This window comes from Pseudomonas sp. S12(2018), assembly GCF_024355235.1.
In the GTDB taxonomy this organism is placed as follows: domain Bacteria; phylum Pseudomonadota; class Gammaproteobacteria; order Pseudomonadales; family Pseudomonadaceae; genus Aquipseudomonas; species Aquipseudomonas palmensis.
In genome coordinates this window covers 373,750-430,942 of the sequence record NZ_QLAD01000003.1, presented here as the reverse complement: position 1 = coordinate 430,942, position 57,193 = coordinate 373,750, and the positions used below count along the sequence as shown (strand labels likewise).

General features: G+C 64.5%; 49 protein-coding genes (1 of these 49 cut by a window edge). 37 read left to right on the top strand and 12 right to left on the bottom strand.

Annotated features, from left to right (window positions below; translation table 11 throughout):
* The 21 genes from mnmA to DN388_RS09015 all read left to right on the top strand — a co-directional run.
* On the top strand, window positions 1-559 hold the end of the coding sequence (gene mnmA, locus DN388_RS09115; protein WP_043860858.1) for a tRNA 2-thiouridine(34) synthase MnmA. 563 nt of this gene lie to the left of the window's left edge; only the last 559 of its 1,122 coding nucleotides appear in the window; its start codon lies beyond the left edge, outside the window; the stop codon is at window positions 557-559.
* Window positions 559-1,179, top strand: coding sequence for a high frequency lysogenization protein HflD (gene hflD / locus DN388_RS09110; RefSeq protein ID WP_043860859.1), 621 nt, complete (start codon window positions 559-561; stop codon window positions 1,177-1,179). Before mnmA ends, hflD begins: the two co-directional genes overlap by 1 nt.
* A 135-nt stretch (window positions 1,180-1,314) precedes the next feature.
* The gene (gene purB, locus DN388_RS09105) at window positions 1,315-2,685 is read left to right on the top strand and encodes an adenylosuccinate lyase (protein ID WP_043860860.1); all 1,371 of its coding nucleotides are present in this window, start codon (window positions 1,315-1,317) and stop codon (window positions 2,683-2,685) included.
* An 80-nt stretch (window positions 2,686-2,765) separates the two neighbouring features.
* The gene (locus DN388_RS09100; RefSeq protein ID WP_254998974.1) at window positions 2,766-3,932 is read left to right on the top strand and encodes a cupin domain-containing protein; all 1,167 of its coding nucleotides are present in this window, start codon (window positions 2,766-2,768) and stop codon (window positions 3,930-3,932) included.
* The gene (locus tag DN388_RS09095; RefSeq protein WP_254998971.1) at window positions 3,925-4,350 is read left to right on the top strand and encodes a GNAT family N-acetyltransferase; all 426 of its coding nucleotides are present in this window, start codon (window positions 3,925-3,927) and stop codon (window positions 4,348-4,350) included. Before DN388_RS09100 ends, DN388_RS09095 begins: the two co-directional genes overlap by 8 nt.
* 125 nt (window positions 4,351-4,475) lie before the next feature.
* Entirely contained in the window at window positions 4,476-5,210 is a 735-nt protein-coding gene (locus tag DN388_RS09090; protein ID WP_229589330.1) for a secretin N-terminal domain-containing protein, read from the top strand.
* 523 nt (window positions 5,211-5,733) lie between these two features.
* The gene (aceA, locus tag DN388_RS09085) at window positions 5,734-7,059 is read left to right on the top strand and encodes an isocitrate lyase (protein WP_043860864.1); all 1,326 of its coding nucleotides are present in this window, start codon (window positions 5,734-5,736) and stop codon (window positions 7,057-7,059) included.
* Window positions 7,060-7,685: 626 nt separating this feature from the next.
* Window positions 7,686-8,099: an NADH-quinone oxidoreductase subunit A gene (locus DN388_RS09080; protein ID WP_010220397.1), complete on the top strand. Its 414-nt coding sequence runs from the start codon at window positions 7,686-7,688 to the stop codon at window positions 8,097-8,099.
* A 10-nt stretch (window positions 8,100-8,109) separates the two neighbouring features.
* Entirely contained in the window at window positions 8,110-8,787 is a 678-nt protein-coding gene (locus tag DN388_RS09075; protein ID WP_043860865.1) for an NADH-quinone oxidoreductase subunit B, read from the top strand.
* Between the two features lie 77 nt (window positions 8,788-8,864).
* Window positions 8,865-10,646 (top strand): NADH-quinone oxidoreductase subunit C/D, encoded by a 1,782-nt coding sequence (nuoC, locus tag DN388_RS09070; RefSeq protein ID WP_043860866.1) that lies wholly within the window; start codon window positions 8,865-8,867, stop codon window positions 10,644-10,646.
* 2 nt (window positions 10,647-10,648) lie between these two features.
* Entirely contained in the window at window positions 10,649-11,146 is a 498-nt protein-coding gene (gene nuoE, locus DN388_RS09065; protein WP_043860867.1) for an NADH-quinone oxidoreductase subunit NuoE, read from the top strand.
* Complete coding sequence (nuoF, locus tag DN388_RS09060; protein ID WP_043860868.1) at window positions 11,143-12,498, top strand: NADH-quinone oxidoreductase subunit NuoF; 1,356 nt, start codon at window positions 11,143-11,145, stop codon at window positions 12,496-12,498. Before nuoE ends, nuoF begins: the two co-directional genes overlap by 4 nt.
* Window positions 12,499-12,626: 128 nt before the next feature.
* A complete protein-coding gene (nuoG, locus tag DN388_RS09055; RefSeq protein ID WP_043860869.1) occupies window positions 12,627-15,341 on the top strand; it encodes an NADH-quinone oxidoreductase subunit NuoG in 2,715 nt (904 codons plus the stop codon).
* On the top strand, window positions 15,338-16,345 hold the full coding sequence (gene nuoH / locus DN388_RS09050) for an NADH-quinone oxidoreductase subunit NuoH (RefSeq protein WP_054915105.1): 1,008 nt from the start codon (window positions 15,338-15,340) through the stop codon (window positions 16,343-16,345). Before nuoG ends, nuoH begins: the two co-directional genes overlap by 4 nt.
* An 11-nt stretch (window positions 16,346-16,356) precedes the next feature.
* A complete protein-coding gene (gene nuoI, locus DN388_RS09045) occupies window positions 16,357-16,905 on the top strand; it encodes an NADH-quinone oxidoreductase subunit NuoI (RefSeq protein ID WP_009400993.1) in 549 nt (182 codons plus the stop codon).
* Window positions 16,906-16,914: 9 nt separating this feature from the next.
* A complete protein-coding gene (gene nuoJ, locus DN388_RS09040; protein ID WP_043860871.1) occupies window positions 16,915-17,415 on the top strand; it encodes an NADH-quinone oxidoreductase subunit J in 501 nt (166 codons plus the stop codon).
* 3 nt (window positions 17,416-17,418) lie between these two features.
* Complete coding sequence (nuoK, locus tag DN388_RS09035) at window positions 17,419-17,727, top strand: NADH-quinone oxidoreductase subunit NuoK (protein ID WP_010220409.1); 309 nt, start codon at window positions 17,419-17,421, stop codon at window positions 17,725-17,727.
* Window positions 17,724-19,577, top strand: coding sequence for an NADH-quinone oxidoreductase subunit L (gene nuoL, locus DN388_RS09030; RefSeq protein WP_043860872.1), 1,854 nt, complete (start codon window positions 17,724-17,726; stop codon window positions 19,575-19,577). The genes nuoK and nuoL overlap by 4 nt, the downstream gene beginning before the upstream one ends.
* A gap of 39 nt (window positions 19,578-19,616) precedes the next feature.
* Entirely contained in the window at window positions 19,617-21,149 is a 1,533-nt protein-coding gene (gene nuoM, locus DN388_RS09025) for an NADH-quinone oxidoreductase subunit M (protein WP_043860873.1), read from the top strand.
* Window positions 21,150-21,156: 7 nt separating this feature from the next.
* Complete coding sequence (nuoN, locus tag DN388_RS09020) at window positions 21,157-22,626, top strand: NADH-quinone oxidoreductase subunit NuoN (protein WP_043860874.1); 1,470 nt, start codon at window positions 21,157-21,159, stop codon at window positions 22,624-22,626.
* Window positions 22,627-23,136: 510 nt separating this feature from the next.
* Complete coding sequence (locus DN388_RS09015; protein WP_254998936.1) at window positions 23,137-25,230, top strand: TonB-dependent receptor; 2,094 nt, start codon at window positions 23,137-23,139, stop codon at window positions 25,228-25,230.
* A gap of 17 nt (window positions 25,231-25,247) precedes the next feature.
* On the opposite strand, the gene DN388_RS09010 is transcribed toward DN388_RS09015, so the two are convergent.
* Window positions 25,248-26,309: an AI-2E family transporter gene (locus DN388_RS09010; RefSeq protein WP_043860876.1), complete on the bottom strand. Its 1,062-nt coding sequence runs from the start codon at window positions 26,307-26,309 to the stop codon at window positions 25,248-25,250.
* Between the two features lie 120 nt (window positions 26,310-26,429).
* On the opposite strand from DN388_RS09010, the gene yegQ reads away from it, so the two are divergent.
* Entirely contained in the window at window positions 26,430-27,749 is a 1,320-nt protein-coding gene (gene yegQ, locus DN388_RS09005; RefSeq protein WP_043860877.1) for a tRNA 5-hydroxyuridine modification protein YegQ, read from the top strand.
* Between the two features lie 84 nt (window positions 27,750-27,833).
* Here the strand turns inward: yegQ and DN388_RS09000 are convergent, their stop codons facing one another.
* On the bottom strand, window positions 27,834-30,155 hold the full coding sequence (locus tag DN388_RS09000; RefSeq protein WP_369682776.1) for an acylase: 2,322 nt from the start codon (window positions 30,153-30,155) through the stop codon (window positions 27,834-27,836).
* 208 nt (window positions 30,156-30,363) lie between these two features.
* Between DN388_RS09000 and DN388_RS08995 the strand changes: the two genes are divergently transcribed.
* A complete protein-coding gene (locus DN388_RS08995; RefSeq protein WP_088515161.1) occupies window positions 30,364-30,750 on the top strand; it encodes a fe2+ zn2+ uptake regulation protein in 387 nt (128 codons plus the stop codon).
* A gap of 40 nt (window positions 30,751-30,790) precedes the next feature.
* On the opposite strand, the gene DN388_RS08990 is transcribed toward DN388_RS08995, so the two are convergent.
* A complete protein-coding gene (locus DN388_RS08990) occupies window positions 30,791-30,979 on the bottom strand; it encodes a hypothetical protein (RefSeq protein WP_043860879.1) in 189 nt (62 codons plus the stop codon).
* 455 nt (window positions 30,980-31,434) lie between these two features.
* On the opposite strand from DN388_RS08990, the gene DN388_RS08985 reads away from it, so the two are divergent.
* Complete coding sequence (locus DN388_RS08985) at window positions 31,435-31,815, top strand: Mor transcription activator family protein (RefSeq protein ID WP_043860880.1); 381 nt, start codon at window positions 31,435-31,437, stop codon at window positions 31,813-31,815.
* A 79-nt stretch (window positions 31,816-31,894) separates the two neighbouring features.
* On the opposite strand, the gene DN388_RS08980 is transcribed toward DN388_RS08985, so the two are convergent.
* From DN388_RS08980 to DN388_RS08970, 3 genes are all read right to left on the bottom strand, one after another.
* Window positions 31,895-35,569, bottom strand: a complete 3,675-nt coding sequence (locus DN388_RS08980) for a translocation/assembly module TamB domain-containing protein (protein WP_100633387.1) — start codon at window positions 35,567-35,569, stop codon at window positions 31,895-31,897.
* Window positions 35,566-37,305, bottom strand: a complete 1,740-nt coding sequence (locus DN388_RS08975) for an autotransporter assembly complex family protein (protein WP_043860882.1) — start codon at window positions 37,303-37,305, stop codon at window positions 35,566-35,568. Before DN388_RS08975 ends, DN388_RS08980 begins: the two co-directional genes overlap by 4 nt.
* A 66-nt stretch (window positions 37,306-37,371) precedes the next feature.
* Window positions 37,372-38,022, bottom strand: coding sequence for an N-acetyltransferase (locus DN388_RS08970; RefSeq protein WP_043860883.1), 651 nt, complete (start codon window positions 38,020-38,022; stop codon window positions 37,372-37,374).
* Window positions 38,023-38,170: 148 nt separating this feature from the next.
* On the opposite strand from DN388_RS08970, the gene xthA reads away from it, so the two are divergent.
* From xthA to DN388_RS08955, 3 genes are all read left to right on the top strand, one after another.
* Window positions 38,171-38,983 (top strand): exodeoxyribonuclease III, encoded by an 813-nt coding sequence (gene xthA, locus DN388_RS08965; RefSeq protein WP_043860884.1) that lies wholly within the window; start codon window positions 38,171-38,173, stop codon window positions 38,981-38,983.
* 85 nt (window positions 38,984-39,068) lie between these two features.
* Complete coding sequence (locus tag DN388_RS08960) at window positions 39,069-40,379, top strand: substrate-binding domain-containing protein (protein WP_254998919.1); 1,311 nt, start codon at window positions 39,069-39,071, stop codon at window positions 40,377-40,379.
* A 160-nt stretch (window positions 40,380-40,539) separates the two neighbouring features.
* Window positions 40,540-41,538 carry a TerC family protein gene (locus tag DN388_RS08955; RefSeq protein WP_078480753.1) on the top strand — a complete coding sequence of 333 codons (999 nt, stop codon included), beginning with the start codon at window positions 40,540-40,542 and terminating at the stop codon, window positions 41,536-41,538.
* Window positions 41,539-41,621: 83 nt separating this feature from the next.
* On the opposite strand, the gene DN388_RS08950 is transcribed toward DN388_RS08955, so the two are convergent.
* Window positions 41,622-42,851 (bottom strand): acyl-CoA dehydrogenase, encoded by a 1,230-nt coding sequence (locus DN388_RS08950; protein ID WP_043860887.1) that lies wholly within the window; start codon window positions 42,849-42,851, stop codon window positions 41,622-41,624.
* Between the two features lie 150 nt (window positions 42,852-43,001).
* On the opposite strand from DN388_RS08950, the gene DN388_RS08945 reads away from it, so the two are divergent.
* From DN388_RS08945 to DN388_RS08935, 3 genes are all read left to right on the top strand, one after another.
* Window positions 43,002-43,928, top strand: coding sequence for a LysR family transcriptional regulator (locus DN388_RS08945; protein WP_043860888.1), 927 nt, complete (start codon window positions 43,002-43,004; stop codon window positions 43,926-43,928).
* 166 nt (window positions 43,929-44,094) lie between these two features.
* Window positions 44,095-44,496, top strand: a complete 402-nt coding sequence (locus tag DN388_RS08940; protein ID WP_043860889.1) for a MerR family DNA-binding transcriptional regulator — start codon at window positions 44,095-44,097, stop codon at window positions 44,494-44,496.
* A 20-nt stretch (window positions 44,497-44,516) separates the two neighbouring features.
* Window positions 44,517-45,416, top strand: coding sequence for a hydroxymethylglutaryl-CoA lyase (locus DN388_RS08935; protein WP_043860890.1), 900 nt, complete (start codon window positions 44,517-44,519; stop codon window positions 45,414-45,416).
* Between the two features lie 550 nt (window positions 45,417-45,966).
* On the opposite strand, the gene DN388_RS08930 is transcribed toward DN388_RS08935, so the two are convergent.
* A complete protein-coding gene (locus DN388_RS08930) occupies window positions 45,967-46,485 on the bottom strand; it encodes an MgtC/SapB family protein (protein WP_043860891.1) in 519 nt (172 codons plus the stop codon).
* Window positions 46,486-46,624: 139 nt separating this feature from the next.
* Here DN388_RS08930 and DN388_RS08925 point away from each other — a divergent pair, with 139 nt between their 5' ends.
* From DN388_RS08925 to DN388_RS08910, 4 genes are all read left to right on the top strand, one after another.
* Window positions 46,625-46,864 (top strand): DUF3203 family protein, encoded by a 240-nt coding sequence (locus DN388_RS08925; RefSeq protein ID WP_210013941.1) that lies wholly within the window; start codon window positions 46,625-46,627, stop codon window positions 46,862-46,864.
* A 121-nt stretch (window positions 46,865-46,985) separates the two neighbouring features.
* Window positions 46,986-48,398, top strand: a complete 1,413-nt coding sequence (gene ccoG / locus DN388_RS08920) for a cytochrome c oxidase accessory protein CcoG (protein ID WP_054915116.1) — start codon at window positions 46,986-46,988, stop codon at window positions 48,396-48,398.
* Window positions 48,399-48,437: 39 nt separating this feature from the next.
* Window positions 48,438-49,847, top strand: a complete 1,410-nt coding sequence (gene mapR / locus DN388_RS08915) for a GntR family transcriptional regulator MpaR (RefSeq protein WP_043860894.1) — start codon at window positions 48,438-48,440, stop codon at window positions 49,845-49,847.
* A gap of 169 nt (window positions 49,848-50,016) precedes the next feature.
* Window positions 50,017-50,847, top strand: a complete 831-nt coding sequence (locus DN388_RS08910; RefSeq protein ID WP_254998883.1) for a hypothetical protein — start codon at window positions 50,017-50,019, stop codon at window positions 50,845-50,847.
* A 13-nt stretch (window positions 50,848-50,860) separates the two neighbouring features.
* Here DN388_RS08910 and DN388_RS08905 read toward each other — a convergent pair whose 3' ends face one another.
* From DN388_RS08905 to DN388_RS08890, 4 genes are all read right to left on the bottom strand, one after another.
* The gene (locus tag DN388_RS08905; RefSeq protein ID WP_058541232.1) at window positions 50,861-51,481 is read right to left on the bottom strand and encodes a cell wall hydrolase; all 621 of its coding nucleotides are present in this window, start codon (window positions 51,479-51,481) and stop codon (window positions 50,861-50,863) included.
* Between the two features lie 64 nt (window positions 51,482-51,545).
* Window positions 51,546-52,850, bottom strand: coding sequence for an FAD-binding oxidoreductase (locus DN388_RS08900; RefSeq protein WP_254998880.1), 1,305 nt, complete (start codon window positions 52,848-52,850; stop codon window positions 51,546-51,548).
* A complete protein-coding gene (locus DN388_RS08895; RefSeq protein ID WP_043860898.1) occupies window positions 52,847-53,935 on the bottom strand; it encodes a polyamine ABC transporter substrate-binding protein in 1,089 nt (362 codons plus the stop codon). Before DN388_RS08895 ends, DN388_RS08900 begins: the two co-directional genes overlap by 4 nt.
* Window positions 53,936-53,983: 48 nt before the next feature.
* Window positions 53,984-55,342 (bottom strand): glutamine synthetase family protein, encoded by a 1,359-nt coding sequence (locus DN388_RS08890; RefSeq protein WP_043860899.1) that lies wholly within the window; start codon window positions 55,340-55,342, stop codon window positions 53,984-53,986.
* A 173-nt stretch (window positions 55,343-55,515) separates the two neighbouring features.
* Here DN388_RS08890 and DN388_RS08885 point away from each other — a divergent pair, with 173 nt between their 5' ends.
* The 3 genes from DN388_RS08885 (at window position 55,516) to DN388_RS08875 (ending at window position 57,158) form a co-directional block, all read left to right on the top strand.
* Entirely contained in the window at window positions 55,516-56,430 is a 915-nt protein-coding gene (locus DN388_RS08885; protein WP_254998865.1) for a helix-turn-helix domain-containing protein, read from the top strand.
* On the top strand, window positions 56,420-56,629 hold the full coding sequence (locus DN388_RS08880) for a DUF6434 domain-containing protein (protein ID WP_043860901.1): 210 nt from the start codon (window positions 56,420-56,422) through the stop codon (window positions 56,627-56,629). The genes DN388_RS08885 and DN388_RS08880 overlap by 11 nt, the downstream gene beginning before the upstream one ends.
* Window positions 56,630-56,726: 97 nt before the next feature.
* Complete coding sequence (locus tag DN388_RS08875) at window positions 56,727-57,158, top strand: hypothetical protein (protein ID WP_173925090.1); 432 nt, start codon at window positions 56,727-56,729, stop codon at window positions 57,156-57,158.
* Window positions 57,159-57,193: the final 35 nt, after the last annotated feature.

Genomic DNA, 57,193 nt, shown 5'->3' with positions numbered 1-57,193 from the left:
AAAAAACGGCCTGGCCACGGCCAAGAAGAAGGACTCCACCGGTATCTGCTTTATCGGCGAGCGCCGTTTCAGCGATTTTCTCAAGCAATACCTGCCCGCGCAGCCCGGTGAAATCCAGACCACCGAGGGTGAAGTCATCGGCCAGCACCACGGCCTGATGTACCACACCATCGGCCAGCGTCAGGGCCTGGGCATCGGCGGCCTCAAGGATGCCAGCGACGAGCCGTGGTACGTGCTGGAGAAAGACCTCAGCCGCAACGTGCTGGTGGTCGGCCAGGGCAACGAGCACCCGTGGCTGTTCTCCCGCGCCCTGCTCGCCTCGGAGATCTTCTGGGTCAACCCCGTCGACCTCTCCAGCCCGCGCCAGCTGACGGCCAAGGTGCGCTACCGCCAGAGCGACCAGGCGTGCACCCTGGAACGCACCGCAAGCGGCTACCGCGCCGTTTTCGACGAGCCGCAGCGCGCCGTGACGCCGGGCCAGTCGGTGGTGTTCTATGACGGTGAGGTATGCCTGGGGGGCGGTGTGATCGAAGTGGCCGAGCCCTGGAGCAGCCGCTGATGAACCAGATGCAAGAGCAACTGGTCGCCCTGGGCGGGGTATTCCAGGCCGCCGTGCTGGTCGACCGAATCGCCCGCACGGGCCAGGCCAGCGAGGCCGACCTGGGCTGCATGCTCGGCAGCCTGCTGGTACGCGACCCCAAGGACACCCTGGAGGTGTTCGGCGGTGACGACCTGAACCTCAAGGATGGCTACCGCGCCCTGGCCAGCGCGCTGGAGCGCGACCCTGCCAGCCTGCAGCGCGAGCCGCTGCGCTACGCCTTGTCGATGCTGGGCCTGGAGCGCCAGCTGGCCAAGCGTGGCGACATGCTCGACACCATCGGCAAGCGCCTGCCGCAGATCCAGTCCCAGGCCGATCATTTCGGCCTGGTGCATGAAAACGTGATCGCTTCGTGCGGCGCCCTCTACCAGGACACCCTGAGCACCCTGCGCCAGCGTATCCAGGTGCATGGCGACATGCGCAACCTGCAGCAGCCCAACAATGCCTCGAAGATCCGCGCCCTGCTGCTGGCCGGCATCCGTGCTGCGCGCCTGTGGCGCCAGCTGGGCGGACACCGCTGGCAGCTGGTGATCAGCCGGCGCAAGCTGCTCAAGGAGCTGTACCCGATGCTGCGCGGCTGACCCTGACCGCGTCGCGGCCTTCGCTGGCTTGCCAGCGAAAAGGCCCGAAAGACCTTTTGTCACCCTCAAAACCCGGGCGCGTTTTTCATGTATGATATGCGCCCTTTTCGTTGCCCGACTGCCCGAGAACACCCCATGCAGCTTTCCTCGCTCACTGCGGTTTCCCCTGTTGACGGCCGCTACGCCGGCAAAACCCAGGCCCTGCGCCCCATCTTCAGCGAATACGGCCTGATCCGTTTCCGCGCCCTGGTTGAGGTCCGCTGGCTCCAGCGCCTGGCCGCCCACCCGCAAATCGCTGAAGTACCAGCGTTTTCCGCCGAAGCCAACGCCGTGCTCAACGCCCTGGCCGACGACTTCGCCCTCGAGCACGCCGAGCGCGTCAAAGAGATCGAGCGCACCACCAACCACGACGTCAAGGCCATCGAGTACCTGCTCAAGGAGCAGGCCGCCCAGCTGCCGGAACTGGCCAAGGTCAGCGAGTTCATCCACTTCGCCTGCACCAGCGAGGACATCAACAACCTGTCCCACGGCCTGATGCTGCGCGAAGGCCGCGACAGCGTGCTGCTGCCGCTGATGCGCCAGATCGCCGAGTCGATCCGCGAACTGGCCCACCGCTTCGCCGACGTACCGATGCTGTCGCGCACCCACGGCCAGCCGGCTTCGCCGACTACCCTGGGCAAAGAGCTGGCCAACGTGGTGTACCGCCTGGAGCGCCAGATCGCCCAGGTTGCCGCCGTGCCGCTGCTGGGCAAGATCAACGGCGCCGTGGGCAACTACAACGCCCACCTGTCGGCCTACCCGCAGATCGACTGGGAAGCCAACGCCCGCGCCTTCATCGAAGACGAGCTGGGCCTGGTGTTCAACCCCTACACCACCCAGATCGAACCGCACGACTACATTGCCGAGCTGTTCGACGCGATCGCCCGCTTCAACACCATCCTGATCGACTTCGATCGCGATATCTGGGGCTACATCTCGCTGGGCTACTTCAAGCAGCGCACCATTGCCGGCGAAATCGGTTCCTCGACCATGCCGCACAAGGTCAACCCGATCGACTTCGAGAACTCCGAAGGCAACCTGGGCATCGCCAACGCGCTGTTCCAGCACCTGGCCAGCAAGCTGCCGATCTCGCGCTGGCAGCGCGACCTGACCGACTCCACCGTGCTGCGCAACCTGGGCGTCGGTTTCGCCCACAGCGTGATCGCCTACGAGGCCAGCCTCAAGGGCATCAGCAAGCTGGAAATCAACGAAGCCCGCATCGCCGAAGACCTGGATGCCTGCTGGGAAGTCCTGGCCGAGCCGATCCAGACCGTGATGCGCCGCTACGACATCGAAAACCCGTACGAGAAGCTCAAAGAGCTGACCCGCGGCAAAGGTATCAGCCCTGAAGCGCTGTTAACCTTCATCGATGGCCTGGACATGCCGGCCGAAGCCCGCGCCGAGCTGAAGAAGCTGACCCCGGCCAACTACATCGGTAATGCCGCGGCACAAGCCAAACGCATCTGATTGCCCCCGCGTTTTGACGCCCGGCTTGGCCGGGCGTTTTTATTGCTGAAAGAAAATTACTTTTTTTCAATAGGTTACACATGAATCCTGATACCCCACTTCAGCTGCTGGGCGGCCTGACTGCCCGCGAATTCCTGCGCGACTACTGGCAGAAGAAGCCCCTGCTGGTTCGCCAGGCCTTCCCTGATTTCGAAAGCCCGATCGATGCCGATGAACTGGCCGGCCTGGCACTGGAAGAGGAAGTCGAATCGCGCCTGGTCATCGAACATGGCGAGCGCCCGTGGGAACTGCGCCGCGGCCCGTTCGACGACGACACCTTCAGCACCCTGCCTGAGCGCGACTGGACCCTGCTGGTACAAGCCGTCGACCAGTTCGTGCCGGAAGTGGGCGAGCTGCTGGAGAGCTTTCGCTTTCTGCCAAGCTGGCGCATCGACGACGTGATGATCAGCTTCGCCGCCCCGGGTGGCAGCGTGGGCCCGCACTTCGACAACTACGACGTGTTCCTGCTGCAAGGCCAGGGCAAGCGCAACTGGAAGATCGGCCAGATGTGCGACAGCGACAGCCCGCTGATCGAGCACGCCGACCTGCGCATCCTGGCCGACTTCGAGCAGACCGACGAGTGGACCCTGGAACCGGGCGACATGCTCTACCTGCCACCGCGCCTGGCCCACTACGGTGTGGCCGAAGACGACTGCCTGACCTATTCGGTCGGCTTCCGCGCGCCGAGCGCCGCCGAAGTGCTGACCCACTTCACCGACTTCCTCAGCCAGTTCCTGCCTGACGAAGAGCGCTACACCGACGCCGACGCCCAGCCAGTGAGCGACCCGCACCAGATCCAGCGCGACGCCCTGGACCGCCTCAAGGGCCTGCTGGCCGAGCACATGAGCGACGAGCGCCTGCTGCTGACCTGGTTCGGCCAGTTCATGACCGAACCACGCTACCCGGAACTGGTGGCTGGCGAGGCACTGAGCGAAGAAGACCTGATCGACAGCCTGGAACAGGGTGCGATCCTGATCCGCAACCCGAGCGCGCGCCTGGCCTGGTCGGAAGTCGACGACAACGTGCTGCTGTTCGCCAGCGGCCAGAGCCGCCTGCTGCCGGGCGAACTGCGCGACCTGCTCAAGCTGGTCTGCGCTGCCGACGCCCTGCACGTGGAAAACCTCGCGCCATGGCTTGGCGACGAAAATGGCCTTACCCTGATCTGCGAACTGGTCAAGCAAGGAAGCCTGGGATTTGCCAATGAATAAGATCGAAGTACGCCTGGCCGATTGGCAGAAAGACAACGCCGACATCCGCCGTATCCGCGAATCGGTGTTCATTGCCGAGCAGAACGTGCCGCCAGAGCTGGAGTGGGATGCCGACGACAACATCGCCGTGCACTTCCTGGCCTTTGAGGGTGACTACGCCATCGGCACCGCCCGCCTGTTGCAGGATGGCCAGATCGGGCGCGTGTCGGTGCTCAAGGACTGGCGCGGGCTCAAGGTGGGTGACGCACTGATGCAGGCCGCCATCGCCGAGGCGCAGAACCGCGATCTGCGCCAGCAGAAGCTCACCGCACAATTGCATGCCACCGCGTTCTACGAGCGCCTGGGCTTCAAGGTCGTCAGCGAGGAGTTCCTCGAGGCCGGCCTGCCGCACGTGGACATGGTGCGCGACTCGCAGTAAGCGCCAGCCCTGTCGCCGGCAAGACCAGCTCCCATACCTGCGGGAGCCGGCCTTGCCGGCGAACAGGCCAGCACAACCGCTACAAATTTGCCATCATGTCCACTCCACCCGCGGAGACCATGGACATGCCGCTACGCCCCCTGCTCGCCACCCTGCTTCTGTCGTTCAGCCTCAGTGCGCTGGCCGCCACCGAAGTCCTGCCGCTGAACCACCGCACCAGCGCCGAACTGCTCCCAGCCGCGCAAGCCTTCATCGGCAAGGACGGCAGTATCAGCACCTTCGAAAACAAGCTGATCGTCAATGCCGAGCCCGGCAAGATCGACGAACTTCGCACCCTGCTGCAACAACTGGACACCGCCCCCAAGCGCCTGCTGATCAGCGTCGACAACACCGACAGCAACGTCCAGGACAACCGCGGCAACGCCCGCGTGATCCGCTACGGCACCGCCAACCGCGAGGGTGGGCTGCAACAGGTGCAGGCCAGCGAGGGCACTCCAGCGCTGATCCAGGTTGGCCAGAGCATTCCCATCACCAGCACCCAGACCGACAGCTACGGACGCGTGCAGAGCAACACCGAGTACCGCAACGTCACCCAGGGTTTCTACGTCACCGCCAGCGTCACCGGCGAAACCGTGCACCTTGCCATCAGCACCAACAATGACCGGATGAGCCAGGAACGTCCCGATGTAGTGAAGGTGCAAAGCACCGACACGAAGGTCACCGGCAAGCTTGGCGAGTGGATCAGCCTGGCAGGTGTCAACGCTCAAAGTCAGGCGGATCGCAGCGCTTCGACCCTCAGTTACTCCACCCAGCGCGGTGAGAACATGACTTTGCGGGTAAAAGTCGAGGCACTGGACTGACCCCGCGCCGTTCAAGGCCTCGACCAAAGGCCTCGAAACTGACTGACGAGTCGTATTAGACCAAAGATGTAGTGGATGAAAAAAAGCACTACAAAACATTTGACGCCCCCGAATCGCAGAGGCATGATGGCCCCGCTCCCGCTAATCAGAGGCCCTGGCAAGGGCCTTCGAGTTGCGCTCTGACCTACCCGACCTGAGCCGATTCGTGTCTGTACAGCCCACAAGGCGGTTTGACGAGATTGCGACTGGAACGAAGTTGTCCCGAGGGACGGAAGCGCATCAAACGGTAGACGGCACACCCTGATCGACGCAGCACGGCAACCACGAGCCAACCTGCCCGACAGCCACGCCAAGGACCTGCTCACTTCCCCCCTTCGAGCCCCATCGTTCAACGTCGCCATTTCGCCCACACCACTGGCTGCCAGTGCTTCTGACCAGCGAGCAATCGGAGCTGCCCCTGTACGCACAGCGCAGCCGACAGAGCGAACATTTTTTACCGACCTATGCGACGAGGTTTACTTTCATGGCACTGACACGCGAACAGCAAATTGCAGCCCTCGAAAAAGATTGGGCCGAGAACCCACGCTGGAAAGGCGTGACCCGTACCTACTCTGCCGCTGATGTCGTTCGTCTGCGTGGCTCGGTTCAACCTGAGCACACCCTGGCCCGCATGGGTGCCGAGAAGCTGTGGAACCTGGTAACCAAAGGCGCCCACCCTTCGTTCCGCCCTGAAAAAGATTTCGTCAACTGCATGGGCGCCCTGACCGGCGGCCAGGCTGTTCAACAGGTCAAGGCCGGTATCCAGGCTATCTACCTGTCCGGCTGGCAAGTGGCTGCCGACAACAACTCGGCCGAGTCCATGTACCCCGACCAGTCGCTGTACCCGGTGGACTCCGTGCCAACCGTGGTCAAGCGCATCAACAACTCGTTCCGTCGCGCCGACCAGATCCAGTGGAAAGCCGGCAAGAACCCGGGCGACGACGGCTACATCGACTACTTCGCACCGATCGTGGCTGACGCTGAAGCCGGTTTCGGCGGCGTACTCAACGCCTACGAGCTGATGAAGAACATGATCGAGGCAGGCGCCGCCGGCGTTCACTTCGAAGACCAGCTGGCCTCGGTTAAAAAATGCGGCCACATGGGCGGCAAGGTACTGGTTCCGACCCAGGAAGCCGTACAGAAGCTCAGCGCTGCCCGCCTGGCAGCCGACGTTGCCGGTGTACCGACCATCATCCTGGCCCGTACCGACGCCAACGCCGCCGACCTGCTGACCAGCGACTGCGACCCGTACGACCAGCCATTCGTGGTGGGTGAGCGCACCCAGGAAGGTTTCTACAAGGTACGTGCCGGTCTGGACCAGGCGATTGCCCGCGGCCTGGCCTACGCACCGTATGCCGACCTGATCTGGTGCGAAACCGCCAAGCCGGACCTGGACGAAGCACGCCGCTTTGCCGAAGCCATCAAGAAGGAATACCCGGACCAGATCCTGTCCTACAACTGCTCGCCTTCCTTCAACTGGAAGAAGAACCTGGACGACGCGACCATCGCCAAGTTCCAGCGCGAGCTGTCGGCCATGGGCTACAAGCACCAGTTCATCACCCTGGCTGGCATCCACAACATGTGGCACGGCATGTTCAACCTGGCGCACGACTACGCCCGCAACGACATGACTGCCTACGTGAAGCTGCAGGAGCAGGAATTCGCTGACGCGTCCAAAGGCTACACCTTCGTGGCGCACCAGCAGGAAGTGGGCACTGGCTACTTCGACGACATGACCACCGTGATCCAGGGTGGCAAGTCTTCGGTTACCGCCCTGACCGGCTCGACCGAAGAAGAGCAGTTCCACTGATCGGCTGATCGATTGGTGACATTCGGGTAACACGCAAGACCCGGGGCCTGTGATGGGGCTCCGGGTCTTGTGCCATTCATACCCCGCGCAGGCGCCAGCCTTGCCGGCGAAAAGGCCAGCCGCCCGGCACAAGGCTTCCTTATTACCCCCGATTGGCTATGCTAGTGCACACCGGCGTCAGCGGACGGCCGTGGCAGCGCAGATACCGACGCGCCACCACCGCGCACAACCCTGAGCCAGAGCCCAGCGCCAGCACGCAGACACTGCCCGAAACAGGGGCGCACAAACTTGCCGGCCACCCCCTTGAACAACAACTTTTAGTTGACGCAGGAGGTAGGAATAACAGGGGTCTTCAAATGATATTAATTATCATTTCGAAACTTGCATTTCGTTACGCCATACAAGAAACATAATTAACAAAAGCACGCGCAATCCACGGAATACGTGGCCTGCAGCGAGTTACGAAAGATTTTTGTTCTTAATGCTACGAATAAATTTGCTGCAGAAATTTTACTTGCTACGGGTTTACCCATAAAATCAGCGCGATAGATTTCGCTGCGACATATCGTCACTGCTCTACTTCTTTTCAAGCTCAGAGACCAAGCGCTCTGTTAAGGATTTTCAGCATGCCCGATTCGACAGGACTCATCGCCCACAACTGGGGCTTTGCCATCTTCCTTTTGGGTGTCGTCGGCCTGTGTGCCTTCATGCTCGGCCTGTCCGCCCTGCTGGGCAGCAAGGCCTGGGGCCGCAGCAAGAACGAACCGTTCGAGTCCGGCATGCTGCCAACAGGCGGTGCCCGCCTGCGTCTCTCCGCCAAATTCTATCTGGTCGCGATGCTGTTCGTGATCTTCGATATCGAAGCCCTCTTTCTCTTTGCATGGTCTGTGTCCGTCCGCGAAAGCGGCTGGACCGGATTCGTCGAAGCACTCGTTTTCATAGCAATTCTGTTGGCAGGTCTTGTCTACCTATGGCGCGTCGGGGCCCTCGATTGGGCTCCCGAAGGTCGTCGCAAGCGGCAAGCGAAGCTGAAACAATGAGGCTTTGGCAATGCAATACAATCTCACCAGGATCGACCCCGATGCGCCCAACGAGCAGTATCCAATCGGTGAACGGGAAACCGTCTCCGATTCGCTGCTAGAGGACCAGGTCCACAAGAACATCTTCATGGGCAAGCTCGAAGATGTACTCAGTGGAGCCGTCAACTGGGGGCGCAAGAATTCCCTGTGGCCGTACAACTTCGGCCTCTCCTGCTGCTACGTGGAAATGACCACGGCCTTCACGGCACCCCACGACATCGCCCGCTTCGGCGCCGAGGTCATCCGGGCATCGCCGCGTCAGGCCGACTTCATGGTCATCGCCGGCACCTGCTTCATCAAGATGGCGCCGATCATCCAGCGCCTGTACGAGCAGATGCTCGAACCCAAGTGGGTCATCTCCATGGGTTCGTGCGCCAACTCCGGTGGCATGTACGACATCTACTCGGTCGTTCAGGGGGTCGACAAGTTCCTCCCCGTGGATGTCTACGTGCCTGGCTGCCCGCCTCGCCCCGAAGCGTTCCTGCAAGGCCTGATGCTGCTGCAGGAATCGATCGGCAAGGAGCGGCGCCCTCTTTCGTGGGTCGTCGGCGATCAAGGCGTGTACCGCGCCGAGATGCCGTCGCAGAAAGAGCAGCGTCGTGAACAGCGTATCCAGGTTACCCACCTGCGCAGCCCCGACGAAGTCTGATCCAGCGACCTGCCGCCTGTTCATTCGAGCTGGCGGCCTGGCTTCATTCTCTACGTTGACCGAAAGCGATCGAGACCATGACAGCGGACACCGCTATTTACATCCCGCCTTACAAGGCTGACGACCAGGATGTGGTCGTCGAATTGAACAATCGTTTTGGCCCCGAGGCGTTCACCGCCCAGGACACCCGCACCGGCATGCCGGTGCTTTGGGTTGCCCGCGCCAAGCTGATCGAAGTGCTGACCTTCCTGCGCAACGTGGCCAAGCCGTACAGCATGCTGTACGACCTGCACGGCGTGGACGAGCGCCTGCGCACCCAGCGTCGCGGCCTGCCGGGCGCCGACTTCACCGTGTTCTACCACCTGCTGTCCGTCGAGCGTAACAGCGACGTGATGATCAAGGTGGCACTGAACGAAGGTGACCTGAACCTGCCCACCGTCACCGGTATCTGGCCCAACGCCAACTGGTACGAGCGCGAAGTCTGGGACATGTTCGGCATCGACTTTGCCGGCCACCCGCACCTGACCCGCATCATGATGCCGCCCACCTGGGAAGGCCATCCGCTGCGCAAGGACTTCCCGGCGCGCGCCACCGAGTTCGACCCCTACAGCCTGAACCTGGCCAAGCAGCAGCTCGAGGAAGAAGCCGCACGCTTCAACCCCGAAGCCTGGGGCATGAAGCGTTCCGGTGCCAACGAGGACTACATGTTCCTCAACCTTGGCCCCAACCACCCTTCGGCTCACGGTGCGTTCCGTATCGTGCTGCAGCTGGACGGTGAAGAGATCGTCGACTGCGTCCCGGACATCGGCTACCACCACCGTGGTGCCGAGAAGATGGCCGAGCGCCAGTCCTGGCACAGCTTCATCCCCTACACCGACCGCATCGACTACCTGGGCGGGGTGATGAACAACCTGCCCTACGTGCTCGCGGTCGAGAAGCTGGCCGGCATCAAGGTGCCGCAGAAGGTCGACACCATCCGCATCATGATGGCCGAGTTCTTCCGCATCACCAGCCACCTGCTGTTCCTGGGTACCTACATCCAGGACGTCGGCGCCATGACCCCGGTGTTCTTCACCTTCACCGACCGTCAGCGCGCCTACACCGTGATCGAAGCCATCACCGGTTTCCGTCTGCACCCGGCCTGGTACCGTATCGGTGGCGTGGCCCACGACCTGCCGCGCGGCTGGGAAAAACTGGTCAAGGACTTCGTCGACTGGCTGCCCAAGCGCCTCGACGAGTACACCAAGGCCGCCCTGCAGAACAGCATCCTCAAGGGCCGTACCATCGGCGTGGCTGCCTACAACACCAAGGAAGCCCTGGAATGGGGCGTCACCGGTGCCGGCCTGCGTTCGACCGGTTGCGACTTCGACCTGCGCAAGGCACGCCCGTACTCGGGCTACGAGAACTTCGAGTTCGAAGTGCCTCTGGCCAGCAATGGCGATGCCTATGACCGCTGCATGGTGCGCGTGGAAGAAATGCGCCAGAGCATCAAGATCATCGACCAGTGCATGCGCAACATGCCGGAAGGCCCGTACAAGGCGGATCACCCGCTGACCACGCCGCCGCCAAAAGAGCGCACCCTGCAGCACATCGAGACCCTGATCACGCACTTCCTGCAGGTTTCGTGGGGCCCGGTCATGCCGGCCAACGAGTCCTTCCAGATGATCGAAGCGACCAAGGGCATCAACAGTTACTACCTGACGAGCGACGGCGGCACCATGAGCTACCGCACCCGGATCCGCACTCCGAGCTACCCGCACCTGCAGCAGATCCCTTCGGTGATCCGCGGCAGCATGGTCGCGGACCTGATTGCGTACCTGGGCAGTATCGACTTCGTTATGGCTGACGTGGACCGCTAAGCATGAATAACACGCTTATCCAAACCGACCGTTTCGCCCTGAGCGAAACCGAGCGCTCGGCCATCGAGCACGAGATGCACCACTACGAGGACCCGCGCGCGGCGTCCATCGAAGCCCTGAAGATCGTTCAGAAGGAACGCGGCTGGGTGCCGGACGGCGCCGTGTACGCCATCGGCGAAGTGCTGGGCATCCCTGCCAGCGACGTCGAAGGCGTGGCCACCTTCTACAGCCAGATCTTCCGCCAGCCGGTCGGCCGCCACATCATCCGTGTGTGCGACAGCATGGTCTGCTACATCGGCGGCCACGAGTCGGTGGTCAGCCAGATCCAGAGCGAGCTGGGCATCGGCCTGGGCCAGACCACCGCAGACGGGCGCTTCACCCTGCTGCCGGTATGCTGCCTGGGCAACTGCGACAAGGCCCCGGCCCTGATGATCGACGACGACACCTTTGGCGACGTGCAACCTGCCGGCGTTTCCAAACTGCTGGAGGGTTACGTATGACCATCACTTCCTTCGGCCCGGCCAACCGCATCGCGCGCGCCGCCGAAACCCATCCGCTGACCTGGCGCCTGCGCGACGACGGCGAGCCACTGTGGCTCGACGAGTACCAGGCCAAGGACGGCTACACCGCTGCCCGCAAGGCACTGGCGCAGATGTCGCAGGACGACATCGTGCAGACCGTCAAGGACTCCGGCCTCAAGGGCCGTGGCGGTGCGGGCTTCCCGACGGGCGTCAAATGGGGCCTGATGCCCAAAGACGAATCCATGAACATCCGCTACCTGCTGTGCAACGCGGACGAAATGGAGCCCAACACCTGGAAGGACCGCATGCTGATGGAGCAACAGCCCCATCTGCTGATCGAAGGCATGCTGATCAGTGCCCGCGCGCTCAAGGCCTACCGCGGCTACATCTTCCTGCGTGGCGAATACACCACCGCCGCGCGCAACCTCACCCGTGCGGTCGAGGAAGCCAAGGCTGCCGGCCTGCTGGGCAAGAACATCCTGGGCAGCGGTTTCGATTTCGAGCTGTTCGTGCACACCGGCGCCGGGCGTTACATCTGCGGTGAAGAAACCGCACTGATCAACTCCCTCGAAGGCCGCCGCGCCAACCCGCGTTCCAAGCCGCCCTTCCCTGCCGCCGTGGGCGTGTGGGGCAAGCCGACCTGCGTGAACAACGTCGAGACCCTGTGCAACGTGCCGGCCATCGTCGGCAACGGCATCGACTGGTACAAGTCGCTGGCCCGCGAAGGCAGCGAAGACCACGGCACCAAGCTGATGGGCTTCTCCGGCAAGGTGAAGAACCCTGGCCTGTGGGAACTGCCCTTCGGTGTCACCGCCCGCGAGCTGTTCGAAGACTACGCCGGCGGCATGCGCGACGGCTTCAAGCTCAAGTGCTGGCAGCCAGGCGGCGCCGGTACCGGCTTTTTGCTGCCCGAGCACCTCGACGCCCAGATGTACGCCGGCGGCATCGCCAAGGTCGGTACCCGGATGGGTACGGGCCTGGCCATGGCCGTTGACGACAGCGTCAACATGGTCTCGCTGCTACGCAACATGGAAGAGTTCTTTGCCCGCGAATCGTGCGGCTTCTGCACCCCGTGCCGCGACGGCCTGCCGTGGAGCGTCAAGCTGCTGCGCGCCATCGAGAAAGGCCAGGGTCAGCCAGGCGACATCGAGACGCTGCTGGGGCTGGTCGGTTTCCTCGGCCCAGGCAAGACCTTCTGCGCTCACGCACCCGGCGCGGTCGAGCCGCTGGGCAGTGCCATCAAATACTTCCGCCCCGAGTTCGAAGCCGGCATCGCAGCCACTGCTGCACCGCGCCCGGACTTGGCCAAACCCGTTGTGGTTGGCGCATAACGAACAAGAAGACGGGCGGTCCGTGCCGCCCGTTGCCCGCGATGCTCGCCCGGATGACGGCGAACCGCAGGCATACAGCTTTCCATTAGCCACGCCCGCAGACGCGGGCCAACGAAGAACTTTGAACCATGGCCACTATCCACGTAGACGGCAAAGAGCTCGAAGTCAACGGTGCAGACAACCTGTTACAGGCGTGTCTGTCGCTAGGCCTCGACATCCCCTATTTCTGCTGGCACCCGGCGCTCGGTAGCGTCGGTGCCTGCCGCCAGTGTGCGGTCAAGCAGTACACCGACGAGAACGACACCCGTGGTCGCATCGTCATGTCCTGCATGACCCCTGCCACCGATGGCAGCTGGATTTCCATCGAAGACGAAGAAGCCCGCGTGTTCCGCGCCAGCGTCGTCGAATGGCTGATGACCAACCACCCGCACGACTGCCCGGTGTGCGAGGAAGGAGGTCACTGCCACCTGCAAGACATGACGGTGATGACCGGCCACAACGAGCGCCGCTACCGTTTCACCAAGCGTACCCACCAGAACCAGGAGCTCGGCCCGTTCATCTCCCACGAGATGAACCGCTGCATCGCCTGCTACCGCTGCGTGCGCTACTACAAGGACTACGCCGGCGGTACCGACCTGGGCGTGTTCGGTGCGCACGACAACGTGTATTTCGGCCGCGTCGAGGACGGTGCCCTGGAGAGCGAGTTCTCCGGCAACCTGACCGAGGTCTGCCCGACCGGTGTGTTCACCGACAAGACCCACTCCGAGCGCTACAACCGCAAGTGGGACATGCAGTTCGCCCCGAGCATCTGCCATGGCTGCTCCAGCGGCTGCAACATCAGCCCGGGCGAGCGCTACGGTGAACTGCGCCGCATCGAGAACCGTTTCAACGGCTCGGTGAACCAGTACTTCCTGTGCGACCGTGGCCGCTTCGGCTACGGCTACGTCAACCGTACCGACCGCCCACGCCAACCACTGCTCCAGGACGGCCAGAAACTGGGCCTGGACGCCGCGCTGGACAAGGCCGCCGACATGCTGCGCGGGCGCAACATCGTGGGTATCGGTTCGCCCCGTGCAAGCCTGGAGAGCAACTACGGCCTGCGCGAGCTGGTGGGTGCCGAACACTTCTATGCAGGCATGGAAGCCGGTGAGCTGGAGCGCGTGCGCCTGGCTTTGCAGGTGCTCAACGACAGCCCGCTGCCGGTGCCGACCCTGCGCGACATGGAAGACCATGACGCGGTGTTCGTGCTTGGCGAAGACCTGACCCAGACCGCTGCCCGCGTGGCCCTGGCCCTGCGTCAGTCGGTCAAGGGCAAGGCCGAGGCGATGGCCGATGCCATGCGCGTTCAGCCGTGGCTCGATGCCGCGGTGAAGAACATCGGCCAGCACGCCATGTACCCGCTGTTCATTGCCAGCCTGAGCGAGACCAAGCTCGACGACGTGGCGCAAGAGTGCGTGCACGCCGCGCCGGACGACCTGGCCCGCATCGGTTTCGCCGTGGCCCACGCCATCGACCCGAGCGCCCCAGCCGTCGAAGGCCTGGACGCCGAAGCCCTGGACCTGGCCAAGCGCATCGCCGACGCCCTGGTCGCGGCCAACCGCCCACTGGTGGTTGCCGGTACTTCGCTGGCCTCCAGGGCTCTGATCGAAGCTGCCGCCAACATCGCCAAGGCACTCAAGCTGCGCGAGAAGAACGGCTCGCTGAGCCTGGTGGTGCCCGAAGCCAACAGCCTGGGCCTGGCCATGCTCGGTGGCGAGTCGATCGATGCGGCGCTGGACGCCGTGATCGCCGGCAAGGCCGACGCCATCGTGGTGCTGGAAAACGACCTGTACAGCCGCGTACCGGCTGCCAAGGTCGACGCTGCCCTGGCCGCGGCCAAGGTGGTGATCGTTGCCGACCACCAGAAAACCCCGACCACCGACCGCGCGCACCTGGTGCTGCCGGCCGCCACCTTCGCCGAGGGCGACGGTACCCTGGTCAGCCAGGAAGGCCGCGCCCAGCGCTTCTTCCAGGTGTTCGACCCGCAGTACCTGGACAGCAGCATCCTGGTGCACGAAGGCTGGCGCTGGATGCACGCACTGCGTGCCACCCTGCTCAACAAGCCGGTCGACTGGACCCAGCTGGACCACGTGACCCACGCCGTGGCTGGCGTGGTGCCGCAACTGGCCGGCATCGTCAACGCCGCGCCATCGGCCGCGTTCCGCATCAAGGGCATGAAACTGGCCCGCGAGCCGCTGCGCTACTCGGGCCGTACCGCCATGCGCGCCAACATCAGCGTGCACGAGCCACGTACCCCGCAAGACCCGGACACCGCGTTCGCCTTCTCCATGGAAGGCTACTCGGGCTCCGCCGAACCGCGCCAGCAGGTGCCGTTCGCCTGGTCGCCGGGCTGGAACTCGCCGCAGGCCTGGAACAAGTTCCAGGACGAGGTCGGTGGTCACCTGCGTGCAGGCGACCCGGGCACCCGCCTGATCGAGACCCAGGGCGACAGGCTGAACTGGTTCGCCAGCGTTCCGGCGGCGTTCTCGCCGGCCCGTGGCACCTGGCAGGCCGTGCCGTTCTACCACCTGTTCGGCAGTGAAGAGAACTCTTCGCGCGCCGCCCCGGTGCAGGAGCGCATCCCGCAGGCCTACGTGGCACTGGCCAAGTCCGAAGCCGACCGCCTGGGCGTCAACGACGGCGCACTGCTGAGCCTGAACGTGGCCGGCCAGACCCTGCGTCTGCCGCTGCGCATCAATGAGGAACTGGGCGCAGGCCTGGTTGCATTGCCCAAAGGCCTGGCCGGCATCCCGCCTGCCATCTTCGGTGCATCCGTCGAAGGCTTGCAGGAGGCAGCACAATGACCTGGTTCACCCCTGAAGTGATCGATGTGATCCTCACTGTCATCAAGGCCATCGTGGTGTTGCTGGCGGTGGTGGTCTGCGGTGCGCTGCTCAGCTTCGTCGAGCGTCGCCTGCTGGGCTGGTGGCAGGACCGTTACGGTCCTAACCGCGTCGGCCCGTTCGGCATGTTCCAGATTGCCGCCGACATGCTGAAGATGTTCTTCAAGGAAGACTGGAACCCGCCCTTCGTCGACAAGGTGATCTTCACCCTGGCGCCGGTGGTGGCCATGAGCGCCTTGCTGATCGCCTTCGCGATCATCCCGATCACCCCGACCTGGGGTGTCGCGGACCTGAACATCGGCCTGCTGTTCTTCTTCGCCATGGCCGGCCTGTCGGTGTACGCCGTCCTGTTCGCCGGCTGGTCGTCGAACAACAAGTACGCCCTGCTCGGCAGCCTGCGGGCCTCGGCCCAGACCGTGTCGTACGAAGTGTTCATGGGCCTGGCGCTGATGGGCATCGTGGCCCAGGTCGGCTCGTTCAACATGCGCGACATCGTCGAATACCAGGCGCAGAACCTGTGGTTCATCATTCCGCAGTTCTTCGGCTTCTGTACCTTCTTCATCGCTGGCGTGGCCGTGACTCACCGTCACCCCTTCGACCAGCCGGAAGCGGAACAGGAACTGGCCGACGGCTACCACATCGAATATGCCGGCATGAAATGGGGCATGTTCTTCGTGGGCGAGTACATCGGCATCATCCTGATCTCGGCGCTGCTGGTAACCCTGTTCTTCGGTGGCTGGCACGGGCCGTTCGGCATCCTGCCGCAACTGTCGTTCGTGTGGTTCGCCCTGAAGACCGCGTTCTTCATCATGCTGTTCATCCTGCTGCGCGCCTCGATCCCGCGCCCGCGCTATGACCAGGTGATGGACTTCAGCTGGAAGTTCTGCCTGCCGCTGACCCTGATCAATTTGCTGGTGACCGCTGCGCTCGTGTTGCTCAACACGCCAGCTGTTGCGGCCCAGTGAGGATTTGACCCATGTTCAAGTATATTGGCGACATCGTTAAGGGCACTGGCACCCAGCTGCGCAGCCTGGTGATGGTGTTCTCCCACGGGTTCCGCAAACGCGACACCCTGCAATACCCCGAAGAGCCGGTCTACCTGCCGCCGCGCTACCGCGGCCGCATCGTGCTGACCCGCGACCCCGACGGCGAGGAGCGCTGCGTGGCCTGCAACCTGTGTGCCGTGGCCTGCCCGGTGGGTTGCATCTCGCTGCAGAAGGCCGAGACCGAAGACGGTCGCTGGTACCCCGAGTTCTTCCGCATCAACTTCTCGCGCTGCATTTTCTGCGGCCTCTGCGAGGAAGCCTGCCCGACCACCGCGATCCAGCTCACCCCGGATTTCGAAATGGCCGAGTTCAAACGTCAGGACCTGGTGTACGAGAAAGAAGATCTGCTGATCTCCGGCCCCGGCAAGAACCCTGATTACAACTTCTACCGTGTTGCAGGTATGGCCGTTGCCGGCAAGCCGAAGGGCGCCGCGCAGAACGAAGCCGAGCCGATCAACGTGAAGAGCTTGCTCCCTTAAGGAAGAAAGATGGAATTCGCTTTCTATTTCGCATCCGGTGTCGCCGTGGTGTCCACCCTGCGGGTGATCACCAACACCAACCCGGTGCATGCCCTGCTCTACCTGATCATTTCGCTGATCTCCGTGGCGATGACCTTCTTCGCCCTCGGCGCGCCGTTTGCCGGCGTGCTCGAAGTGATCGCCTACGCTGGCGCCATCATGGTGCTGTTCGTGTTCGTGGTGATGATGCTCAACCTGGGGCCGGCCTCGGTCGCCCAGGAGCGCGGCTGGCTCAAGCCCGGCATCTGGGGCGGGCCGGTGTTCCTCGCCGTCCTGCTGCTGGCCGAACTGCTGTACGTGCTGTTCGTGCAGCCGAGCGGCGCCGCCATCGGTCATACCACCGTTGACGCCAAGGCCGTGGGCATCAGCCTGTTCGGCCCTTACCTGCTGGTGGTGGAACTGGCCTCGATGCTGCTGCTGGCTGCAGCAGTGACGGCGTTCCACCTCGGCCGCAACGAGGCGAAGGAGTAAATCATGTCAGCAATTCCTCTCGAACACGGCCTGGCCGTCGCCGGCATCCTGTTCTGCCTCGGCCTGGTCGGGCTGATGGTGCGCCGCAACATTCTGTTCGTACTGATGAGCCTGGAAATCATGATGAACGCCTCGGCACTGGCATTCATCGTGGCGGGCAGCCGCTGGGCGCAACCGGACGGGCAGATCATGTTCATCCTGGTGATCAGCCTGGCCGCCGCCGAGGCCAGTATCGGCCTGGCGATCCTGCTGCAGCTGTATCGCCGCTTCCACACTCTCGATATCGATGCTGCCAGTGAGATGCGCGGATGAACCTACTCTTTCTGACCTTCGTCTTCCCCCTGATCGGCTTTGTGCTGCTGTCGTTCTCGCGCGGGCGGTTCTCGGAGAACCTGTCGGCGCTGATCGGTGTCGGTTCGATCGGCCTCTCGGCCATCGTGGCCGCCTACGTGATCTGGCAGTTCAACGTCGCCCCGCCTGAAGGCGGCGCGTACAGCCAGCTGCTGTGGCAGTGGATGCAGGTGGGCGACTTCAAGCCCAACTTCACCCTGTACCTGGACGGCCTGTCGGTGACCATGCTCGGCGTGGTGGTCGGCGTGGGCTTCCTGATCCACCTGTTCGCCTCGTGGTACATGCGTGGTGAAGCCGGCTACTCGCGCTTCTTCGCCTACACCAACCTGTTCATTGCCAGCATGCTGTTCCTGATCCTGGGCGACGACCTGCTGTTCATCTACTTCGGTTGGGAAGGCGTGGGCCTGTGCTCGTACCTGTTGATCGGTTTCTACTACAGCAACCGCAACAACGGCAACGCAGCGCTCAAGGCCTTCATCGTCACCCGTATCGGCGACGTGTTCATGGCCATCGGCCTGTTCATCCTGTTCCAGCAACTGGGCACCCTGAACATCCAGCAACTGCTGGTGCTGGCGCCGCAGAAGTTCCAGGCCGGTGATTTCTGGATCGTGCTGGCAACCCTGATGCTGCTGGGCGGCGCCGTGGGCAAATCGGCCCAACTGCCGCTGCAGACCTGGCTTGCAGACGCGATGGCCGGCCCTACCCCGGTATCGGCACTGATCCACGCCGCCACCATGGTGACCGCCGGTGTCTACCTGATCGCGCGTACCCACGGCCTGTTCGCCCTGGCGCCCGACGTGCTGCACCTGGTAGGTGTGGTCGGCGGCGTGACCCTGGTGCTGGCCGGCTTTGCCGCGCTGGTACAGACCGACATCAAGCGTATCCTGGCCTACTCGACCATGAGCCAGATCGGCTACATGTTCCTGGCCCTGGGCGTGGGCGCCTTCGACGGCGCGATCTTCCACCTGATGACCCACGCCTTCTTCAAGGCCCTGCTGTTCCTTGCCTCCGGTGCGGTGATCGTTGCCTGCCACCACGAGCAGAACATCTTCAAGATGGGCGGCCTGTGGAAGAAACTGCCACTGGCCTACGCCAGCTTCATCGTCGGTGGTGCCGCCCTGGCTGCCCTGCCGCTGCTGACCGCCGGCTTCTACTCCAAGGACGAGATCCTCTGGGAAGCCTTCGCCAGCGGCAACAGCGGCTTGCTGTACGCCGGCCTGGTGGGTGCGTTCATGACCTCGCTGTACACCTTCCGCCTGATCTTCATCGCCTTCCACGGCGAAGCCAAGACCGAAGCCCACGCTGGCCACGGCATCTCGCACTGGCTGCCGCTGGGCGTGCTGATCGTGCTGTCGACCTTCGTCGGCGCCTGGATCCACCCACCGCTGGCCGGCGTGCTGCCGCAGAGCGTCGGGCATGCCGGTGGCGAAGCCAAGCACAGCCTGGAAATCGCCTCGGGTGCCATCGCCATCGCCGGCATCCTGCTGGCCGCCATGCTGTTCCTGGGCAAGCGTCGCCTGGTTACCGCGATCGCCAACAGCGGTATCGGTCGTGTGCTGTCGGCCTGGTGGTTCGCCGCCTGGGGCTTCGACTGGATCTACGACAAGCTGTTCGTCAAACCTTACCTGCTGATCAGCCACATCCTGCGCAAGGATCCGGTTGACCGCAGCATCGGCCTGATTCCGCGTTTGGCCAAGGGCGGTCATGCCGCCATGAGCAAAACCGAAACCGGTCAGCTGCGCTGGTACACCGCCTCGATCGCCATTGGTGCCGTGCTTGTGCTCGGTGCCGTTGTTGTGGCTGCGGTCTGATATGAACCTTGCGACTTTGCGAAAGGAATTGAGCCCGTCATGATTTTGCCTTGGCTGATCCTGATCCCCTTTATCGGCGGCCTGCTGTGCTGGCTGGGTGAGCGCTTCGGCGCCACCCTGCCGCGCTACATCGCGCTGCTGACCATGTCCCTGCTGCTTGGTATCGGCCTCTGGCTGTGGGCCAACGGCGACTACACCCTGGCGCCTGCGCCGGGTGCCGCGCCACAGTGGGCCTACGAGTTCAAAGTGCTGTGGATCGAGCGCTTCGGCATCAGCCTGCACCTGGCCCTGGACGGCCTGTCGCTGCTGATGATCCTGCTCACCGGCCTGCTCGGTGTGCTCTCGGTACTGTGTTCCTGGAAAGAGATCCAGCGCCACGTCGGCTTCTTCCACCTCAACCTGATGTGGATCCTGGGCGGCGTGGTCGGTGTGTTCCTGGCCCTGGACCTGTTCCTGTTCTTCTTCTTCTGGGAAATGATGCTGGTGCCGATGTATTTCCTCATCGCGCTCTGGGGTCACAGCTCCTCGGACGGCAAGAAGACCCGGATCTACGCAGCCACCAAGTTCTTCATCTTCACCCAGGCCAGCGGCCTGATCATGCTGGTGGCGATCCTGGGCCTGGTACTGGTCAACTACGGCAACACCGGTGTGATCACCTTCGACTACACCCAGTTGCTCAAGGCCGACCTGCCGGCGGGTACCGAATACCTGCTGATGCTGGGCTTCTTCATCGCCTTCGCGGTCAAGCTGCCGGTGGTACCGTTCCACTCCTGGCTGCCTGACGCCCACGCCCAGGCGCCGACTGCCGGTTCCGTCGACCTGGCCGGTATCCTGCTGAAGACCGCGGCCTACGGCCTGCTGCGTTTTGCCCTGCCGCTGTTCCCGAATGCCTCGGCCGAGTTCGCGCCGATCGCCATGACCCTGGGTCTGATCGGGATCTTCTACGGTGCATTCCTGGCCTTCGCGCAAACCGACATCAAGCGCCTGATCGCGTTCTCCAGCGTCTCGCACATGGGCTTCGTGCTGATCGGCATCTACTCCGGCAGCCAGCAGGCCCTGCAGGGCGCGGTGATCCAGATGCTGGCCCACGGCCTGTCGGCGGCGGCGCTGTTCATCCTCAGCGGCCAGCTGTACGAGCGTCTGCACACCCGTGACATGCGTCAGATGGGTGGCCTGTGGTCGCGCATCGCCTACCTGCCGGCCATCAGCCTGTTCTTCGCCGCGGCTTCGCTGGGCTTGCCGGGTACCGGCAACTTCGTCGGCGAGTTCCTGATCCTGATCGGCAGCTTCGTCAGTGCCCCATGGGTCACCGCGATTGCCACCTCCGGCCTGGTGTTCGGCTCGGTGTACTCGCTGATCATGATCCACCGCGCCTACTTCGGCCCGGCCAAGTCCGACGAAGTACTGGCCGGCATGGACAACCGCGAACTGATCATGGTGCTGGGCCTGGCGGTACTGCTGATTGTGCTGGGCGTTTACCCGCAGCCGTTCCTGGATACCTCCGCCGCCACCATGAGTGGTGTGCAGCAGTGGCTCGGCTCCGCTTTCACTCAACTCGCTTCGGCCCGGTAAGAGCGCTATGGACCTGACGATTCAACACTTTATTGCGCTTGCGCCACTGCTGATCACCAGTATCACCATCGTCGTGGTGATGCTGGCCATCGCCTGGCGCCGCAATCACTCGCAAACCTTCCTGCTGTCGACCGTGGGGCTGAACCTGGCCCTGCTGTCGATCATCCCGACCCTCAAGGTGGCCCCGCTGGCGGTCACCCCATTGCTGACCGTCGACAGCTTCGCGTGCCTGTACATGGCGTTGATCCTGGTCGCCACCCTGGCCTGCGTGACCCTGGCGCATGCCTACCTGGGTGACGGCGGCAAGGGTTACCCGGGCAACCGCGAAGAGCTCTACCTGCTGATCCTGATGGCGGCCCTGGGCGGCCTGGTGCTGGTCTGCGCGCAACACCTGGCCGGCCTGTTCATCGGCCTGGAGCTGCTCTCGGTACCGGTGTATGGCCTGGTGGCGTATGCGTTCTTCAACAAGCGTTCGCTGGAAGCCGGCATCAAGTACATGGTGTTGTCGGCAGCCGGTTCCGCGTTCCTGCTGTTCGGCATGGCGCTGCTGTATGCCGACGCTGGCAGCCTGAGCTTCGACGGCATCGGCAAGGCCCTGGCCACCACCAGCCTGCCAAGCCTGATTGCCCAGCTGGGCCTGGGCATGATGCTGGTCGGCCTGGCGTTCAAGCTGTCGCTGGTACCGTTCCACCTGTGGACCCCGGACGTATACGAAGGTGCTCCGGCGCCGGTCGCCGCGTTCCTGGCCACCGCGAGCAAGGTGGCTGTATTCGCCGTTGTGGTACGCCTGTTCATGCTCTCCCCTGCTGCCAGCAGCGGCGTGCTGACCACCGTGCTGTCGGTGATTGCAGTGGCCTCGATTCTGGTCGGCAACCTGCTGGCGCTGACCCAGAGCAACCTCAAGCGTCTGTTGGGTTACTCCTCGATCGCCCACTTCGGTTACCTGCTGATTGCGCTGGTGGCGAGCAAGGGCATGGCGGTGGAAGCCATTGGCGTGTACCTGGTGACCTACGTGATCACCAGCCTGGGCGCGTTTGGCGTCATCACCCTGATGTCCTCGCCTTACAAGGGCCGTGATGCCGATGCCCTGTACGAGTACCGCGGCCTGTTCTGGCGTCGTCCGTACCTGACGGCGGTACTGACCGTGATGATGCTGTCGCTGGCGGGTATTCCGCTGACCGCGGGCTTCATCGGCAAGTTCTACATCATTGCTACCGGCGTCGAGTCGCAGCTGTGGTGGCTGGTGGGTGCGTTGGTGATCGGTAGTGCGATCGGGGTGTTCTACTACCTGCGCGTGATGGTCACCCTGTACCTGATCGAGCCGAACCTGCGTCGTCACGATGCGCCGTTGAACTGGGAGCAGCGTACCGGTGGCGTGATGTTGCTGGCGATTGCGATTCTGGCGTTCGTGCTGGGTGTTTATCCGCAGCCGTTGCTGGACCTGGTGCAGCATGCAGGTTTGCAGTTGCTTGGTTGAGTGCTGATGCATTGACAGGACACCCCGCTTCGGCGGGGTGTTTTGTTTTTGGCGATTGAACAACCAATACACCAAACCGCCGTTGCTCTTGATCTTGATCTTGATTGTCCGGCCTGTCAGGAGGCCGAGTGGAGGTGTCGTGCAGGGGGCGGGGCGCAGCCCCTTCGGCGTTAGCCGAAGCGAGCGACTGTTAGAGTTGCGCAGCAACTCGGGTCGCGTGCCCCCTGGACGGCGCCGGAGGGAGGGAACCCGGAGCGAAGCGTAGGGCCGTATGTTTGGCCGGGGACCTTTTGGTTACTTTTGCGTCCTTGCAAAAGTGACCCGCTGTAAGAGCGGAAGGCGTCATTCGCAGCGCTATGCATGCCGGATAAACACACCAATCGGTAAAATCGACGACCGTGAACATATCCAGAGCAGATCAAAAGCATGACTGCACTACAGATCACCCACTGTGCTTCGTCTGATACTTGCAACGTCAGATACCCGCCCAACCGTTCCGGAACCCCTTCGATGCACCCCACCCTGTCCCGCTCGTCCCTCGCCGTATTGATCGCCTGCACCGCCACCGCCCAAGCCAACCCAGGCATCGAACTCGGCCAGGTACTGATCCAGGACCAGGAACACAACGAGCTTCAGGACGCCCGTGAGCGCCTGCAGCAAATCCCCGGGGCCACCAACCTGATCGACATGCAACAGGTCGAACAAGGCCGCGTCGCCAGCAACCAGGACGTGCTCGCCTACCAGCCCGGCGTGTTCGCCCAATCCGCCGGCAACGACGGCATCAAACTGTCGATTCGCGGCTCGGGCCTCAACCGTGCCCCCGGCGCCCACGGCTCCGGCGTATACACCCTGTTCGACGGCCTGCCCCTGACCGGCCCCGGCGGCACGCCCTATGAACTGTTCGAGCCCCTGTGGCTAAGCCGCGCCGAGGTACTGCGCGGCGCCAACGGCTTCGACCGCGGCGCCCTGGCCCTGGGCGGCGCCATCAATTACGTGACCCACACCGGCTACGACGCCGCGCCCCTGCAGGTACGGGTCGAGGCCGGCAGCCGTGGCTACGGCAAACGCCAGGTCAGCTCCGGCCAGGTACTGGGTGACCTGGACTACTACGTCGCCCTCACCGACTCGGAATACGACGGCTACCAGGACCACAGCAGCGGCAGCAGCAAGGGCATCGCCGCCAACGTCGGCTACCGCTTCAACCCCAACCTGGAAACCCGCTTCTACCTGCGTTACCGCGAAACCGAAAACGAACTGGCCGGGCGCCTGACCAAGGACCAGATCAAGCACCACCCGCGCGCTGCCAACCCGCTGTACCTGAGCCGCGACGCCAGCCGCCCGCAACCGGGCAGCACCTGGCTGGGCAACAAGACCACCTTCTACCTCGATGACGACTCGCAGCTGGAAGCCGGCCTGGTCTACCACGACTACCCGATGGACCTGCGTGAAGGCACCAAGCGCCTCAAGGTGGCGTACACCGACGTCAGCGGCACGCTCAACTACCTGCGCCGCGACACCCTGTTCGGCCACGAGAGCAAGACCACCCTGGGCTGGCGCACCACCAAGCACCTGCCCAACACGGGGGCCTCGGAGTTCGTGCGGGTCGAGACCGACCCCACTCAGCCCATAGGCACCAAGACCCGCGACTTCACCTACCAGGGCTCGGACAGCGTCCTCCACTTCAGCAACGAACTGGAACTGGTGCCAGACCTGTGGCTGACCAGCGGCCTGGCGATGATCTATACCCGCCGCGAAAGCGCCGTCACCTATCCGGCCAGCGGCGGCAAGGTCAGCCAGCATGACTGGGACTACGCCCCGCGCCTGGGGCTGCGCTACGACTTCAGCCCCGCGCTGCAGCTGTACGGCAACCTGAGCCGCTCGGTGGAGCCTGCACACCCCTGGGCGCTGATCTGGAGCTCGCCAGCGATCAACGGCCTGCAGACCCAACCCATCGAGCTGCGCAACCAGACCGCCACCACCCTGGAGCTCGGCGCCCGCGGCGACTCGCGGCTGGGGCGCTGGGACCTGGCCTGGTACTACTCGGCCGTGCGCCACGAACTGCTGACAGTGGAAACCGTGGCCGCCAGCAGCACCACCAACGCCATCGTCGGCGAGGTGAATGCCAGCCCTACCGTGCACCAGGGGGTGGAAGCCAGCCTCGACAGCCTGCTGTGGGAACACAGCGGAGTTGGCCGGGTGTCGCTGCGCCAGGCCTACACCTTCAGCGACTTCCACTACCGCGATGACGCGGCGTTCGGCGACAACCGCCTGCCCGGCATGCCGATGCACTACTACCAGGCGCAGGTGCGCCTGGACCATCCCAGCGGCTTCTATGCCGGGCTCAACACGCAGATGGCCTCAAAGGTGCAGGTCGACTACGCCAACTCCTACCAGGCCGATGCGTATGCCCTGCTGGGCGCAACCTTCGGCTACGCCTCCCCCCGACAGGACTGGGCCACCTGGCTCGACCTGCGCAACCTCACCAACAAGCGCTATGCCGCAACCGTGACGCCCGGCTACGACGACAAGGGTCTCGATGCCGCACGCTCCACCCCCGGCGAAGGCTTCGCAGCCTACGTGGGCATGTCCTATAGCTGGAAGTGACGCTCGCCGGCGCCGCCTCAGGGCAGTTGCACCTGAGGCTTGGTCGCCACGAAAATCCCCCAGCTGGACATGAACAGCGCCGCGATCAACGGCCCGATGACGAAGCCGTTGAGGCCGAACACCGCCAGCCCGCCCAGGGTCGAGATCAGGATCAGGTAGTCGGGCATGCGGGTGTCCTTGCCCACCAGGATCGGGCGCAGCACGTTGTCCACCAGACCGATCACGAACACCCCGAAGGCGGCAAGCACCACACCCTGCCAGATCGAACCACTGAGCAGGAAGTACGCGGCCACCGGGCCCCACACGATGCCGGCACCCACCGCCGGCAGCAGCGACAGAAACGCCATCAGCACCGCCCACACCAGCGCACTGGGGATATCCAGCACCCAGAAGATGAACCCGCCGAGCGCGCCCTGGGTCACCGCCACCAGCAGGTTGCCCTTGACCGTGGCACGCACCACGCGATTGAACTTCAGTTGCAGGCGACGCTTCTGGTGTTCGGCCAGGGGCACCGCCGTGCGGATCTTGCGCACCAGCTCGGCGCCATCGCGCAGGAAGAAGTACAGCAGGTACAGCATGATGCCGAAGCTCACCAGGAACTCGAACGTGCCCTGCCCGAAGCTGAACGCCTGGGTGGCGAAGAACTGGCTGCCCTGCATCGCGCCCTTGGCGATCTTGTCGCGCAAGCCCTCCAGATCCCCCATGCCCAGGCGTTCCAGGCCATGCTGGGCCACAGCGGGCAGCATGTCCTTGAAGCGCTCGATGTAGCCGGCGATATCCAGTTGGCCGCTCTCGATGTTCTTGTACAGCGTGGCGCCTTCCTGAACCAGCAGCGTGCTGATGACGATCACCGGCAGAATCGCGATCAGCAGGCACACCAGCAGCGTGATACCCGCCGCCAGGTTGCGCCGCCAGCCCAGGCGCAACAGCAACCGGCGCTGCAACGGCGCAAACACGATGCCCAGGATCACCGCCCAGAACACCGCGCCGTAGTAGGGCAATAGAATCCAGATGAAGGCCAGGGTCACCAGGACCAGCAACCACATCAGGGCTTTTTGCTGCAATACCGATTCGTTCATGTCCGCTCCTTTGCGCTCTGATGATTAGTGCGCGGCGCACTGCAGAAAGTGCCGTTGCCGTGGATCAATAAAATCGGTGGTGCAGGCGCGTAGCATCCGCGCTTTTGTCGCGACCTTGCCATGACCCACCTCGCCCGACCCGAACTGCTCGCCCCTGCCGGCACCCTGAAGAACATGCGCTATGCCTTCGCCTATGGCGCCGATGCGGTCTACGCCGGCCAGCCGCGCTACAGCCTGCGTGTGCGCAACAACGAATTCGACCACGCCAACCTGGCGCTGGGCATCCAGGAAGCCCAGGCCCAGGGCAAGCGGTTCTACGTGGTGGTCAACATCGCCCCGCACAATGCCAAGCTCAAGACCTTCCTCAAGGACCTGGAACCTGTGATCGCCATGGGCCCGGACGCGCTGATCATGTCCGACCCTGGGCTGATCATGCTGGTGCGCCAGCACTTCCCGGCCATGCCGATCCACCTGTCAGTACAGGCCAATACGGTGAACTGGGCCAGTGTCGCGTTCTGGCAATCCCAGGGCCTGAGCCGGGTGATCCTGTCCCGGGAGCTGTCGCTGGAAGAAATCGAAGAGATCCGCCAGCAGGTGCCGGCGATGGAGCTGGAAGTGTTCGTGCACGGCGCCCTGTGCATGGCGTATTCGGGGCGCTGCCTGCTGTCGGGCTACCTGAACCGGCGCGATGCCAACCAGGGCAGCTGCACCAACGCCTGCCGCTGGCAGTACAGCGCCACCCCGGCCCAGGAAAACGAGGTGGGTGACATCGTGCGCGAAGTCCAGCCGACCCTGGGCGTCGGCGCCCCCACCAACCAGGTGTTCGTGCTGCAGGAAGCCAACCGGCCCGGCGAAGACATGCCGGCATTCGAGGACGAGCACGGCACCTACATCATGAACGCCAAGGACCTGCGTGCCGTACAGCACGTCGGGCGCCTGACCCGCATGGGGGTGCACTCGCTGAAGATCGAGGGGCGTACCAAGTCGCACTTCTACTGTGCCCGCACCACCCAGGCGTACCGGCAGGCCATCGACGATGCGCTGGCGGGGCGTGAATTCGACCGTTCGCTGATGCTCGACCTGGAGTCATTGGCGCAACGCGGCTACACCGAAGGCTTCTTGCGCCGCCACGTGCACGACGAGTACCAGAACTACGAGCGTGGCAACTCGGTGTCCGAGCGCCAGCAATTCGTGGGCGAGCTGACCGGGGAGCGGGTCGACGGGCTGGCCGAGGTCAAGGTCAAGAACCGTTTCGGGCTGGGCGATCACCTGGAGCTGATGACGCCGCGGGGCAACTACCATTTCGACCTGCACCAGCTGCGGGATCGCGCGGGCAACCCGCTGGAGGTGGCGCCGGGGGATGGGCACACGGTGTACCTGCCGATTCCCGAACAGGTGGAGCTGGGCTTCGGGCTGTTGTTGCGGGATCTGAATACGTAGCCACGCTATCGCGGGTCAAGCCCGCTCCCACAGGTAGTGCGCAACCCTGGTGGGAGCGGGCTTGACCCGCGATGCAACCGACGCTCAACGTGGGCTGCTGGCTACAGCTGCAGTATCCGTCTCACGTATCACCTGCACCTGGTACTGCGGGTCCGCCTTGATCTGCGCCTCGGTGAATGGAATGGTGTGCCAGTGCCCGGCCGAGAACGCACGGGTCTGGTCACTGGCATGCACCGACCCCGCCTCGCTGGACTGGGAAAACGCCAGCAGCCCCTGCGCGTGCGGCCCCTTGTCATCGAAACTGACCACTTGCAGGTAACTGGTGCCGCTGATCACGGTGCGCTTGCCCCCCTCGCCCGGCACGCTCTGCATGGCGTTGTACACCCCAAGGCTCGATGGCCCGCCATGCATCGGCGTGCCGTCGCCCGCCTGCTGGATCTGCCCCCACTGCACATTCGCACTCAGCCCGGCCTCGGCCACCTGCGCCTGCGACGCCAATGCCGCCTCACGCACGGCCCTGGCCACCTCGGCACGCTCCAGCGCAAGGCCGCGTGGGGTGTGCTGGGGGTCGGCCGGATCGAATGCCACGCGCCAGAAACCACCGTGCTCCTGCAACGCCTGCAGGATGTTCTGAAAGTGCACCAGGCCGATGCCACTGGCCAGGCCGGCCTTGCCATCCCACGCCGCCAGGCTGTCGCATACGGCCTTGAGCTGCGGATCGGCCGTCGCGCCGGTGCACCACTGCAGCAGGTCGGGCAGCGCCAGCTCGGCCAGGTACACCTTGTCGTCCATGACCATGTGGTGCAGGTCCTGCGCGCTGATCTTGCCGGGGCGGTTCAACCGCTGCAGGGCAAAGCGGCTGCGCGGGCCCAGGGGCACGTCTTCGCGGCTGATGATCGGCGAGTAGCCGCGCAGCGGCTGCGCCGGGTTGACCATCCAGGCCGAATCGTTGGAGTGCTGTACGAAGTCGCCACGCAGCAGGCTGGGCTGCAGTTGCGCGGGGAAGATACCGGGCTGCGCCGCTCGCGCATCGACCTTCCAGTTGCAGGCGCTGCGCGAACCGTCGAGCACGATCAGTTCCAGGCCCGCCGCCGGGTCGCTGCACTGCGCCAGCAGCGGCGCATCCACATAGGGCACCACCGACTGGTTCAGGTACAACGCCTGCCCGCTGGCATCCACTGCCAGGGTGTTGACCCAGGGTATGCCCTGCAGGCGCTGCACCGACTGCTGCAGGGCCTGCAGGCTGTCGGCCTGGTTCATGCTGTACCACTGCTGCAGCACGCGGGTGTTGCCCAGGTTGGCATCACGCAGGCTGAAGGCCACCTGCCCGGTCCAGTCCAGCCGCCCGGGCCACTGTACCAGCGGGCCATAGATCGTGCCGTACAGCTCGCGGGTGACCACCTGCTGCTGGCCGTCCTCAGCCTTGACCGACACGCTCACCGGCTGGCGGGTCATGGGGGTGGACACGCCGTCGAGCAGGTAGCGGGTCGAGTCTTTCGGGTCCAGTTGCAAGCGGTGCAAGGTGAAGTGCCGGGAGGTGTCGACGGTGTGCGTCCAGGCCAGATGCCGGTTGAAACCGATATTGATCAGCGGCAGGCCGGGCAACGCGGCGCCCATCACGTTCAGCTTGCCGGGGATGCTCAACTGCATCTGGTAGAAGCGCATGCCACCCACCCACGGGAAATGCGGGTTGGCCAGCAACAGGCCACGGCCATTGGCCGAACGCTCGTGCCCTATCGCCACCGCGTTGCTGCCGCGCTCAAGCGCAAAGTTGGCCTGGCGCGCCTGGGCCACACTGAAGGCCGCAGCCGGCAACCCCGCCGCTGCACCGGGGGGCACGGCACCGGCCACGGCTTCGACGAACTGCCCGGCCCCACCCTCGACCAGCAGGCGACGGGTCAGCTTGACCAGGTCCAGGGCGGTGATGGGGCGCAGCCACTCGGCCTGCTGGCACTGGGCAGGCAGGCCCTGGGCAGTGCGCTCGGCCAGCGCGCGGTTGTAGCCCAGCGCGTAGCCTTCGAGCAATGAACGGATCGGCGCCGGTTGCGCCTGCCAGTACGCAGACACCGCCGCCGGCGTGTTCAGCCAGGTGAAAAACACGTCGCTGGCCAGGTTTTCACGCTGCTCCAGGGTCAGCGCCTGCGGCCCGAAGAACCGCGAGCGCTCACCGTTGACGGTCACCACTTCGTTGGCCAGCAGGCACAGGTTGTCCTGCGCGTAGGCATACCCGATGCCATAGCCCAGGCCACGCTCATCGCGGGCCACGATGTGCGGCACACCGAAGCTGGTGCGGCGGATCTCGGCCCGGGCCTCGCCCGGCGGCGCCTCGCGGGCGTGGGCTGAACAACTCAGAGCAACCAGCAGGGCCGTCAGGCAGAACGAGGGGATCGAGCGATTGGCAGACACGCGGACTCCGGCAGCATCAGGGTGAACGAACATCCTGACTAGACGAATTTCATCATGAAAATTTACCGCTTTTGCGCCGCTCGTTCGTCTCTCTCTACATAAAGGCAATATTTTTTGCCTTGCCGATGCAGATTTGCCGCGCTCGTTCGTCTTATAGAGTGAGAGCACCACACGCAAACTGGACAGGCTCGGGAAAGGGAGTTTTCACATGTACAACCAGCAACAGCCAATCACACCGCTGCGTTTCAGACGCAAAGCCCACGCGCCGCTGCCGGAAAAGCCCGAAGCGGCTGAACCGGACCGCGCCGGCAACGAACATATCCGCGAACTGCTCAAGGCATTCGGCCTGCGCACCAGCCTGATCCGGCTGAAGGTCATCGATGCGCTGCACGCGGCCGCCAGAGAGGGGCGCAGTATCGGGGTGCGCGGGGTGCACAGCCAGCTCGAGCAGCTGGATATTCCGCTGTCGTTCCTGAGCGTTCGCGAAGTGCTCAAGCGCCTGTGCGTCGAGGGTGTGATCAGCCTGGGCAGCGACAAATGCTACAGCCTCAACCCCGAGGCTCGCGCGGTGCTGGAACAGCCGGTTTCACGCTAGGCCAACGGCCGGGTGACGCCGGCCGCAGCCTCGCAAGCGGTCAGAACTTGACCTTGCGCCGCATGATGCCGTTCACGATCACGGCCAATACGGCTACGCCGATGGCGATGTACTGGAACACCTTTTCGCTGATCACGCCGGCGTTCTGCAGGTACGAGCCGCCTAGCATGATTGCCAGCACCACCAGGGCAACCAGGATCGAGTATTTCAGGCGTTGAGCTTGAGTCATTGAAAAATCCTTACGACAACGGGTTTGAGGGCCCTACTGCGGCCGGCGGCCATGATACAACGCCACGTCACGCAGGAGGATGTTTCCCGGTTTTTCCCGACGCGACAACCTGAAATCATCCGCCAGGTGTGCCCGTGCCTTGCGTTCAGGGTTGAGCAACCTGAACCACAGCGCTGGAGCAGGCTCGCCGTAGACACGCGGCCACGCCCTCCCTGGCGCCGCTGGTTCCTACAACAGACCACCGACTTCCTCACGCAATGTGTACGGAAAGACTACCTCCCCTGACCCGCTTGCTGCCTAGATCTCCCCTTGGCGGTTGACCGAGAATTCCTTCAGGCCACTTGGCAGTTCAACGCTGTCGACGTGGGGCGCGCCGCACCTGGCAAGGATGCTCAGGCACGGACGGCACCCGATGAAGTGGCCCCTTCGCTCATACCGCCAACAAGGAAGTCATCATGGAACTGTGTGACCTGAACAAGATCGACATCGAACAACTGCCCCAGTCACTGCAGATGCTCATCGAATGCATCGGGCTGGAGCATGCCTACCGCCTGACCACCATCTACGGCGGCCGCCCCAAGTACATTCCCAAGCACCGCGAGCGCACCACGCTGGCCGAGATCCTGCCAACCGAAGCGCTGGATGCATTGATCAAGCGCTACGCCGGCATGGCGCTGGAGATTCCCAAGGCCGACCACTTCAATCGCCAGCTGCGCAACCAGCAGATCCAGCAGGAAAGCTCCAATGGCCAGTCACGCAGCGTGCTGGCCGACAAGTACGGATTGAGCCTGCGCCAGATCGGCAACATCCGGCGCCAGGAAGCGCACACGCGCTAGACACACCCTGCACACAACAACGCCAGGCGCGAGCGGTCGCGCCTGGCATTGTTGTGTGCGCAGCCCTTGACGGGCCGTATCAGAAGTCGCGCTTGTAGAAGATATCCAGCGAGCTGGCGATACCGCTGGCAGCCTCCAGGTAGACCTTCTTGCTGAGCAGGTAGCGCAAGGCGATGGTGTTGGCCGGCTCGAACACCCCTACGCCGTAGCGCAGGCTCAGGCGCTCGGTCAGCTTGCCGCTGGCCACCACGCTGGTGTTGTCGCCGCTGCCCTGGGTGTCGAGCTGGAAGTCCTCGATGCCCAGGCTCGATGCCAGGCTGCCGGTAATCCCCGCGCTGCCCGCCAGGCCCAGGCCCAGGGCCGCCTCCGCCAGCATGTTGTTGTCTTCGCCGGTATTGCCCAGCGGACGCCCCAGCACCAGGTACGACAAGGCCTGCTCCTGGCTCATCGCCGGCTCGGAAAACACCTGGGTGGTGGGCTGTTCGGCGCTGCCGCTGAGGCGGATGCCGGCAATCACGTCGTCGGTCTGGCGAATGGCCTCGATGTCCAGGTAGGGCTGGTCGATCGGCCCGGCAAACAGCAGCCGCGCACGGCGGATGGTCAGGCGCTGGCCATAGGCGCGGTAGCGCCCATCGGCCAGGCTGAGCTCGCCACGGGTATCGAGGTTGTCGCCAATGTGCACGCGCCCCAGCAGGTTGGCGGTCAGGCCGAAGCCGCTGAATGCCAGCTTGTCCTGCCCCACCTCCACGTCGATGTCCATGGCCACGGCCATCGGCGCCTTGCCCTGCTCGGTCTGGTGGCCGACGATGACCGTGTCATCCGACACCTTTACAGTCGAAGGCGGCAGTTCGCGCACGGTGATCTTGCCCTTGGGCACCAGCACCTTGCCGGTGACCGCGAGCTTTTCGCCGATCATGTGGATCTTCAGGTCCGGCGCCACCTCCAGGTTGGCGTAGGGTTCGACGGTGACCGGCAGGCGCTGCCCCTGCAGTTGCAACTCCACCGCCAGGCCCTGGGCCCAGCCGATCTGGCCACTCAGGCGGCCCTGGCCGACCGGGCCGCTCTTCCACTCGCCGCCCAGTTGCACCTGCTCGCCTGCGATCTGTGCCCGCAGGCTGAGGTCGCTGAGGCTGATGGGCAACTCGGCCCCCGACACTTCGCCATTGCTCAGCGTCAGGTTGCCGTTGACCTGGGGCGCCAGCAACGTACCGGTGATCTGTCCGCTGCCGTTGAGCTGGCCAGCCAGGCGCTCGACCATCGGCGCGAACGGCCGGCCCACCGACAGGTCCAGCCCGCTCAGGCGGAAGTCTCCGCTCAGCGGCTTGTTGCGCGCCAGCGGGTCGATGCGCGCCGACAGGGTCAGCTCGCCCAGGCGCCCGCCCACGAACTCCAGGCGCGTGTCCACGCGGCGCGGGCCCAGGGTGCTGTTCAGGCGCAGCGCCTGGTACGGGAAGTCCAGCCATCGATCCTTTTCCCGCACCCGCAAGGTGCCGCCACTGGCGTCTACCACGATCGACCCCTTGGGCCCGCTGGCCGGCAGGTCGAGGTTGATGTCGGCATTGAGCATGCCCTGCCAGGCGAAGTCCTTGGGCAACCACTGCGCCAGGCTTTGCAGCGGGAACTGCTTGAGGTGGTAGCGCAGGCGCGGGTCGGGCATCAGGCGCTGGTCTTCACCACACAGGCTGGCCTGCCCGGAGCGCCAGCAATGGGCGCCGAAATCCACCTGCCCATTGGCCAGGCGCTGCAACCTGGCCGGTGCCTGCAGCTGCCAGTCCTGCCCGCCCGCCTGCACCTGGCCGCTGGCCAGGCGTCCGCGCCAGTTGCCCTTGTCGAGCTGACCGTCCAGGCCCAGGTCGAGCTTGAGTTGCGGCCCATCGAGGGCCAGGTGCAATTGCTGCTTGCCAATGTCGCCCTGGCCTTTGGCGGTCAGGGTGCCCAGGTTGGTTTCGCCCAGGCGGATCGACCCGGCCTGCAGGTCGATCAGGGCACGCTGGGCGCTGTCCAGCCGGGCGTCCAGGTCAAGGCGTTGCACGCGGTTTTCGGCCTGGCCCAGTTGCTGGCCCTGCAAGGTCAGTTGCCCCTGCGGCGCCTTGAGCGTACCGGCCACATCGAGCCGGCCCTTGAGCTGGCCTTGCAGTTGCGGCCACAGCTGGCCCAGGCGCGGCAGGTTGAGGTCAAGCTGACCGGCCAGGCGTTGCTGCACACTGGCGCTGCCGTTGATCTTGTTGTCCCCCAGCTGGATCAGCAAGGTGCCCAGGGTCCAGTTCTCGCCTGCACCGTCGGCCTTGGCCTGCAGCACGGCGGGCTGGCCGCGCAATCGCCCCTTGAGGTCCAGGTCGGCATTCAGGCGCAGCGTGTCGCCCTTGAGTTCGCCCTTGCTGCGCAGCGGGCCCGCCAGGGTGCCCGGCAGCTCGGCCAGCCAGTACGCCGGGTTGAGCGCCGACAATTCCAGTGCCGCGTCCCACGCCACGCCCTCGGCAAACTGCACGGCGACGCTGCCGGCCACCTTGCCCTGGCCGGCTTCAAGGGCCAGCTGTGGCAGGCTGACCTGGCCCAGGTCGCCCTTGAACGGGCTGCTGACCTTGAAGGCACCTGCCGGCCCGTCCAGGTCGCCACTGAAATCGCCCTGGTAGTTGCCGTCGCGGTAGTTGACCTTGGCGTTCAGGCGCCGCAGCGTGACCTGCGGAGCCTCGTCCAGCGGGTACAGGCGCAGCCACGGGAAGTCCAGCCAGTCGATGCTGGCATCGGCAACCAGACCGCTCTGCCAGTCGGCAGTGGCGCTGAGCGTGACACGCTGTTGCGCGGCGGCGCTCAGGTCCAGGGCAGCGATCTGGGCGCCCTTGGCATCCACCCGGCCACGCAGGCTCAGGCTGATCGGCCCCTGCTCGGCCGGCAGGCGACCGGCGCCCACCAGTTGGTAACCTTTTGCCAGGTCGCCATAGGCACTGAGTTCCAGCTGCTCGAACTGCAGGGTGTCCGGCAATCCGGCCGATGGCTTGAAGCCGGTGGCGCTCAGGCGTACCTGGGCCGGCAGGTGCTCGGCCAGGGGCTGCAATTGACCCGCCAGGCGCCCTTGCAGGTAGCCGCTGCTGTCGGCCTGCAGGTCGAGGCTTTTCTGCAGGTCGCCTTTTATCTGCACCGCCAGTTGCCAGGGCTGGTCGTCGATGGCCGGCAGTTGCACCTGACCCTGCAGCTGCAACGGCCAGTCACCCACCGGTTGCAGCAGGCCGCTGAGGTTCAGGCTGAGGTCTTCGCGTTGCAGGTTCAGGCTGTCGATCTGCAGGCCCTGGGCGGTCCAGTGCGCAGCCAGTTGCAACTGGCTCAACTGCTCGCTGCCGTCCAGATGCAACTGGCCGACCTGTACTTCGCCCAGTTCGATCGCCACTGGCAACTGGAGGCTGGGCAACTGCAGCGGCCCGCTGTCGGGCGCTGCCTCGCTGGGGGCGAAGTCCAGGTTGACCTGCCCGGCGCGCAGCTGGTCGATGCACAAGGTCATGCGCAACAGGCAGCCGGGCGACCAGGCAAACACCGGCGCAAGCACTTCGACACGGTCCTCGCCCTGCTGCCAGATCAGCCGATCGGCCTGCCATTGCCCGCCAAGGCGGCCTTGAAAATTGTCCAGCTGCAAGCCCGGCACCAGGCTCAAGGCCCAGCGGCTGCCGGCCTGGGTACCCAGCAGGATACCCACGGCCAGCACCAGCACGACCAGCAGCGCCAGCAGGGCCAGCCCGCCGCGTTTCAACACCTTGCTCACAACTCGGGCCCCATGGAAAAGTGCAAACGTATGCCGCCGTCATCGTCCAGCGCCTTGGCCAGGTCGAGCCGCAGCGGGCCGACCGGCGACACCCAGCGCACACCGAAGCCGACGCCGGTCTTGAGGCTGGGAAGCTCCAGGCTGTTGAACGAGTTGCCCTGGTCGACGAAGGTCGCCAGGCGCCACTTCTCGGCGATCGAGTACTGGTACTCGGCACTGGCGGCCACCAGGTAGCGCCCGCCGATACGGTCGCCATCGGCGTTCTTGGGTGAAAGGGTCTGGTAGTCGTAGCCACGCACGCTCTGGTCGCCACCGGCAAAGAAGCGCAGCGAGGGGGGCACCGACTTGTAGCCGTTGGTGGCGCTGCCGCCGAACTGCACCCGGCCCAGGAAGCGGTGGTTCTGCGCCACGGTGGTCAGGCCCTTGAGCAGCACGTTGCCATGCAGCAGGTTGGTGTCGGACAGCAGCCCTTCCTTGGCCACCTGCGCGTCGAACTGCAAGCGGTAGCCGTTGTGCGGGTCGATGCGGTTGTCGCTGCGCAGGTAGCTGTAGCTCACACCCGGCATCAGCAGGGTGCTCAAACCCGAATCATCACCCAGACGGTACTCTTCGCGCTGCCACTTGAGCGATACCACGCGCTGCCAGCCGCTGGGCAGCTTGCTGTGCCATTCCGGGCCCACGGTGAGCAGTTTGCTGAGGCTGTCGGTGCCGGCGATCTCTTCGTTCTGGTAGCCGCCGGCAAAGCGCAGCTTGTCGGTCAACGGCGGGTCGAGCGGTATGTCGTACCACAGGCCGACGTTCTGGCGCGGCGCCGAAAGCTCGGTTTCCAGGCCATAGCTGTGGCCTTGCGGGTTGACCCAGTGGCGGGTCCAGTTGGCCTTGCCGCGCGGCCCGACGTCGGTCGAAAAGCCCAGGCCCAGGCCCATGGTGCGGGGCTTGCGGGTTTGCAGTTGCACCTCTACCGGGATGCTCTGCGCCACGGCGGCAGTGGGCGCAGCGTCGACCCGCACGCCTTCGAAGTAGCCGCTCGATTGCAGCGCGTTGTTCAGTTCGGCGATCAGTTCGGAGTCGTAGGGGGTGCCTTGCTTGAAGGGCACCATGCGTTGCAGCAGGCTCTCGTCGAACGGCGCGTCGCCTTCGAAGCGAACCTTGCCCAGCTGGTAACGCGGGCCGCTGTCGTACACCAGTTCGATGTCCGCCACACCCGCCGCCGGGTCGACCGCCAGGCGCTGGCGCAGGAAATGCCCGCTGAAGAAACCGTAGCGCGAGGCCTGGTTCTGGATCAGCCGCTTGGCGTCCTCGTAGTTGCCATGGTTGAGCACTGCCCCAGGCCGCAGCGCCTTGCTCGAAGGAACCCGGAAGGCCGTCATCTCGCTGGCCGGGCCCTCGACGCGCACGGTCACCTCGCGCAGGCGCACCGGCTCGCCCGGCTCGATGCTGAGCACCAGTTGCGGGCCCTTGTCGGCCTTGGGCGAAGGTTTGACCTGGCTGTCGATCTGCGCCTGGTAGTAGCCCAGAGCCTGGGCGGCTTTTCTGGCCTGCTCCACGGCGCCGCGGCTGAAGCGCAGCAGCGCTTCTTCATCGCGGGTGCCAAGGCTGCCGATATAGCCTTCGACGTTGGCCTTGAGCTCGTTGTTGGCGGGCTTGATGCGTACTACCAGCTCGCTCTGTGCGTACACCGCGCAGCTGGCAACCCATAAAATCAACCCGCAGGTGAATCGTCCTGAATACGTCATAGGCGCGGATGCTACCAGAGCTTGGCGGTTGCCCGCAGCTCGCCGACGGTCTGATACACCACCCCTTCAGGCCTGTGCCTGGCGCAAACGCTGGGGATTGGGATGAAAAAACACATGCTCGCGGATTGGTCCTACAGCAATTTCACCGATTTCCAGGTAGCCCTGTCGCTTGTAGAACTCGAGGTAGTGGTCATTGCCGGTATTCAGTACCACCCCTTCGGACTGTTCGTCCTCGGCGCACCAGTCATGCAGCGCCAGCAGCAACTGTTCGCCATAGTGATGGCCCTGGAACTGCGGGTGAATGCCCAGTAGCGGCAGCACATGCACCGCGTCGCCCGGCACACAGGCCATGACCGCGGCCTGGTAGTCCAGGTAGCGCCGGGTACAGCGCAGGCCGGCGCTCAGCAGCATGCGCAGGCGCCACGCCCAGCTCTCGGTGATGCCCAGGCGCCGCTGCGGCGGGGCGATCAGCGCGATGCCGATCAGCCGGTCCTGCACCAGCAGGCCCAGCGCCGGCAGGTCCTGGAAGAAATGCTGACGCACCAGCTCGCGTACCGTGGCGCGCACGCGATGGTCGTAACCGGGGCGATCGGCCTCGAACAGGTAGCGAAAGGTCGGCTCATGCCGGTAGGCCTGGTACAGCAGCGAGCGCGCCTCACGGCTGTAGCCGCTGTCGAGCTGACGAACTTCGGCCGGTACGGCAGGGGTATCGGACATGGTGACTCTCCTGGTGGGCTTCAATGCCTCTTTCTGAGTAGTGCGCGCTGGCCAACGTTCCCTTTGACTATAGGCCAGGACGCCACGCGTGCTGACACGCCGGGCGCCATCGGCTAGCATTCCCGATTTGCTCAGGATTGCGCCCCCCATGAAGATCGTCTCGTTCAACATCAATGGCCTGCGCGCCCGCCCCCATCAACTGGCCGCGCTGATCGAAAAGCACCAGCCGGACGTGATCGGCCTGCAGGAAACCAAGGTGTCCGACGAGCAGTTCCCGCTGGCCGAGGTGCAGGCGCTGGGCTACCACGTGCATTTTCACGGGCAGAAGGGCCACTACGGTGTCGCCCTGCTGTCGCGCCAGGCGCCGCTGAGCCTGGTCAAGGGCTTCAGCACCGATGAAGAGGACGCGCAGCGGCGTTTCATCTGGGGCACCTTCGCCGACGAGCACGGCAACCCCATCACCATCATGAACGGCTACTTCCCCCAGGGCGAAAGCCGCGACCACCCCACCAAGTTCCCGGCCAAGCAGCGCTTCTACGAAGACCTGCAGGCCCTGCTCGAATCCCGATTCCAGAACGACCAGCCACTGGTGGTGATGGGCGATGTGAACATCTCGCCCGAGGACTGCGACATCGGCATCGGCCCCGACAATGCCAAGCGCTGGCTGAAGACCGGCAAGTGCAGCTTCCTGCCCGAAGAGCGCGAGTGGATGGCGCGCCTGAAGAACTGGGGCCTGACCGACAGCTTCCGCCATCTGCACCCGGAAGTGGCCGACCGCTTCAGCTGGTTCGACTACCGCAGCCGCGGCTTCGAGGACGAGCCCAAGCGCGGGCTGCGCATCGACCTGATCCTGACCTCCCAGGCACTGCTGCCGCGCATCAAAGCCGCCGGGGTCGACTACGAGTTGCGTGCCATGGAGAAACCCTCCGACCATGCGCCGATCTGGCTGGAACTGAACTGAGTCATGCGCTCGATGGCAGTCATTGGACTGTCATCGATCTGTCTTAATCTGCGCTCACCATCTTGAGTGCAGAGCACCCCCGGCAATGTTGCGATCTTTCTGTCTGCTGCTTGGCCTGCTGCCGGCGCTGTGCTGCGCCGAGTCGGCCAGCCTGCGCCTGCAAGGCTCCAATACCGTGGGCAGCGTGCTCGGCCCCGCGCTGGTACGCGGCCTGCTGCAGGCCCAGGGCGCCCGGTCGATCCAGACCCTGCCCGGCGCACGACCCAACGAGGTGTGGGTGCAGGGGGTTTCGCCACAGGGCCAGACACTGCGCGTGAGCATTGCCGCCCATGGCTCGAGCACCGGCTTTGCCGCGCTCAAAAGCGGCGACGCCGACCTGGCGGCCACCTCACGCCCGATCAACGACAGCGAGCAGCAGGCGCTGCACGCGCTGGGCGACCTGAAAAGTGCCGACGCCGAACAGGTCATCGCCCTCGATGGCGTGGCCGTCATCGTGCACCCGGACAACCCGCTGCCCCAGCTGAGCACCACGCAACTGGCGCAGATCTTCGCCGGCCGCATCACCACCTGGGATGAACTGGGCGCCGGCAGCGGGCCGATCCACCTCTACGCCCGCGATGACCGCTCGGGCACCTTCGACACCTTCAAGGCCCTGGTGCTGGACGCCCAGCAGTATTCGCTGGCCAGCCACGCCAGGCGTTTCGAGTCCGGCGAGCAGTTGGCCGACGAGGTCAGTGCCGACCGCCAGGCCATCGGTTTCAGCAGCCTGGCGTCGGTGCACGGGGCCAAGGTGCTGGCCATCGTCGACGGCACCTCCCAGGCCATGCTGCCGACCCCCGCCCTGGTGGCCAGCGAAGACTACCCGCTGTCGCGGCGACTGTACCTGTACCTGCCGCCCGCCCAGCGCAACCCGCTGGCCAGTGCCCTGGTGGAGTTCGCCCAGAGCGCAGCGGGCCAGGCCATCGTGGCCAGCAGCGGGTTCGTCGCACAGCAGGTGCGGCCGGTCCAGGTACAGGCCTTGCCGGGGATGCCGGCGCAGTACCGCCAGTTGATCGCCAACGCCAGGCGCCTGAATGTCAATTTCCGCTTCCAGGAAGGCAGCGCCAGCCTCGACAACAAGGCACTTCGCGATGTGCAGCGCGTGCTGGAGTATCTGCGCGAACACCAGAAGCTGCAGCACAGCGTGGTGCTGGTGGGGTTTGGCGACGCCAAGGACGACCCCGACCGCGCCGCCCTGCTCTCGCGGCTGCGGGCCATGGCGGTACGCCGCGAACTGGTGCGCGAAGGGGTGAACCTGCGCGAAGTGACGGGCCTGGGCGGTCAGATGCCCGTGGCGACCAATGCCGCCGAGGAAGGCCGAATCCGCAACCGCCGCGTGGAAGTCTGGGTCTACTGACCCACCCACCCGGGAAACCATTTGTAACAGCCTCCCCCCTCACCCTTTCCAGAGGCGAGCTAGGCTTTGGCTCAGTGACACCGGGCCCCTCTGACGGCTGATCGCCGCCATGTCGGAGTCACAGTTGTTTTCATACAACTACGACGACAAGGAGGGGCTCATGAGCGCTCTGCCGTTATTTCTCTTCGACGATTTCCTGGGCACGGCCGTGTGGCTGTGGCTGGTGTTCATCACCCTGGTGGTGGCTCTGCTGGTCCTGGACCTTGGCGTGCTCCACCGTCGCCCGCACGACATCGAAATGCGCGAAAGCCTGCTGCTGTACTCGGCCTACTTCAGCGTGGGGCTGCTGTTCGGTGGCTGGGTGTGGCTGGAGCTGGGTGCGCAGAGCGCGCTGGAGTTCTACACCGGGCTGCTGGTGGAGCAGTCGCTGTCGATGGACAACGTGTTCGTCATGGCGATGATCTTCGGCTTTTTCGGCATCCCGCGCCGCTACCAGCACCGCGTGCTGTTCTGGGGCATTCTGGGCGTGGTGGTGCTGCGCGCCCTGATGATCGGCCTGGGCAGTGCGCTGGTGCAGGAATTCGACTGGATACTGTACCTGTTCGGCGCATTCTTGCTGTTTACCGGCCTCAAGATGCTGTTCACCCGCCACGAAACGCACCCGGACCTGGCACACAACCCGGTGATCAGGTTCGTGCGCCGGCACATGCGCGTGACCGATGACCTGCATGGGGCGCGCTTCTTCGTGCGCCTCAAACCGGCTGGCCAGCCCAGGGCACTGCTGTACGCCACACCGCTGTTCCTGGCCCTGGTGCTGATCGAGCTGGCCGACCTGGTGTTCGCGGTAGACAGCGTGCCGGCCATCCTGGCGATCACCCAGGACCCCTTCATCGTGTACACCTCCAACATCTTCGCCATCCTGGGCCTGCGTGCGCTGTACTTCGCCTTGGCGGCGCTGGTGCACCGCTTTGTTTACCTCAAGTACGCCCTGGCGCTGGTGCTGATATTCATCGGCGGCAAGATCTTCGCCCACGGCCTGATCGGCAAGGTGCCGCCGCTGCTGTCGCTGTGCGTGACGTTCGGGCTGCTGGCCGGTGGCGTGCTGCTGTCGCTGTTCAAGACACGAACGGCGGCCGAGGAGGTGAAACGGGTGGAGTAGCCTCGGGCAGCGTGTCGATACCCTCGCGGATCATGCCCGCCGCACCCGGTCAGCAGGCGATCCGCGAGGGCATCGACGCGGGCTCAGTGCCCGCTGCGCAGCATCTCCCGGGGCACGTACTTGCCGATCTCGTACTTGCCGATCGCCGCGCGGTGCACTTCATCCGGCCCGTCGGCCAGGCGCAGGGTGCGTTGCATGGCGTACATGTAGGCCAGCGGGAAGTCGGCACTGACCCCTGCCCCGCCGTGAATCTGGATGGCCCGGTCGATCACCTTCAGCGCCACGTTCGGTGCCACCACCTTGATCTGCGCGATCTCGCTGCGGGCCACCTTGTTGCCGACGGTGTCCATCATGTAGGCCGCCTTGAGGGTCAGCAGCCGGGCCATGTCGATCTCCATGCGCGAGTCGGCGATCTTGTCGATGTTGCCACCCAGGCGCGCCAGCGGCTTGCCGAATGCGGTGCGCTCGGCCGAACGCTTGCACATCAGCTCAAGGGCACGCTCGGCCATGCCGATCGAACGCATGCAGTGATGGATGCGCCCCGGCCCGAGACGGCCCTGGGCGATCTCGAAGCCGCGCCCTTCGCCCAGCAGCACGTTGTCATACGGTACGCGCACGTTCTCGAACAGCACCTCGGCGTGGCCGTGGGGCGCATCGTCGTAGCCGAACACCGGCAACGGGCGAACGATCTTCACCCCCGGTGCATCGGTAGGCACCAGGATCATCGAGTGCTGCTGGTGACGCGGCCCGTCCGGGTTGCTCAGGCCCATGAAGATCATGATCTTGCAACGCGGGTCGCAAGCGCCGGAGGTCCACCACTTGCGGCCGTTGATCACCCACTCGTCACCGTCGCGCACCGCCCGTGCGGCCATGTTGGTGGCATCGGACGAGGCCACGTCGGGCTCGGTCATGGCGAACGCCGAACGGATCTCACCGCGCAGCAGCGGCTCCAGCCACTGGCGTTTCTGCGCCTCGCTGCCGTAGCGCACCAGGACCTCCATGTTGCCGGTGTCCGGGGCCGAGCAGTTGAACGGTTCCGGCCCCAGCAGCGAGCGACCCATGATTTCGGCCAGGGGCGCGTACTCCAGGTTGGTCAGGCCGGCGCCCAGCTGCGACTCGGGCAGGAACAGGTTCCACAGGCCCTCGGCCTTGGCCTTGTCCTTGAGTTCTTCCATGATCGCGGTCGGCTGCCAGCGATCACCTTCGGCAACCTGGCGTTCGAACACCGCCTCGGCGGGATATACATAGGCGTCCATGAACGCGGTGACGCGTTCGCGCAGTGCCTGGACCTTGGGTGAATAGGCGAAATCCATGAGCGGTACCTGCTGGGAAAGGCGAGTGATTTAAGAGATCTGGCTTGGATGCTAGATCACCGGGCAAAATCCACCTAGCCTATTCTCGGCGTGTATAAACATTCATAACCGATATATGATCGGGCCATAACTCCAACAAGAGCGGCATCCATGAACCTCAGCAAGGTCGATCTGAACCTGTTCATCGTCTTCGATGCGATCTACACCGAAGCCAACCTGACCCGTGCCGGGCAGATCGTCGGCATCACCCAGCCTGCGGTGTCCAATGCGCTGGCGCGGCTGCGCGAGACCTTCAACGACCCGCTGTTCGTGCGCACGGCCCAGGGCATGGTGCCCACGCCCATGGCCCAGAACATCATCGGCCCGGTGCGCAATGCCTTGTCGCTGCTGCGGGTGTCGGTGCAGGAGAGCCGCATCTTCAACCCCTTGCAGGCCAACAAGACCTTCCGCATCAGCATGACCGACCTTACCGAGGCGGTGGTGCTGCCATCGCTGTTCCAGCGCCTGCGCCGGCTGGCGCCGAACGTGGTGATCGAGAGCTTTCTGTGCAAGCGCCGCGAGACCACCAAGGAGCTGGCCGCCGGACGCCTGGACTTTGCCGTGGATGCACCGCTGAACACTGACCCGCAGGTGCGTCACGTCAAGCTGATGCAGGACCCGTTCGTGTGCGCGATGCGCCAGGGCCACCCGCTGGCCAGGGACAGCATCAGCCTGGAGGATTACCTGAGCCTGACCCACATCCAGATCTCCAGCCGGCGCAACGGCCTGGGTTACGTGGACCTGGCGCTCGGCAAGCAGGGGCTCAAGCGCAAGATCGCGCTGCGCTCGCAGCATTACCTGATGGCTTCGCAGGTGCTGCAGCAGACCGACATGGTGATGACCGTGCCGGAGCGCTTCGCGCGGCGCCACCAACTGAACTACGTGAGCCTGCCGGTGGGCGACGTGCCGCCTTTGGAAACCCACCTGTACTGGCATGAAAGCACCGACCAGGACCCGGCCAACCGCTGGATGCGCGAGCAGATGATCGAGTTGTGCCAGGCGGTGGTGGCGCAGGACGAGCGGGAGGCGCGCGCATAAGCTGCAGGCTGCGTTGAAGCCATCGCGGGTCAAGCCCGCTCCCCCCGACCTGCGCTGAAGCTGTGGGAGCGGGCGTGACCCGCGACAGGCACCCCCGAATGCCTGCTTGACGTATACGTCAACCAGCCAGTAGCTTAGCCGCATGCCCCCTTCCCCGAGCCATGCAATGAGCAGCCAGACCTACAGCATCTCCGACCTTTCCCGCGAACTCGACATCACCACCCGGGCCATCCGCTTCTATGAGGAGCAGGGCTTGCTCAGCCCCGAACGTCGTGGCCTGGAGCGTGTGTATTCGGCCCGCGACAAGGTCAGCCTCAAGCTCATCCTGCGCGGCAAGCGCATCGGTTTCTCGCTGGCCGAGTGCCGCGAGCTGATCGAACTCTACGACCCCACCAGCGGCAATCAGAAACAGCTGCACAGCATGCTTGCGAAGATCGCCGAGCGCCGCGCCCAGCTCGAACAGCAACTGCTCGACATCCAGCAGATGCAGCTGGAACTCGACACCGCCGAGGAGCGCTGCCAGCAGGCGCTGGCCACCACCCTGAACAATCAGAAAAACGGCCATTGAGGCCCACAGGAACCCTAGCCATGTCATTGCCTACCCATGTGCGTCTGGTCGAAGTCGGCCCCCGCGACGGCCTGCAGAACGAAGCCCAACCCATCAGCGTGGCGGACAAGGTCCGCCTGGTGGATGACCTGACCGACGCCGGTGTGTCCTATATCGAGGTGGGCAGCTTCGTCTCGCCCAAGTGGGTACCGCAGATGGCCGGTTCGGCCGACGTGTTCGCCAGCATCCGCCAGCAGCCCGGCATCACCTATGCGGCGCTGGCCCCCAACCTGCGCGGTTTCGAAGACGCACTGGCCGCAGGCGTCAAGGAGGTGGCCGTGTTCGCCGCCGCGTCCGAGGCGTTTTCGCAGCGCAACATCAACTGCTCGATCAGCGAAAGCCTGCAGCGCTTCGCGCCCATCATGCAGGCGGCGCGCGAACACGGGGTGAAGGTACGCGGCTATATCTCGTGCGTGCTGGGCTGCCCCTATCAAGGCCAGGTAGATGCCGAGCAGGTCGCCCCCATCGCCCGCGAGCTGCGCGACATGGGCTGCTATGAAGTGTCGCTGGGCGACACCATCGGCACCGGCACCCCGGGCGCCACCCGCCGCCTGTTCGAAGTGGTCGGCGCGCAGGTGCCACGTGCCGAGCTGGCCGGGCACTTCCACGATACCTACGGCCAGGCGCTGGCCAACGTGTACGCCAGCCTGCTGGAGGGAATCAACGTGTTCGACAGTTCGGTCGCCGGCCTGGGCGGCTGCCCGTATGCCAAGGGCGCCAGTGGCAACGTGGCCAGTGAAGACCTGCTGTACCTGCTGCAGGGCCTGGGTATCGAGACCGGCATCGACCTGGACAAGCTGATCGACGCCGGCCAGCGCATCAGTGCCGTGCTGGGCCGCGCCAGCGGTTCGCGTGTGGCCAGGGCACGCGCTGCCCGGTAACGGTGCGCAGCAACAGGGCCAATGGGGGGTGAGTGTTACCGCCCCCACACCCGACAGGGAAAATCCGGGTAACACGGAAACAAATCAGCACAATTTCCCGTGACGATTTTTCCACCAAACCAGCAAACCATTGATTTTATTGGGTTTTAAAAAGTTGGCACGGCACCTGCTATATCTTTCGTACAACAACAATAAAAAATGCGACAACCCAATAAAAATAAGACGTACCGGCTCTGACATAACAAGAACAACACGGCAGAGGCGCAGCTAACAGATTTTTTTGAAGTGGATGGCTTTTCGGGGGCGTGCCCCGCGACCTGACAGAGAACAATAAAACTACCCCAAGGTAGCGCCCGTCTCGGTTGGATCAGCAATGATAAAGGTCGATCAGCGCTCAAAAAAATACGTTTGCTCTTGATCCCGGATGGGGATCGCAACGCAACAAGAGGCAAGGGTCGCCAAAAACAACAATAGACCACCCTCCAATAATAAAAAGAGCACACGCAACAAAATTTGAGGGGAGCCCAGGCTCCCCTCAGTGCTTGCTGCCCTACTCGTTCTGCTGGTCATCCTCTGGCTTGCGCTTCTCCAGGCGGTCGACCACCCACGGCATCACCCCCAGCACCAGCAACGCCAGCACCGTGCTCACCAGCGCAGTGGCTTCGCGCCCCATGCCTGCGGCCACGCCGATGGCGGCGGTCATCCACAGGCCCGCAGCAGTGGTCAGGCCCTTCACATGACCCGCATCGTCCTCCTTGCCCTTGAGTATGGTGCCCGCCCCCAGAAAGCCGATGCCGGCGACGATCCCCTGCACCACCCGACTCAACGCTGCGTCGTCCGCCCCGGCCATGCGCGGCACCAGCACGAACAGCGCCGCACCGATGGCCACCAGCATGTGCGTGCGTACTCCCGCCGCCTTGCCCTTGAGCTCGCGCTCGAAGCCCAGCACCGCCCCCAGCAGCGCAGCCATCAACAGGCGCACCGTCACCTGCGTCAGTTGCTTGGCATCGGTGATATCGGCGAATTCGGCAATCAGTGTCGACCAGACTTGGTGCCACCAGGCGTCCATGAGCAGCGTCCATCAGCAAGGGGATACTGGATGGACAACAGCCTGGCGCGCGAGTGCTGTCGACCGCTGATCGGCCACGCTCAGCAACCCGGCCGGCAACGGAGTCACAGCTGTAAGCCCCCCGTTCGAGGACACCGCCATGCCCATTGAAATCAACGAAACCACCAAGCGCTGCACCCTGATAGCCGACGACTTTAACATCGAAGGTGAAGCGGCAGAGGTGCAGATCATCACCGATGCCGACCTGCGCATGTCGATCGCGACCCTGGCCGGGCAACGGGTGCCGATCACCGAGGCAGAGGCTGACGCGCTCACCGTGGCAGGTGCGGTGGATAGTCGCAGGCATTTGAAGACCTCCGAGGAGGGCTCGATCATATAAGGGCTGCAGGGTTTCAAGGGATAATCTGATACGGTTTTTATCCAGATATCTGCACCTGTTATGCAAACAGATGGGACGCCATAGTGCTCTGGCCTGATCGAGGCCTGATGAGCGACGAACCATGAGCGAACGAATTCCCGTCCAGATCGTTGAAATTGCCGAGCCCTCCACGTTCAAGAAGAAGGCCGCCAGCAGCGACAGACACATCCACACCCGTAGCTTCACCGGCTTTTTCCGAAACCTGCGCCTGGGTGGCGCGGGTTTTCTGTTTCTGCTGTTTTTCGGCACCGTCTGGCTCAACTGGGACGGGCGTCAGGCGGTCCTCTGGGACCTGGCCGACAGCAAGTTCCACATCTTCGGCGCCACCTTCTGGCCGCAGGACTTCATCCTGCTGTCGGCGCTGCTGATCATCTGCGCCTTCGGCCTGTTCGCCATCACCGTGTTCGCCGGGCGCGTCTGGTGCGGCTACACCTGCCCGCAAAGCACCTGGACCTGGGTGTTCATGTGGTGCGAGAAGGTCACCGAGGGCGAACGCAACCAGCGCATCAAGCTCGATGCGGCGCCCTGGGGCCCCAACAAGCTGGCGCGCCGCGCAGCCAAGCACACCCTGTGGCTGGGCGTCAGCCTGCTGACCGCACTGACCTTCGTCGGCTACTTCACCCCCATCCGGCCACTGACCCAGGAGCTGTTCACCCTGCAGCTGGGTGGCGTCAGCCTGTTCTGGATCCTGTTCTTCACCGGTGCCACCTACATCAACGCCGGCTGGCTGCGCGAGGCGGTGTGCATGCACATGTGCCCGTATGCCCGGTTCCAGAGCGTGATGTTCGACAGGGACACCCTCACCATCGCCTATGACCCGCAGCGCGGCGAGTCGCGCGGGCCGCGCAAGAAGGACGCCAACCACAAGGCCCAGGGCCTGGGCGACTGCATCGACTGCCACATGTGCGTGCAGGTATGCCCCACCGGTATCGACATCCGCGACGGCCTGCAGATGGAGTGCATCGGCTGCGCTGCCTGCATCGACGCCTGCGACAGCATCATGGACAAGATGAGCTACCCACGCGGGCTGATCGGCTACAAGTCCGAGCACACCCTGCAAGGCGGCACCACCCAGTGGATGCGTCCGCGCCTGCTGGGCTACGTGACCGTGCTGGTGGTGATGATCGGCGCCCTGGTGATCGCCCTGCAGCAACGCCCGATGGTGTCGATGGACGTGATCAAGGACCGCGGCCTGTTCCGCGAGAACGCCCTGGGGCAGATCGAGAACATCTACACCCTCAAGGTCATCAACAAGACCCAGCAGCCGCAGACCTACCGCCTGCGCCTGGTGGACGCCGAGGGCTTCGAACTGCATGGCAAGACCGAGTTCACCCTGGCGGCCAGCGAGATGAGCGATATACCGGTCTCGGTGGCGATGCTGGCCGACCGTGCGCCCAGCAGCTCCCAGGAGATCAGCTTCGAACTCATCGACACCGACCAGCCGAGCGTGCGCAGCCTTGCGCGCAGCCGTTTTGTCGCGCCTTTGAACCGCTGATCACATACACTCCGCTGAGTCAGACCGCCCAGAGCCATGATGAAACGCTACGAGAAATTCGCCGACGACATTGCCGAACTGATTCGCTCCGGGGTACTCGGCCCCGGCCAGCGCGTGCCGTCGGTGCGTTACGCCAGCCAGACCCACGGGGTCAGCCCGTCCACGGTGTTCCAGGCCTACTACCTGCTGGAGCGTCGCGGGCTGATCCGGGCCCGGCCGCGCTCGGGCTACTTCGTCAACACCCACGCCCCGCGCCAGTTCAACGAGCCGCAGATCATCGAGCAGGCCAGCGAATCGACCGAGGTGGACGTCAGCGAGCTGGTGTTCTCGATCCTCGACTCGATCAAGGACCCGCAGACGGTGGCCTTCGGTTCGGCGTTCCCCAGCCCCAACCTGTTCCCGCTGCCGCGCCTGGCGCGCTCGCTGGCCAGCGCCAGCCGCGAGATGGACCCGCGCATGGTGGTCACCGACCTGTCGCCGGGCAACCCGCAACTGCGCCGCCAGATCGCCCTGCGCTACATGGTCGGCGGCTTGATGCTGCCGATGGAAGAACTGCTGATCACCAACGGTGCGCTGGAGGCATTGAACCTGTGCCTGCAGGCGGTAACCGAGCCGGGTGACCTGGTGGCCATCGAGGCACCGGCGTTCTATGCCTGCCTGCAGATTCTGGAGCGGCTCAAGCTCAAGGCGGTGGAGATTCCGGTGCACCCGCGCGAAGGCATCGACCTGGGGGTGCTGGCGCAGACGCTGGAGCGGCATCCGGTCAAGGCCGTGTGGTGCATGACCAACTTCCAGAACCCGGTGGGCGCGAGCATGCCGGAAGACAAGAAGAAGCAGCTGGTCGAGCTGCTGAGCGTGCACCAGGTGCCGCTGATCGAAGACGACGTGTATGCCGAGCTGTACTACGCGCAGCAGGCGCCCAAGCCGGCCAAGGCATTCGACACCGAAGGGCTGGTGATGCATTGCGGTTCGTTCTCCAAGAGCCTGGCGCCGGGCTACCGGATCGGCTGGGTGGCGGCCGGGCGCTATGCGCAGAAGATCGAGCGGCTCAAGCTGATGACCTCGCTGTGTGCATCGATGCCGGCGCAGGCGGCGATTGCCGACTACCTGCAGCATGGTGGCTACGACCGCCACCTGCGGCGCCTGCGCTATGCGCTGGAAGAGCAGCAGAACGCCATGCTGGCGGCGATTGCCCGGCACTTCCCGGCGCAGACGCGGGTCAGCCACCCCAGCGGCGGGTACTTCCTGTGGTTGGAGCTGCCGGAGCAGATGGACTCGCTGAAGCTGTTCCAGATGGCATTGGCCCAGGGCATCAGCATTGCGCCGGGGCCGATCTTTTCGCCGACGCGGCGGTTTCGCAACTGCATCCGCCTCAATTACGGCAGCCCCTGGACCGAGCAGTCGGAGCAGGCGATGGAGACGCTGGGGCGGATCGTGCGGTCGTTCTGAGGGGCTGGCATGACGGCCAACGCCCCATCGCGGGTCAAGCCCGCTCCCACATGACTGCGGTGACCCTGTGGGAGCGGGCTTGACCCGCGATTGGGTCGGTGCAGCCCCTTGCCCACACCCGCACAATCGCGCACCATCCCCTCCCGCACTTGCCCACGGATGGCCCCGGATGAAACCGCTGTACCTGCTACTGGCCCTGCCCCTGCTGCCCGCCTGCAGCCTGATCGGTTTCGTCGCCAAGGAAAGCGTCGTGGGCGCCACCAGCCACTACGGCTTGAGCAGCACCACGCTGATCGCCGAACTCCCGCCCAACCACGGCGTCACCTATAACGCCAGCTACGCCCCGCTCGACCCGTACCGCTGCACCGTGGCCTCCCCCGCCACCGGCGGCATGCGCTCGCGCCCCAACCAGTACCGCACCGACCAGGCCGATGCGCACCCCGACGCGCGCACCGTCACGTTCAGGATCCCGCTGACCTACACCACCGGCAGTTGCACCCAGCAACTGGACAACATCACAGTGAGCATCAAGTCCCCCAGCGGGCGGTACAGCCTGGCGGGGGTCAAGGTATTGCCGGCACTGCCCGACGGCACTGGGCCGGTGCGCGACGCAGACCCCGAGCTGGTTGTGCGCCGCCTGTGCGGCACGGCCTACCACATCGTGCCCGGGCATGAGCGCCACGTGCTGGCCAGGGACATCGACTGCCTCGCCGCCGACAGCCATTGGCAACCGCTGGAGCGGACCTCCAGGCACCCCGGCCCGGTCGCCAACGTCGCCTACACCCAGCTGAACAAGACCGACCTGCGCTTCGTGTACCGCCTCATCGACAAGGAGTGGCCGCTTTACCCCGAGAACTGGTCACCGGTCGGCGATGGCATGAAGCCCTGCGCTTCACAATGGAAGTGGGTTGGCGAAGCCTCCTGCAGCTACCGCCAGCAGACCTTCAGCACCTTCGAGATGGACGGGCGCCAGTGCACCACCTACCCGGGCTGCTCGTAACCGCTTCGCCCCTTCAACGGGCCTCCCCCGCACGCGGCTTGTAGAACAGGAACCTGGGGGTTTCGGCGGTCTTCAAGTACGTCCTGGCCCACGCGGGATGCACATGGCGGTCATGAAAGTACATCGCGCCATCGGTGCTGTCGGTCAGTTGCTGATTCAGCGCCTTGCGCGCGATTTCCTTGGCCACGGTGTACTGCACCGGCTCTTCCACATCGTCCGAGCGCCCGTCGCACCACCACGAGAACTGGCATGTGCGCTCCTTGATGCCCTGCTTGACCACCTCGCACACGGTGCCCGGAAACCCTTCGTGCCCCAGCCGGTTCATCACCACGCTGGCCACACCCTGCATGTCCGCCGCCTCACCGCCCTTGGCCTCCCAGTAGAGGGTGCGCGCCAGGCAGGTGATCGCGTCATCCAGCGCGGCCTCGCCCTTGGGGTCGACCGCCTGCACTTCGCTGCGGGTGATGGCCTGGTCGCTGGGTACGCTGGCCTCGCGCCCCTGTTCGGCAGCCTTCTGCTCCAGCACCTGGGCCTTGTCTTCGGCTACCGCCGCAGGCGGCGCCGCGGCGGCAGAGCCCGGCAGAACAGCGATCAACCACACGGCAAGACAGCAAACTGCAGCGAATGAGCGCATGACCGAGCCTTCTTGTGAGCCTCTGATAGATGCACAGTAGCTGCAACCGGCGATTTGCGCCGCCCTACCCCAGCAGCTCGCGCAGGCGGTACCACAACATGCCCATCGCCAGCAGTGGCGAGCGCAGGGCCGGGCCGCCGGGGAAGGTCATGTGCGGCACCTTGCTGAAGATATCCAGGCCCTGGCTATGCCCGGCGTGGATCGCCTCGGCCAGCAACTTCGCCGTCCAGTGGGTGACGTTCACCCCGTGCCCCGAATAGCCCTGGGCGTAGAACACGTTGGGGTGCTGCTGCAGGCGTCCCACCTGCGGAAAGCGATTGGCGGTAATGCCGATCTTGCCGCCCCACTGAAAGTCGATGCGCACATCCGCCAGCTGCGGGAACACCTTGAGCAGCTTGGGCAGCATGTAGCCGGCGATATCCGCCGGGTCGCGCCCGGAATAATGGCAGGCCCCGCCGAACAGCAGGCGCCGGTCGGCAGTAAGGCGGTAGTAGTCCAGGCCGACCTTCTGGTCGCACAGCGCCAGGTTCTGCGGGATCAGCCCGGCGGCGCGCGGTGCCGACAGCGGCTCGGTGGTGATGATGTAGCTGCCGGCCGGCAGCACCTTGCCGCTCAGGCGTGGCTCCAGGTCGTCCAGGTGCGCATTGCACGCCAGCACCAGGCTGCCGGCCCGCACGCTGCCGCGCGCGCAGCGCACCTGCACGGTGGGGCCATGCACCAGTGCGAGCACCGTGCTGTGCTCGAACACCTGCACCCCCAGCGACGCCGCCAGGCGCGCCTCGCCCTGCACCAGGTCGAGCGGGTGCAGGTGGCCGGAGCCCATGTCCAGCAGCCCGCCGGCATACACCTTCGAGGCCACCACCTCGTGCATCTGCTGCGGCCCGTAGAGTCGGGTCTGGTGCCGATAGCCCAACGCCTCCAGGCTCTGCTGTTCAGCCTGGAACGCTGCGTACTGCGCCGGGGTATTGGCCAGCTCGCAGAAGCCCCAGCGCAGGTCGCAGTCGATGCCGTCCTCCTGCACCCGGCGGCCCACTACCTCCACCGACTCGATGCCGGCGCGTTGCAGGTAGGCCACCCCTTCCTGCCCCACGTAGCGGGCAAACCCCGACACCTCGTGGCCGATGCCGCGAATCAGTTGCCCGCCGTTGCGCCCACTGGCACCCCAGCCGATGCGCCGCCCCTCCAGCAACACCACCGAGAGCCCGCGGCGAGCCAGTTCGATGGCGGTGTTGACGCCCGTGAAGCCACCGCCGATCACGCACACATCGGCGATCAGGTCCTGCTCCAGCGTCGGGTAGTCGGCCTGGCTTCTGGCCGTCGCTGCGTAGTACGAACGGGCGTGTTGCGCATTGCCATTCACGTTGTTCATTTGTTCGATTTCACTTTGCTCCACGAGCGGGTCATCAAACGCATGATGGCCGGCGTGGGGGTGCTGGAGATGTACAGTTTGTCGAGCACCGCCTGGGGCGGATACACCTCGGGGTTGTCGACCAGGTCGGCGGCCATGTACTGGCGCGAAGCCGGCGTCGGGTTGGCGTAGCCCACCAGGGTGCTGACCTTGGCGATCACCTGCGGGTCCATCAGGTAGTTGATGAAGGCGTGCGCCTCCTTGGGGTTGGTGGCGTCGGCCGGGATCGCCAGCAGGTCGAACCACAGGTTGCTGCCCTCCTTGGGAATCGAATAGGCGATGTTCACGCCGTTGTGGGCTTCCCTGGCGCGGTTGGCCGCCTGGAACACGTCGCCGGAGTAACCGAAAGCGATGCAGATGTCGCCGTTGGCCAGGTCCGTGACGTACTTGGAGGAATGGAAGTAGGTGATGTACGGGCGCAGCGCCAGCAGCTTGGCCTCGGCCTTCTTGTAGTCCTGCGGGTTTTCGCTGCGCGGGTCCAGGCCCATGTAGTTGAGCACTGCCGGGAACAGCTCGTCGGCCGAATCCATGAACGACACGCCGCACTGGCTGAGCTTTTTCAGATTCTCGGGCTCGAACAGCACCGCCCACGAATCGATATGGTCGATGCCCAGCACCTGCTTGACCTTGTCGACGTTGTAGCCGATGCCATTGGTGCCCCACAGGTAGGGCACCGAGTGGCGGTTGCCGGGGTCGTTGTCCTCCAGTTTCCTGAGCAGCACCGGGTCGAGGTTCTTCCAGTTGGGCAGTTGCGAGCGGTCCAGCTCCAGAAACGCCCCGGCCTTGATCTGGCGCGCCAGGAAGTGGTTGGACGGCACCACCACGTCGTAGCCGGTGCGCCCCGCCAGCAGCTTGCCCTCCAGGGTTTCGTTGGAGTCGAACACGTCGTAGATCACCTTGATCCCGGTCGCCCCCTGAAAGTCGGCCAGGGTGGTGGGGCCGATGTAATCGGTCCAGTTGTACACGCTGACGCTTGGCTGGGCCTGTGCGGCGGCCCCCCACAGCAACCCCAGGGCCACCGGCAACACGGATTTCAACAGACGCATATCGACACCTCTTCTGATTGTTTTATCGATGATCGGCAGGTCAGCGCATCACACGCTCAGCAGCAGGAACTCGCGCTCCCACGAACTGATCACGCGCTTGAAGTTCTCGTGCTCGGCGCGCTTGACCGCCACGTAGCCACGCACGAACTTGCTGCCCAGGTAGCGTTCGATGGTCGGGCAGTCTTCCATGTGCGCCAGCGCGTCCTCGATGGTGATCGGCAGGCGCAGGTTGCGACGCTCATACGCACGCCCCTGCACCGGGGCGCTGGGCGCAATGCCCTCGACCATGCCCAGGTAGCCGCACAGCAGGCTGGCGGCAATCGCCAGGTACGGGTTGGCATCGGCGCCGGGCAGGCGGTTCTCAACGCGCATCGACTCGGGGCTGGAGGTGGGCACGCGCAGGCCCACGGTGCGGTTCTCTTCGCCCCACTCCACGTTCACCGGTGCCGAGGTGTCGGGCAGAAAGCGGCGGAACGAGTTGACGTTGGGCGCGAACATCGGCAACACCTTGGGGATGTACTTCTGCAGGCCGCCGATGTGCTGCAGGAACAGCTCGCTCATGCTGCCGTCGTCATTGACGAAGATCGGCTTGCCGGTGGCGCTGTCGACCACGCTCTGGTGCAGGTGCATGGCGCTGCCCGGCTCGTCGCCCACCGGCTTGGCCATGAAGGTGGCGGTGACGTTGTGCTTGAGTGCGGCCTCGCGCATGGTGCGTTTGAACACGGTGATCTGGTCGGCCAGGTCCAGGGCGTCGCCGTGGCGGAAGTTGATTTCCATCTGCGCCGGGCCGTCTTCGTGAATCAGCGTGTCCAGGTCCAGGCCCTGGGCCTCGCACCAGTCGTAGACGTCCTCGAACAGCGGGTCGAACTCGTTGGCGGCATCGATGGAGAACGACTGGCGGCCACTTTCGGCGCGGCCCGAACGGCCCAGTGGCGCCTGCAACGGCAGGTCCGGGTCTTCGCAGCGCTGGGTCAGGTAGAACTCCATCTCCGGTGCCACGATCGGTTGCCAACCCTTGTCGGCGTACAGCTTGAGGACTTTCTTGAGCACGTTGCGCGGCGACAGCTCGATGGGGTTGCCCTGCTTGTCGAAGGTGTCGTGGATCACGATCGCGGTGGGCTCCAGCGCCCAGGGTACCGGGTAGATGGCCGTCGAGTCGGGGCGGCAGAGCATGTCGATGTCGGCCGGGTCGAGCAGGTCGTAGTAGATCTCGTCCTCGACGAAGTCGCCGGTCACGGTCTGCAGCAGCACACTTTCCGGCAGGCGCATGCCTCGCTCATGCAGGAACTTGTTGGTGGGGGCGATCTTGCCGCGGGCGATACCGGTCAGGTCGGTGACCACGCATTCCACTTCAGTGATCTTGTGTTCTTTCAGCCAGGTGGACAGCTGATCGAAGGGGGTATTCATGAGAACCTCGTTGTCGTGATGCAGGGCATGCGCAAGGGTGTGTGTGGCGCGGGCGGGCAAGGCCTGGCTTCCCCTGCGCCGCGTTGAGGTCTATCTTGGTGCCGCAGCTGCGGCTGCATCTATCCACTTTGAGCAGAAGAAAATGCACCAAAGCAGTGCATTCAGAGGTTCTCATGACAACCCCGTCGCCCTTGCGGGTACAGGCCTTCACCAGTGCCGATGTGGCCGAACAGGTACGCGCCACGCCAGGCTGGGCACAGCACTACCAGCAGATGTCACCCGGGCACTTTGCCGGGATGGTGCGCTGCCTCGACCTGCAGGGCGTGGAGGTGTACGAAGAGCGCATGAACACCCGGGTGGAGCAGAGCTTCAGCGCCCCCGGCGGTTCGCTGTCGTTCTGCTTCGACCGCAGTGACAACAGCCTGTACGTGCTCAATGGCGAAAGCCGCAACATCTGGATCACCCCCGAGAACTACCAGGAAGTGGCCGTCGTGTTCGGCCCTGCGTTCGTGCGTGAGCACGGCGTGGACGTTGCGGCGCTCGAAGGTCTGTTCATGGCACCGCTCAATTCCCAGCGCAATGCCTTGTTCAGCGGCTGGCTGAGCAGTACCCTGACGCGCCTCTCGCAGAGCGAGGACGCGCCGTGCCAGCAGGTGCTGGCCAGGCAGTTGCTGGACGATTGTCTGTACATTCTCGACACCGCCTCGGTGTGCCTGGACCGCGGCGAGCTGTGGCGGCGCACCGAGGAGCGCATCATCATGCGCAAGGTCAGCGAATGGGCGGCAGATTCGCCGGAGGAGTCATTGAACCTGCTGCAACTGGCGCAGGTGGCCGGCAGCTCGGTGCGTCAGTTGCAGCATGCGTTCAAGGCGTACACCGGCATCACGCCCAGCCACTGGCTGCGCCTGCGCCGCCTCAATGGCGCGCACCGCGAGCTGCTGACCGCGCGCGGCCACACCGTGGCGGAAGTGGCGATGCGCTGGTCGTTCTGGCACCTGGGGCGGTTTTCCAGCAGTTATCAGGCGCTGTTCAAGGAGTTGCCCAGTGAAACCCTCAAACGACGCAAGGAGACACGGTATGGCTTTTGACTGGCATGGCGGGGTGATTACCCGGGATACACCGGTGGGCGAGGATTACCGCAACACGCAGAACGTGCGGCGGTTCATGCGTGAGCAGTGTGGCGAGGATTTCAGGTTCGACCGGCCGTTGATGGCGTGGATAGTCGATGGTACGGCGCGGACGATGGGGGATGTGGTGGATGAGTGGGCCAGACGTCGTAGTGCTTAGCTGAACCCGCGACATCCCTGCGCAAGTACCCACTGGCAGCCCAGGCTGGTATTGTGCCGCCCTGCAAACCCAACTGGATGACTGTGAGGAAATGACGTTGAACGCTGATGCGAACATGACCGGGGACCTGTTCGAAGTCGACAAGCGCCTGGGCCTCAAACCCGTGGTGGACTTCAACACCTACCTGCGCGCCGCATTCGCCGACGGCGCCTGCGCATGCAGCCGCTGCCTGGAAAACAAGGGCGACGAGAGCGGCTACGCCTTCGCCCATACCTTCGACTTCCAGGGCCAGGTCACCCATCGCCGCTTCGCCACCACCACCGCCAGCGATGTGCTGATGGTCCTGAAAAAAGCCTGGCTGTCCTACACCAAGGCCGAACTGGATGTCAGTGGCAACCTGGACCTGGACGCCATCAAGGCCTTCGTCGAGCCACAGCTGCACAAACGCCTGGTGCCACTGTTCGTCGCCAGCGGGCTGGTTGTCGAGGTCGACGGGCAACTGGTGCTGCAAGCCCAGGCCGCCGCCTGACGGCCATGCCTGGGGCGCGTTGCCGGCAGAGCCGG

Excerpts from the sequence above, each read along its gene's own strand:
- hflD (WP_043860859.1), top strand. The coding sequence starts at position 559 with ATGAACCAGATGCAAGAGCAACTGGTCGCCCTGGGCGGGGTATTCCAG.
- purB (WP_043860860.1), top strand. The coding sequence starts at position 1,315 with ATGCAGCTTTCCTCGCTCACTGCGGTTTCCCCTGTTGACGGCCGCTAC.
- DN388_RS09100 (WP_254998974.1), top strand. The coding sequence starts at position 2,766 with ATGAATCCTGATACCCCACTTCAGCTGCTGGGCGGCCTGACTGCCCGC.
- DN388_RS09095 (WP_254998971.1), top strand. The coding sequence starts at position 3,925 with ATGAATAAGATCGAAGTACGCCTGGCCGATTGGCAGAAAGACAACGCC.
- DN388_RS09090 (WP_229589330.1), top strand. The coding sequence starts at position 4,476 with ATGCCGCTACGCCCCCTGCTCGCCACCCTGCTTCTGTCGTTCAGCCTC.
- aceA (WP_043860864.1), top strand. The coding sequence starts at position 5,734 with ATGGCACTGACACGCGAACAGCAAATTGCAGCCCTCGAAAAAGATTGG.
- DN388_RS09080 (WP_010220397.1), top strand. The coding sequence starts at position 7,686 with ATGCCCGATTCGACAGGACTCATCGCCCACAACTGGGGCTTTGCCATC.
- DN388_RS09075 (WP_043860865.1), top strand. The coding sequence starts at position 8,110 with ATGCAATACAATCTCACCAGGATCGACCCCGATGCGCCCAACGAGCAG.
- nuoC (WP_043860866.1), top strand. The coding sequence starts at position 8,865 with ATGACAGCGGACACCGCTATTTACATCCCGCCTTACAAGGCTGACGAC.
- nuoE (WP_043860867.1), top strand. The coding sequence starts at position 10,649 with ATGAATAACACGCTTATCCAAACCGACCGTTTCGCCCTGAGCGAAACC.
- nuoF (WP_043860868.1), top strand. The coding sequence starts at position 11,143 with ATGACCATCACTTCCTTCGGCCCGGCCAACCGCATCGCGCGCGCCGCC.
- nuoG (WP_043860869.1), top strand. The coding sequence starts at position 12,627 with ATGGCCACTATCCACGTAGACGGCAAAGAGCTCGAAGTCAACGGTGCA.
- nuoH (WP_054915105.1), top strand. The coding sequence starts at position 15,338 with ATGACCTGGTTCACCCCTGAAGTGATCGATGTGATCCTCACTGTCATC.
- nuoI (WP_009400993.1), top strand. The coding sequence starts at position 16,357 with ATGTTCAAGTATATTGGCGACATCGTTAAGGGCACTGGCACCCAGCTG.
- nuoJ (WP_043860871.1), top strand. The coding sequence starts at position 16,915 with ATGGAATTCGCTTTCTATTTCGCATCCGGTGTCGCCGTGGTGTCCACC.
- nuoK (WP_010220409.1), top strand. The coding sequence starts at position 17,419 with ATGTCAGCAATTCCTCTCGAACACGGCCTGGCCGTCGCCGGCATCCTG.
- nuoL (WP_043860872.1), top strand. The coding sequence starts at position 17,724 with ATGAACCTACTCTTTCTGACCTTCGTCTTCCCCCTGATCGGCTTTGTG.
- nuoM (WP_043860873.1), top strand. The coding sequence starts at position 19,617 with ATGATTTTGCCTTGGCTGATCCTGATCCCCTTTATCGGCGGCCTGCTG.
- nuoN (WP_043860874.1), top strand. The coding sequence starts at position 21,157 with ATGGACCTGACGATTCAACACTTTATTGCGCTTGCGCCACTGCTGATC.
- DN388_RS09015 (WP_254998936.1), top strand. The coding sequence starts at position 23,137 with ATGCACCCCACCCTGTCCCGCTCGTCCCTCGCCGTATTGATCGCCTGC.
- DN388_RS09010 (WP_043860876.1), bottom strand. The coding sequence starts at position 26,309 with ATGAACGAATCGGTATTGCAGCAAAAAGCCCTGATGTGGTTGCTGGTC.
- yegQ (WP_043860877.1), top strand. The coding sequence starts at position 26,430 with ATGACCCACCTCGCCCGACCCGAACTGCTCGCCCCTGCCGGCACCCTG.
- DN388_RS08995 (WP_088515161.1), top strand. The coding sequence starts at position 30,364 with ATGTACAACCAGCAACAGCCAATCACACCGCTGCGTTTCAGACGCAAA.
- DN388_RS08990 (WP_043860879.1), bottom strand. The coding sequence starts at position 30,979 with ATGACTCAAGCTCAACGCCTGAAATACTCGATCCTGGTTGCCCTGGTG.
- DN388_RS08985 (WP_043860880.1), top strand. The coding sequence starts at position 31,435 with ATGGAACTGTGTGACCTGAACAAGATCGACATCGAACAACTGCCCCAG.
- DN388_RS08975 (WP_043860882.1), bottom strand. The coding sequence starts at position 37,305 with ATGACGTATTCAGGACGATTCACCTGCGGGTTGATTTTATGGGTTGCC.
- DN388_RS08970 (WP_043860883.1), bottom strand. The coding sequence starts at position 38,022 with ATGTCCGATACCCCTGCCGTACCGGCCGAAGTTCGTCAGCTCGACAGC.
- xthA (WP_043860884.1), top strand. The coding sequence starts at position 38,171 with ATGAAGATCGTCTCGTTCAACATCAATGGCCTGCGCGCCCGCCCCCAT.
- DN388_RS08960 (WP_254998919.1), top strand. The coding sequence starts at position 39,069 with ATGTTGCGATCTTTCTGTCTGCTGCTTGGCCTGCTGCCGGCGCTGTGC.
- DN388_RS08955 (WP_078480753.1), top strand. The coding sequence starts at position 40,540 with ATGAGCGCTCTGCCGTTATTTCTCTTCGACGATTTCCTGGGCACGGCC.
- DN388_RS08950 (WP_043860887.1), bottom strand. The coding sequence starts at position 42,851 with ATGGATTTCGCCTATTCACCCAAGGTCCAGGCACTGCGCGAACGCGTC.
- DN388_RS08945 (WP_043860888.1), top strand. The coding sequence starts at position 43,002 with ATGAACCTCAGCAAGGTCGATCTGAACCTGTTCATCGTCTTCGATGCG.
- DN388_RS08940 (WP_043860889.1), top strand. The coding sequence starts at position 44,095 with ATGAGCAGCCAGACCTACAGCATCTCCGACCTTTCCCGCGAACTCGAC.
- DN388_RS08935 (WP_043860890.1), top strand. The coding sequence starts at position 44,517 with ATGTCATTGCCTACCCATGTGCGTCTGGTCGAAGTCGGCCCCCGCGAC.
- DN388_RS08930 (WP_043860891.1), bottom strand. The coding sequence starts at position 46,485 with ATGGACGCCTGGTGGCACCAAGTCTGGTCGACACTGATTGCCGAATTC.
- DN388_RS08925 (WP_210013941.1), top strand. The coding sequence starts at position 46,625 with ATGCCCATTGAAATCAACGAAACCACCAAGCGCTGCACCCTGATAGCC.
- ccoG (WP_054915116.1), top strand. The coding sequence starts at position 46,986 with ATGAGCGAACGAATTCCCGTCCAGATCGTTGAAATTGCCGAGCCCTCC.
- mapR (WP_043860894.1), top strand. The coding sequence starts at position 48,438 with ATGAAACGCTACGAGAAATTCGCCGACGACATTGCCGAACTGATTCGC.
- DN388_RS08910 (WP_254998883.1), top strand. The coding sequence starts at position 50,017 with ATGAAACCGCTGTACCTGCTACTGGCCCTGCCCCTGCTGCCCGCCTGC.
- DN388_RS08905 (WP_058541232.1), bottom strand. The coding sequence starts at position 51,481 with ATGCGCTCATTCGCTGCAGTTTGCTGTCTTGCCGTGTGGTTGATCGCT.
- DN388_RS08900 (WP_254998880.1), bottom strand. The coding sequence starts at position 52,850 with ATGAACAACGTGAATGGCAATGCGCAACACGCCCGTTCGTACTACGCA.
- DN388_RS08895 (WP_043860898.1), bottom strand. The coding sequence starts at position 53,935 with ATGCGTCTGTTGAAATCCGTGTTGCCGGTGGCCCTGGGGTTGCTGTGG.
- DN388_RS08890 (WP_043860899.1), bottom strand. The coding sequence starts at position 55,342 with ATGAATACCCCCTTCGATCAGCTGTCCACCTGGCTGAAAGAACACAAG.
- DN388_RS08885 (WP_254998865.1), top strand. The coding sequence starts at position 55,516 with ATGACAACCCCGTCGCCCTTGCGGGTACAGGCCTTCACCAGTGCCGAT.
- DN388_RS08880 (WP_043860901.1), top strand. The coding sequence starts at position 56,420 with ATGGCTTTTGACTGGCATGGCGGGGTGATTACCCGGGATACACCGGTG.